52 protein-coding genes, 1 tRNA gene and 1 riboswitch (2 of these 54 cut by a window edge) are annotated in these 57,671 nt (G+C 41.8%); of the genes, 50 read left to right on the top strand and 3 right to left on the bottom strand.

What is annotated here, in order from left to right:
• The 3 genes from Q1B03_RS05175 to pheT all read left to right on the top strand — a co-directional run.
• A protein-coding gene (locus Q1B03_RS05175; protein WP_299738914.1) for an RNA methyltransferase crosses the window boundary here: on the top strand, window positions 1-54 show its 3' end. It extends 708 nt beyond the left edge of the window; 54 of the gene's 762 nt are visible here — the last part of the coding sequence; the start codon falls outside the window, past its left edge; the stop codon is at window positions 52-54.
• 408 nt (window positions 55-462) lie between these two features.
• Window positions 463-1,500: a phenylalanine--tRNA ligase subunit alpha gene (gene pheS / locus Q1B03_RS05170; RefSeq protein ID WP_113969564.1), complete on the top strand. Its 1,038-nt coding sequence runs from the start codon at window positions 463-465 to the stop codon at window positions 1,498-1,500.
• 27 nt (window positions 1,501-1,527) lie between these two features.
• Entirely contained in the window at window positions 1,528-3,942 is a 2,415-nt protein-coding gene (pheT, locus tag Q1B03_RS05165; protein ID WP_299738909.1) for a phenylalanine--tRNA ligase subunit beta, read from the top strand.
• Window positions 3,943-4,229: 287 nt separating this feature from the next.
• On the opposite strand, the gene rnhC is transcribed toward pheT, so the two are convergent.
• On the bottom strand, window positions 4,230-5,153 hold the full coding sequence (rnhC, locus tag Q1B03_RS05160; RefSeq protein ID WP_299738907.1) for a ribonuclease HIII: 924 nt from the start codon (window positions 5,151-5,153) through the stop codon (window positions 4,230-4,232).
• Window positions 5,154-5,285: 132 nt separating this feature from the next.
• Here rnhC and zapA point away from each other — a divergent pair, with 132 nt between their 5' ends.
• From zapA to Q1B03_RS05055, 21 genes are all read left to right on the top strand, one after another.
• Window positions 5,286-5,546, top strand: coding sequence for a cell division protein ZapA (zapA, locus tag Q1B03_RS05155; protein WP_299738905.1), 261 nt, complete (start codon window positions 5,286-5,288; stop codon window positions 5,544-5,546).
• A 7-nt stretch (window positions 5,547-5,553) separates the two neighbouring features.
• Window positions 5,554-6,093, top strand: coding sequence for a CvpA family protein (locus Q1B03_RS05150; protein WP_299738902.1), 540 nt, complete (start codon window positions 5,554-5,556; stop codon window positions 6,091-6,093).
• 194 nt (window positions 6,094-6,287) lie between these two features.
• Window positions 6,288-7,997: a DNA polymerase/3'-5' exonuclease PolX gene (polX, locus tag Q1B03_RS05145; protein WP_299738900.1), complete on the top strand. Its 1,710-nt coding sequence runs from the start codon at window positions 6,288-6,290 to the stop codon at window positions 7,995-7,997.
• Between the two features lie 19 nt (window positions 7,998-8,016).
• Window positions 8,017-10,374: an endonuclease MutS2 gene (locus tag Q1B03_RS05140; protein WP_299738897.1), complete on the top strand. Its 2,358-nt coding sequence runs from the start codon at window positions 8,017-8,019 to the stop codon at window positions 10,372-10,374.
• Window positions 10,375-10,440: 66 nt separating this feature from the next.
• Window positions 10,441-10,848: a DUF350 domain-containing protein gene (locus tag Q1B03_RS05135; protein WP_299738895.1), complete on the top strand. Its 408-nt coding sequence runs from the start codon at window positions 10,441-10,443 to the stop codon at window positions 10,846-10,848.
• A 363-nt stretch (window positions 10,849-11,211) separates the two neighbouring features.
• Entirely contained in the window at window positions 11,212-12,912 is a 1,701-nt protein-coding gene (locus Q1B03_RS05130; RefSeq protein ID WP_299739655.1) for a long-chain-fatty-acid--CoA ligase, read from the top strand.
• 135 nt (window positions 12,913-13,047) lie between these two features.
• Complete coding sequence (locus Q1B03_RS05125) at window positions 13,048-13,635, top strand: TetR/AcrR family transcriptional regulator (protein ID WP_299738893.1); 588 nt, start codon at window positions 13,048-13,050, stop codon at window positions 13,633-13,635.
• A gap of 21 nt (window positions 13,636-13,656) precedes the next feature.
• Window positions 13,657-14,427 (top strand): enoyl-CoA hydratase, encoded by a 771-nt coding sequence (locus Q1B03_RS05120; protein ID WP_299738891.1) that lies wholly within the window; start codon window positions 13,657-13,659, stop codon window positions 14,425-14,427.
• A 143-nt stretch (window positions 14,428-14,570) separates the two neighbouring features.
• Window positions 14,571-15,344: an electron transfer flavoprotein subunit beta/FixA family protein gene (locus Q1B03_RS05115; RefSeq protein ID WP_299738889.1), complete on the top strand. Its 774-nt coding sequence runs from the start codon at window positions 14,571-14,573 to the stop codon at window positions 15,342-15,344.
• A 42-nt stretch (window positions 15,345-15,386) separates the two neighbouring features.
• A complete protein-coding gene (locus Q1B03_RS05110) occupies window positions 15,387-16,367 on the top strand; it encodes an electron transfer flavoprotein subunit alpha/FixB family protein (RefSeq protein WP_299738887.1) in 981 nt (326 codons plus the stop codon).
• A gap of 200 nt (window positions 16,368-16,567) precedes the next feature.
• On the top strand, window positions 16,568-16,882 hold the full coding sequence (gene trxA, locus Q1B03_RS05105) for a thioredoxin (protein WP_148969866.1): 315 nt from the start codon (window positions 16,568-16,570) through the stop codon (window positions 16,880-16,882).
• Window positions 16,883-17,378: 496 nt separating this feature from the next.
• On the top strand, window positions 17,379-18,566 hold the full coding sequence (locus Q1B03_RS05100; RefSeq protein ID WP_299738881.1) for a hypothetical protein: 1,188 nt from the start codon (window positions 17,379-17,381) through the stop codon (window positions 18,564-18,566).
• Window positions 18,567-18,683: 117 nt separating this feature from the next.
• The gene (locus Q1B03_RS05095) at window positions 18,684-19,637 is read left to right on the top strand and encodes an NAD-dependent epimerase/dehydratase family protein (RefSeq protein ID WP_299738879.1); all 954 of its coding nucleotides are present in this window, start codon (window positions 18,684-18,686) and stop codon (window positions 19,635-19,637) included.
• Complete coding sequence (locus Q1B03_RS05090) at window positions 19,621-20,547, top strand: lysylphosphatidylglycerol synthase transmembrane domain-containing protein (RefSeq protein ID WP_299738877.1); 927 nt, start codon at window positions 19,621-19,623, stop codon at window positions 20,545-20,547. Before Q1B03_RS05095 ends, Q1B03_RS05090 begins: the two co-directional genes overlap by 17 nt.
• A 1-nt stretch (window position 20,548) precedes the next feature.
• Window positions 20,549-22,012: an alkaline phosphatase family protein gene (locus tag Q1B03_RS05085; protein WP_299738875.1), complete on the top strand. Its 1,464-nt coding sequence runs from the start codon at window positions 20,549-20,551 to the stop codon at window positions 22,010-22,012.
• Complete coding sequence (locus Q1B03_RS05080) at window positions 22,005-22,763, top strand: glycosyltransferase family 2 protein (RefSeq protein ID WP_299738873.1); 759 nt, start codon at window positions 22,005-22,007, stop codon at window positions 22,761-22,763. Before Q1B03_RS05085 ends, Q1B03_RS05080 begins: the two co-directional genes overlap by 8 nt.
• Before the next feature lie 59 nt (window positions 22,764-22,822).
• Window positions 22,823-23,572, top strand: coding sequence for a hypothetical protein (locus Q1B03_RS05075; RefSeq protein ID WP_299738870.1), 750 nt, complete (start codon window positions 22,823-22,825; stop codon window positions 23,570-23,572).
• A gap of 27 nt (window positions 23,573-23,599) precedes the next feature.
• Entirely contained in the window at window positions 23,600-24,583 is a 984-nt protein-coding gene (locus tag Q1B03_RS05070) for an FTR1 family protein (protein WP_299738868.1), read from the top strand.
• Between the two features lie 112 nt (window positions 24,584-24,695).
• A complete protein-coding gene (locus Q1B03_RS05065) occupies window positions 24,696-26,174 on the top strand; it encodes a nucleoporin-interacting protein (protein ID WP_299738866.1) in 1,479 nt (492 codons plus the stop codon).
• A complete protein-coding gene (uvrC, locus tag Q1B03_RS05060; protein WP_299738863.1) occupies window positions 26,171-27,940 on the top strand; it encodes an excinuclease ABC subunit UvrC in 1,770 nt (589 codons plus the stop codon). The genes Q1B03_RS05065 and uvrC overlap by 4 nt, the downstream gene beginning before the upstream one ends.
• Window positions 27,941-28,311: 371 nt before the next feature.
• A riboswitch (Lysine riboswitch) is annotated at window positions 28,312-28,490 on the top strand.
• A 203-nt stretch (window positions 28,491-28,693) separates the two neighbouring features.
• On the top strand, window positions 28,694-29,932 hold the full coding sequence (locus tag Q1B03_RS05055; protein WP_299738861.1) for an aspartate kinase: 1,239 nt from the start codon (window positions 28,694-28,696) through the stop codon (window positions 29,930-29,932).
• Window positions 29,933-30,026: 94 nt separating this feature from the next.
• On the opposite strand, the gene Q1B03_RS05050 is transcribed toward Q1B03_RS05055, so the two are convergent.
• Entirely contained in the window at window positions 30,027-30,464 is a 438-nt protein-coding gene (locus tag Q1B03_RS05050) for a YslB family protein (RefSeq protein ID WP_299738859.1), read from the bottom strand.
• A 353-nt stretch (window positions 30,465-30,817) separates the two neighbouring features.
• Here Q1B03_RS05050 and Q1B03_RS05045 point away from each other — a divergent pair, with 353 nt between their 5' ends.
• The 21 genes from Q1B03_RS05045 (at window position 30,818) to Q1B03_RS04945 (ending at window position 52,231) form a co-directional block, all read left to right on the top strand.
• Window positions 30,818-31,426 (top strand): succinate dehydrogenase cytochrome b558 subunit, encoded by a 609-nt coding sequence (locus Q1B03_RS05045; protein WP_044340478.1) that lies wholly within the window; start codon window positions 30,818-30,820, stop codon window positions 31,424-31,426.
• Between the two features lie 71 nt (window positions 31,427-31,497).
• Window positions 31,498-33,261: a succinate dehydrogenase flavoprotein subunit gene (sdhA, locus tag Q1B03_RS05040; RefSeq protein WP_299738855.1), complete on the top strand. Its 1,764-nt coding sequence runs from the start codon at window positions 31,498-31,500 to the stop codon at window positions 33,259-33,261.
• Window positions 33,261-34,028: a succinate dehydrogenase iron-sulfur subunit gene (gene sdhB, locus Q1B03_RS05035; protein ID WP_299739653.1), complete on the top strand. Its 768-nt coding sequence runs from the start codon at window positions 33,261-33,263 to the stop codon at window positions 34,026-34,028. The genes sdhA and sdhB overlap by 1 nt, the downstream gene beginning before the upstream one ends.
• 146 nt (window positions 34,029-34,174) lie before the next feature.
• On the top strand, window positions 34,175-34,657 hold the full coding sequence (locus tag Q1B03_RS05030) for a thioesterase family protein (protein WP_299738853.1): 483 nt from the start codon (window positions 34,175-34,177) through the stop codon (window positions 34,655-34,657).
• 133 nt (window positions 34,658-34,790) lie between these two features.
• Complete coding sequence (locus tag Q1B03_RS05025; protein ID WP_032087424.1) at window positions 34,791-35,015, top strand: response regulator transcription factor; 225 nt, start codon at window positions 34,791-34,793, stop codon at window positions 35,013-35,015.
• Window positions 35,016-35,297: 282 nt separating this feature from the next.
• Window positions 35,298-35,753, top strand: coding sequence for a MarR family winged helix-turn-helix transcriptional regulator (locus Q1B03_RS05020; RefSeq protein WP_299738843.1), 456 nt, complete (start codon window positions 35,298-35,300; stop codon window positions 35,751-35,753).
• Between the two features lie 9 nt (window positions 35,754-35,762).
• A complete protein-coding gene (gene racE / locus Q1B03_RS05015) occupies window positions 35,763-36,563 on the top strand; it encodes a glutamate racemase (protein WP_299738841.1) in 801 nt (266 codons plus the stop codon).
• Between the two features lie 105 nt (window positions 36,564-36,668).
• Window positions 36,669-37,745, top strand: a complete 1,077-nt coding sequence (locus Q1B03_RS05010; RefSeq protein ID WP_299738839.1) for a GerMN domain-containing protein — start codon at window positions 36,669-36,671, stop codon at window positions 37,743-37,745.
• Window positions 37,746-37,865: 120 nt separating this feature from the next.
• Window positions 37,866-38,603: a ribonuclease PH gene (gene rph, locus Q1B03_RS05005; protein WP_299738837.1), complete on the top strand. Its 738-nt coding sequence runs from the start codon at window positions 37,866-37,868 to the stop codon at window positions 38,601-38,603.
• Window positions 38,604-38,619: 16 nt separating this feature from the next.
• Window positions 38,620-39,216 carry an XTP/dITP diphosphatase gene (locus Q1B03_RS05000; RefSeq protein ID WP_299738835.1) on the top strand — a complete coding sequence of 199 codons (597 nt, stop codon included), beginning with the start codon at window positions 38,620-38,622 and terminating at the stop codon, window positions 39,214-39,216.
• Between the two features lie 12 nt (window positions 39,217-39,228).
• Window positions 39,229-39,738: a metallophosphoesterase gene (locus Q1B03_RS04995; RefSeq protein ID WP_299738833.1), complete on the top strand. Its 510-nt coding sequence runs from the start codon at window positions 39,229-39,231 to the stop codon at window positions 39,736-39,738.
• Window positions 39,739-39,892: 154 nt separating this feature from the next.
• Window positions 39,893-39,969, top strand: a tRNA-Arg gene (locus Q1B03_RS04990).
• A 107-nt stretch (window positions 39,970-40,076) separates the two neighbouring features.
• Window positions 40,077-41,081, top strand: coding sequence for a M48 family metallopeptidase (locus Q1B03_RS04985; protein WP_299738831.1), 1,005 nt, complete (start codon window positions 40,077-40,079; stop codon window positions 41,079-41,081).
• A 160-nt stretch (window positions 41,082-41,241) separates the two neighbouring features.
• Window positions 41,242-42,528, top strand: coding sequence for a trigger factor (gene tig / locus Q1B03_RS04980; RefSeq protein WP_299738829.1), 1,287 nt, complete (start codon window positions 41,242-41,244; stop codon window positions 42,526-42,528).
• A 650-nt stretch (window positions 42,529-43,178) separates the two neighbouring features.
• The gene (gene clpX / locus Q1B03_RS04975) at window positions 43,179-44,450 is read left to right on the top strand and encodes an ATP-dependent protease ATP-binding subunit ClpX (RefSeq protein ID WP_113969530.1); all 1,272 of its coding nucleotides are present in this window, start codon (window positions 43,179-43,181) and stop codon (window positions 44,448-44,450) included.
• Window positions 44,451-44,878: 428 nt separating this feature from the next.
• Entirely contained in the window at window positions 44,879-46,537 is a 1,659-nt protein-coding gene (gene lonB / locus Q1B03_RS04970) for an ATP-dependent protease LonB (RefSeq protein WP_299738825.1), read from the top strand.
• Window positions 46,538-46,708: 171 nt separating this feature from the next.
• Entirely contained in the window at window positions 46,709-49,033 is a 2,325-nt protein-coding gene (gene lon / locus Q1B03_RS04965; RefSeq protein ID WP_299738823.1) for an endopeptidase La, read from the top strand.
• Window positions 49,030-49,614 carry a ribosome biogenesis GTP-binding protein YihA/YsxC gene (gene yihA, locus Q1B03_RS04960; RefSeq protein WP_299738821.1) on the top strand — a complete coding sequence of 195 codons (585 nt, stop codon included), beginning with the start codon at window positions 49,030-49,032 and terminating at the stop codon, window positions 49,612-49,614. The genes lon and yihA overlap by 4 nt, the downstream gene beginning before the upstream one ends.
• Before the next feature lie 330 nt (window positions 49,615-49,944).
• Window positions 49,945-50,727: a transporter substrate-binding domain-containing protein gene (locus tag Q1B03_RS04955; RefSeq protein ID WP_299738819.1), complete on the top strand. Its 783-nt coding sequence runs from the start codon at window positions 49,945-49,947 to the stop codon at window positions 50,725-50,727.
• Between the two features lie 99 nt (window positions 50,728-50,826).
• A complete protein-coding gene (locus tag Q1B03_RS04950) occupies window positions 50,827-51,474 on the top strand; it encodes an amino acid ABC transporter permease (RefSeq protein WP_044339486.1) in 648 nt (215 codons plus the stop codon).
• Between the two features lie 16 nt (window positions 51,475-51,490).
• Complete coding sequence (locus Q1B03_RS04945; protein WP_044339672.1) at window positions 51,491-52,231, top strand: amino acid ABC transporter ATP-binding protein; 741 nt, start codon at window positions 51,491-51,493, stop codon at window positions 52,229-52,231.
• A gap of 57 nt (window positions 52,232-52,288) precedes the next feature.
• Here the strand turns inward: Q1B03_RS04945 and Q1B03_RS04940 are convergent, their stop codons facing one another.
• Window positions 52,289-52,780 (bottom strand): LiaI-LiaF-like domain-containing protein, encoded by a 492-nt coding sequence (locus Q1B03_RS04940; RefSeq protein ID WP_299738816.1) that lies wholly within the window; start codon window positions 52,778-52,780, stop codon window positions 52,289-52,291.
• A 394-nt stretch (window positions 52,781-53,174) separates the two neighbouring features.
• Here Q1B03_RS04940 and hemA point away from each other — a divergent pair, with 394 nt between their 5' ends.
• The 5 genes in view from hemA to hemB are tightly spaced (at most 27 nt apart) and all read left to right on the top strand, a layout consistent with a single transcriptional unit that may run on beyond the window.
• Window positions 53,175-54,527, top strand: a complete 1,353-nt coding sequence (gene hemA / locus Q1B03_RS04935) for a glutamyl-tRNA reductase (RefSeq protein WP_299739650.1) — start codon at window positions 53,175-53,177, stop codon at window positions 54,525-54,527.
• A gap of 15 nt (window positions 54,528-54,542) precedes the next feature.
• Window positions 54,543-55,376, top strand: a complete 834-nt coding sequence (locus Q1B03_RS04930) for a cytochrome c biogenesis protein (RefSeq protein WP_299738814.1) — start codon at window positions 54,543-54,545, stop codon at window positions 55,374-55,376.
• Window positions 55,377-55,392: 16 nt separating this feature from the next.
• Window positions 55,393-56,325 carry a hydroxymethylbilane synthase gene (gene hemC / locus Q1B03_RS04925; RefSeq protein ID WP_299738812.1) on the top strand — a complete coding sequence of 311 codons (933 nt, stop codon included), beginning with the start codon at window positions 55,393-55,395 and terminating at the stop codon, window positions 56,323-56,325.
• On the top strand, window positions 56,325-57,116 hold the full coding sequence (locus Q1B03_RS04920) for a uroporphyrinogen-III synthase (RefSeq protein ID WP_299738809.1): 792 nt from the start codon (window positions 56,325-56,327) through the stop codon (window positions 57,114-57,116). The genes hemC and Q1B03_RS04920 overlap by 1 nt, the downstream gene beginning before the upstream one ends.
• Before the next feature lie 27 nt (window positions 57,117-57,143).
• On the top strand, window positions 57,144-57,671 hold the 5' portion of the coding sequence (gene hemB / locus Q1B03_RS04915) for a porphobilinogen synthase (protein WP_299738807.1). It continues 447 nt past the right edge of the window; only the first 528 of its 975 coding nucleotides appear in the window; its start codon is at window positions 57,144-57,146; its stop codon lies beyond the right edge, outside the window.

Here is a 57,671-nt window from a genome sequence, read left to right as displayed (position 1 = left end):
AATGTAGCGATCGCTGCGGGTGTTTTATTATACTATTTTAAAAATGGGCAGTGAATTTCTTGAAAAGGTTTGAAATTTGCCTGGAAATTCACTATAATAATGCACATATAACTTAAAAAACGTTGAAAGAGGAAAGTAGCACATGACCTTCTTCAAGGGAGAGGATGCCCTGGACTGTAAGCATTCTTAAGAAAGCATGATGTGAAGATTTCACCTCTCGAGTTGGCATCGGGACCATTCATTTGATGAATGTAAAGATGCTCCGGCAAAGCCGTTATCCGAATGAAGTGAGTATGTCTGCCTATAAGGCTTTTTGCGAAAGCAAAATAACCATGGGATATACTTATAAGGGTGGTACCGCGATATAAACCTCGTCCCTTTTTGGGATGGGGTTTTTTTATTTGTTTTTAAACCAATCCAGTAGGATCATTCGGACGATATACATTAAAGGAGGAAGTATATATGGAGGACAAATTACGATCCCTTCAACAAGAAGCAATCGAAAAAGTGAACGAAGCACAGGACTTAAAAGAACTGAACAATATCCGTGTAGCTTATCTGGGTAAAAAAGGACCCGTAACTGAAGCCTTAAAAGGAATGGGAAAACTTTCAGCGGAAGAACGTCCAAAAATGGGGGCCCTTGCGAATGAAGTTCGTGGAGCCATTACAGAAACACTTGAAGCGAAGCAGGCCATTCTTGAAAAAGAAGCGGTTGAAAAGAAGCTTCAATCTGAAACGATCGATGTTACATTACCGGGGCGCCCTGTTAAAAAGGGAAATCATCATCCGCTCACGATGATTGTGGAAGAAATTGAAGATTTATTTATCGGAATGGGCTATACCGTTGCTGAAGGACCGGAAGTGGAAAAGGATTATTATAATTTTGAAGCACTGAACCTTCCTAAGGGACACCCGGCCCGGGACATGCAGGATTCCTTCTATATTACGGAAGAAACCCTTCTGCGTACTCACACTTCTCCGGTGCAAGCAAGAACGATGGAACTGGCCAAAGGCAAAGGACCAATTAAAATTATTTGTCCAGGGAAAGTGTATCGTCGTGATACAGATGACGCAACACACTCACATCAATTCACTCAAATCGAGGGACTCGTCATCGATGAAGACATCCGCATGAGTGACTTGAAAGGAACGCTAAATGTGTTTGCGAAGAAAATGTTCGGCGAAGACCGGGAAATCCGCTTGCGCCCAAGCTTCTTCCCGTTTACAGAGCCTTCAGTCGAAATGGATATCTCATGTAAAATCTGTGGTGGAAAAGGCTGTCGTGTATGTAAAGGAACTGGATGGATCGAAATTCTTGGAGCAGGAATGGTTCACCCGAACGTACTCGAAATGGCAGGGTTTGATTCAAAGAAATATACAGGATTCGCATTCGGAATGGGACCTGAACGTATTGCCATGCTGAAATACGGAATCGATGATATCCGTCATTTCTACACAAACGACACGCGCTTTGTCACTCAGTTCGGAACAGAAGAGTAAAAGAAAATCGGTAGGAGGTACTAACACATGTTTGTTTCATATAAATGGTTAGAAAATTATGTAGACTTAACGGGTGTATCACCTGAAGAGTTAGCAGAGAAGATTACAAGAAGCGGGATTGAAGTTGAAGGTGTTGAACGGATCGGGGAAGAAATCAAAAATGTGGTCGTCGGCCATGTATTACAATGTGAGCCACATCCTGATGCGGATAAATTAAATAAATGCTTAGTGGATGTAGGGGAAGAAGAACCTGTCCAAATCATTTGCGGAGCACCGAATGTGGCGAAGGGTCAAAAAGTGGCTGTCGCAAAGGTTGGAGCGGTCCTGCCGGGTAACTTCAAGATCAAGAAAGCGAAGCTTCGAGGTGAAGTATCTCACGGGATGATTTGTTCCATGCAAGAGCTTGGCGTAGAAGGAAAGCTTGTACCGAAAGAACATGCAGAGGGAATTTATGTGTTCTCAGATGATGCTGAAGTAGGAAGAGATGCAGTTGAAATATTGAATCTTGATGATGCGATTTTGGAATTGGGCTTAACACCTAATCGTTCGGATTGCTTAAGCATGCTGGGAGTGGCGTATGAAGTAGCAGCCATTTTGGATCGTGACGTAAAGCTTCCTGAAACGGGGCTAACCGAAGGAAACGAAAAGGCATCGGATTATGTATCGGTAAGAGTAGAGGCGAAAGAAGATAACCCTCTATACGGTGCCAAAATCATCAAAGATGTGAAAATCGGTCCATCTCCATTATGGATGCAAAATGCGTTGATCTCAGCCGGGATCCGACCACATAATAACGTAGTCGATATTACGAACTATGTACTATTGGAATATGGTCAGCCTCTTCACGCATTTGATTACGACCGCCTGGACTCGAAGGAGATCCTTGTCCGCCGTGCGACTGATGGGGAGAGATTCGTCACACTGGATGATGCAGAAAGAACCTTATCAAGCAGCCAGCTTGTCATTACGAATGGTACGGAGCCGGTCGCTCTTGCAGGAGTGATGGGTGGAGCGAATTCTGAGGTCCAAAACGATACAACGACTGTCCTTCTTGAGGCGGCTTATTTCACCGGGGCGATTGTCAGGGGAGCCTCCAAAGATCACGGACTGCGCAGTGAAGCGAGCACACGATATGAAAAGGGAGTCGATCCTGATCGTGTCCTGAAAGCAGGGGAGAGAGCTGCCCAACTGATGGTCGAATATGCACAGGGGAAAGTGCTTGAAGGAACGGTATTATTTAACGAACTTGAAGTTGAGCCTGTTAAAGTAGAGATTACGTTAGAAAAAATCAATTCTTCACTGGGAACGTCCATCTCGGCTGACACAGTCGAAGATATCTTCCGTCGACTTCAATTTGATGTAGAAGTCAATGGAGAAACGTTTGTTGTAACGGCTCCTACAAGACGGGGGGATATTACCATCCCTGAAGATTTACTTGAAGAAGTGGCACGTCTTTTCGGTTATGACAACCTTCCGCTGACATTGCCTAAGGGAGAATCAACACCTGGCGGACTTTCAAATCATCAGTTGAAACGCCGTACGGTTCGCCGTTATTTAGAGGGAGCAGGCCTCCTGCAGGGGATTACGTATTCTTTAACTAATGATAAGAAAGCAACACAATATGCACTGGACGTAAGAGAGCCTGTACGCTTATTGATGCCAATGAGTGAAGAGCGGAGCAATCTACGATTAAGCATCATTCCACAGCTTCTTGAAGTGCTTTCGTACAACAAAGCACGACAAAATGACTCACTTGCCTTTTATGAAGTGGGATCCGTTTTCTTACAGGAACCAGGAGAAGAGCTTCCTAAGGAAGAAGAGCATATTGCAGGGGCTATGACAGGCCTTTGGCATTTGCATCCTTGGCAGGGAGAGAAAAAGCCTGCTGACTTCTACGTAGCGAAAGGTATCCTTGAAGGACTGTTCGAAGAAATCGGCGTTTCTAACGCAATTACTTACCGCCAGGCAGCGATAGAAGGCATGCACCCTGGAAGAACGGCTGAAATCCTATTGGACAATGAAGTCATCGGATTTGTAGGAGCGATTCATCCGGAAGCGGAAAAAGACTTGGACCTGAACGAAACCTATGTGTTCGAACTGAAGGCATCACCAATCTTCCATTACGAAAAGCCGGCATTAAGCTACACGCCAATCCCGCGTCATCCATCGATCACGAGAGACATCGCCCTTGTAGTGGATACAAATGTGAAAGCAGGGGAGCTGGAAACCATCATTAAAGACGCTGGAGGCAAGCTTCTGAAAGAAGTTTCAGTCTTCGATCTTTATGAAGGGGAGCATATGGAAGCAGGCAAGAAATCCTTAGCGTTCTCCTTGAAGTATTTCGATCCGGAGAAGACATTGACGGATGAGGAAGTAGTCAAAGTACATGATAAAGTACTGGAAACAGTGAAAGCAAAAGCAGGAGCCGAGTTGAGAGGATAATACGGCTTAAAGTGTAAGGGTGTCAGACAATGGTCTGGCACCTTTTTGCTGTTTGGAGAGGGTTTTGCCTGTTAAAAAATCAAGGAATTTTGACAGGAGAATATCCAGGGAATTTAATCAGGTGAATATTGAAGTGAATTTAACAGGCGAATATCCAAGAGATTTTAACAGGAGAATATTCCGGGAATTTCAACAGGTAAATATCGTTCATAATTCAACGGCTGAATCCAAGATAACACGACCATCCAAATAGAAATCCCCACCGGAATAACCGATGGGGATTTTATTTATTTCCTGGCTAACCTGATCGCCTTCTCACTATTGGCAAAATGCCATTTCGTCATAGACTTTAATTCTTCAATCCCTTTACGTTTGATGATTTTCGCAGCTGCAACGTCTACATGCTTACCGGCACCTTTAGGTATTTCGACACCGGCTTTTTCACTCAATTTGTCCATTTCCTTTAAGAAGGCATAACGGGCAATGATCGATGCTGCGGCTACAGCTAGATGGATGCTTTCACCTTTTGTACTGAAGTACACGCGATCTCTTTGGATTTTCTTTTGTGCAGAAACATGTTTGTAGTATGTATTCTTTTCAACAAACTGATCAATCAATATTCCTTCAGGTAGTTCCGGGTCCATTTTTTCTAACAGATTCAGGATCGCCTGATTGTGCAAGAGGGCCTTCATCTTCCCCTGCGTCATTCCTTTTTCTTGCATGGCATTGTATTTAGGGTTGTGCAGAATGAGCAATGAATACGGAATTGCTGAAATTAAATCCCTTGCAATTTTGATGATTTGAGGGTCGGATAAATTTTTGGAATCCTTAACTCCGAGCTCCTTCATGAGTGGAATATGGTCCCTCTTCACGTAAGCACTCACCACAGTGATCGGTCCGAAAAAGTCGCCTGTACCCACTTCGTCGGATCCGATGACAGACCATTGGGCAAAGTTTTCAGGCAGTGTCGTCGTTCCCTTGGAAGGTGACTTCACCTTTGGCGGTTCACTGCTGCCCCACTGACTTGATTCTCCTTCTCCATTAGATCCCTGAAACAACACTTTCCCCGATTTATATGCCGTGATCGTACAGCCGGAAGGCTTTGCTACAAAAACGGCACCCGGGGGCAGTTTGTCCGTTAATACGTTTCCGTAATGCTGTTTCATTTTCTCTATCATTTCTTTGTTAGCTTGAATGACGGTATTAGCCAAGTTTCTCTCTCCTTATGACAAAATTCTTGAGTATTATAAAAAATGTGAGCTTATATGACAAATTCCTTCCAAAATCAAAAGATTTCGTGGTATGATTATGTTTAGGATTCTTATGAATGGGGGGCTTTCAGGTTGTCTGATGAACAAAGAAATCGCACCACTGTAGACATATATGGTCAACAATATACGATTGTTGGGACTGAATCAACAAGTCAGATCCGTTTTGTTTGTTCGAAAGTGGATGACAAAATGAGAGAAATCAACTCCATGAATCCCTCTCTCGACACAGGCAGGCTTGCCGTTCTGACAGCGGTGAATGCCGTGAATGATTATCTCAAACTTCAAGAAAAGTTCGAGGAGCTGGAACGAGAAATTAAACGATTAAAGGATTGAAAATAAGATGCTGGACTTAGCTTTGTTAATCATCCTGGTGATAGGATTTTTAATAGGTTTGAAACGTGGATTCATTTTGCAGGTCATCCACATATTCGGATTTATTGTTGCTTTTATTGTAGCATACATATATTATGATCAGCTTGCACCAAAATTAACTTTATGGATTCCTTATCCTGTTCTGGACGAGCAATCCACGTTAAATATGATTTTTGAATCGACGAATTTAGATCAAGCATATTACCGGGTAATTGCATTCGCCATGATATTCTTTGCGGTGCGAATCATTCTGCAAATCATTGGATCGATGCTGGACTTCGTTGCCCATCTTCCTCTCCTGAAGCAGTTGAATGTTCTTGGCGGGGGAGTATTAGGCTTTATAGAAGCATACTTAATGATTTTTATTCTATTATTTATTGCCGTATTATTGCCGATCGAGTCGGTTCAAGCATTCATTAATAACTCGTTTATCGCACAAGCGATGGTGAAACATACTCCTGTTTTCTCTGATATGGTGAAATCTTGGTGGATTGAATATGTAGCCTAAAGAAGGGGCTGACTATAAGTATGGAACTCAGGTTCGTTAGGCTGACCTTAACGAAAAATGTTCATCTTATATGTCAGTCTTTTTTCTTTTTAAACCAATTTTGCTACTATATAAATGGAGTCGTTTTGCTTTTGCTGGGGACTGGGAAGCATAAAGGATCCTAATCGTTAATTCTAAGATAGAGGGTGAATCTCTTGAATAAAAAAGATATTATAAAATTATTAGAGCAAATTGCGATATATATGGAATTGAAGGGCGAAAACTCTTTTAAAATATCCGCCTATCGAAAAGCGGCGGCTGCACTTGAGAATGATGACCGGAGCTTACAGGAAATCAGTGACTTTACGAAGCTGAGCGGAATAGGCAAAGGAACGGCTGGAGTAATCGTGGAATACATAAACGAAGGCACATCTTCTGTCCTTGAAGAGTTAAAGGAAGAAGTTCCAAAGGGATTGATCCCCCTTCTTCAATTACCTGGTTTAGGTGGAAAGAAAATTGCCAAGCTTTATAGTGAACTCGGGGTAGAAAATATAGAAGATCTGGAGGAAGCTTGTAAAGCAAATAAAGTACAAGGTTTAGCAGGCTTCGGTAAGAAGACGGAAGAGAAGATCTTGGCCTCCATCGAACAGGTCGGAAAAAGACCTGATCGTCTGCCGATCGCTTTTATGAATGGGATTGCTGAGGAGATTGAAGGTTTTCTTTTCGGCATGGACAGCATCCAAACTTTTTCAAGAGCGGGAAGCTTAAGAAGAATGAGGGAAACCATCAAGGACCTTGATTTCATTTTGGCGACAGAGCACCCCAAAGAGGTAAAGGAAGGGCTGTTGAAGTTGCCCAATATCGTTGAGACCATTGCGGCAGGAGATACGAAAGTATCACTTACTCTTTCGTATAATTGGGATGTAAGCATCGATTTTCGAATCGTGAAGCCTGAAGAATTTGCTACGGCCCTTCACCATTTTACCGGATCAAAGGACCATAATGTCCGCATGCGTCAGCTGGCGAAAGAACGCGGTGAGAAAATCAGTGAATATGGCGTCGAGAATAGTGAAACCGGTGAGGTAAAGACATTTAAAAGCGAAGAAGAATTTTATCACCATTTTGATTTGCCCCTGATCCCGCCTGAGCTGAGGGAAGATGGGAAAGAAGTGGAAGAGTTCCATAAGGATTATTCCCTTATCACATTAGAAGATATAAAGGGTGATCTTCATATGCACACCACCTGGTCGGATGGGGCATTTTCGATTGAAGAAATGGTAGAGGCTTGCCGAGCCAAAGGATATCAATATATGGCCATCACAGATCACTCCCAGTACTTACGTGTGGCAAATGGGCTGACAACGGAACGATTACTCAAGCAAATAGATGAGATAAAGGAAATAAACAAAAAGTATGATGATATAGAAGTCCTTTCAGGAATCGAAATGGATATCCTTCCTGATAGTACATTGGACTATGATGATGACATCCTTGAAAAAGTAGACCTTGTGATTGCCTCGATTCACTCGAGTTTTTCACAGTCCCAAGAAAAGATCATGGAAAGGTTAACAACGGCCCTGAAGAGTGCCCATGTGGATATCATCGCTCATCCCACTGGGAGAATCATTGGACGAAGAGAAGGCTACGACGTAGATATGGATCTTCTTATCCGGCTGGCGAAAGAAACCGGTACGGCATTGGAGCTTAATGCAAACCCCAATCGTCTGGATCTGTCTGCTGAAAATATCCGAAAAGCCCAAGAACAGAATGTGAAATTGGTGATTAACACAGATGCTCATAGCACTGATCACCTCGAATTTATGAAGATAGGGATTGGAACGGCCCGCAAAGGCTGGATCAAAAAAGAATCCGTGATCAATGCGTGGGATAAAAAAGAGTTAATCGAATTTATTAAGCGAAACTGATAAAGGTGGAATACATTCCGTGAATTCTAAAGTATTAAAGACGTTAGAGTTTGATAAAATCAAAGAATTATTAAAGCAATATGCTGCATCCGCACTTGGGCATGCAAGGGTATCCGCTCTCATGCCATCCGTAGAGTATGAAGAAATTACAGCTCTTCATGAAGAGACAGATGAAGCCATGACCGTCCTCAGGTTGAAAGGTCATGCCCCATTAGGCGGGATTTTCGATATACGTCCACACGTAAAGCGTGCACAAATAGGTGGGATGCTTTCTCCTTCAGAGTTTGTTCAGGTAGCGAGTACGATTCGTGCAAGCAGGAAGCTGACGCTTTTTGTAGAGGAGTTACTGGAAGAAGAGGTGGACATTCCCCTGCTTCAAGAGAAAATGGGTACGGTCATTCCCCTTCCCTATTTAGAACAGGATATAAGGAAAGTCGTGGATGATAACGGAGGAATCCTGGATACAGCCAGTGAAGCACTCCGCACCATCCGTACTCAGCTTCGGGCCAATGAAGGACGAATCCGGGAAAAACTTGAACGGATGATCCGCTCATCCAACGCTCAAAAAATGTTATCCGATGCGATCATCACGATTCGTAATGATCGATACGTGATTCCAGTAAAACAGGAGTACAGAGGTCAATATGGTGGTATCATTCATGATCAATCCTCATCGGGGCAAACCCTGTTTATTGAACCGGAAGCAATTGTTCAGCTGAATAATCAACTGCGTGAGCTTCGATTAAAAGAACAAACAGAAATCGAAAAAATTCTCCAAGAACTCTCTGAAAGCGTACAAGAATCCGGGGAAGAACTGCTCTTGATTGTCAGCGTTTTATCAGACATCGATTTTATGTTTACAAAAGCCAAGTTCGGACGATCCATCAAAGGGTCAAAACCGACGATCAATAATGAACGCCGGGTGAGGCTGAACAAAGCCCGACATCCTCTTCTGCCGATTGATGAAGCGGTGGCGAATGACATCGAGTTGGGGACTGATTTTTCTTCCATTGTCATCACCGGGCCAAATACCGGGGGGAAAACCGTTACCCTGAAAACATTGGGATTAACGAGTTTAATGGCACAGGCCGGGCTCCCGATCCCTGCCCTTGATGGATCTGAAGTGGGCGTCTTCCGTACCATTTACGCTGATATCGGGGACGAGCAATCGATTGAACAAAGTTTAAGTACCTTCTCCTCCCATATGGTCAATATCGTGGACATCCTTAAAAAGGTAGACCATGAAAGCTTAGTGCTGTTTGATGAACTGGGTGCCGGTACAGATCCTCAAGAAGGTGCTGCACTGGCCATCTCCATTTTGGATGAAGTACATGGAACTGGTGCAAGAGTCGTGGCGACCACCCACTATCCTGAATTGAAAGCGTACGGGTACAATCGTGAAGGAGTCGTGAATGCAAGTGTGGAATTTAATGTAGAGACATTGAGTCCTACCTATAAGCTCTTGCTTGGAGTTCCCGGAAGAAGTAATGCATTTGAGATTTCGAAGCGTTTAGGACTTTCAGATCCGGTCATTCAGAGAGCGAAGTCCCACATCGGAACGGATAGTAAAGAAGTGGAGAATATGATTGCCTCCCTCGAAGACAGCAGACGTCAGGGTGAACGGGAGCTTGAGGAAGCACATGAACTCTTAAGACAGGCTGAAAAGATGCATAAAGATATGCAGAAGCAAATGATGGAGTATTACGAGAAAAAGGATACACTGTACGAAAAAGCTCAACAAAAAGCCACTGAAGTCGTTGAAAAGGCGAAGGCAGAAGCTGAACAAGTGATCAAGGATTTAAGAAAAATGCAGAAGGAAAAATCAGCTCAAATCAAAGAGCATGAACTGATCCAGGCGAAGAAACAATTGGAAGAAGCTGCACCTAAATTGAAAACGTCCGGTCAAAAGAAAAAAGTCAATCAAACGAAGCATGAATTAAAACCAGGGGACGAAGTCAAAGTCTTAAGCTTTGATCAAAAAGGCCACTTGGTTGAACGAGTGTCTGCGAAAGAATGGCAAGTACAGATGGGCATCATGAAAATGAAGGTGAAGGAATCAGATCTTGAATTCATTCAATCTCAACAGAAGGTTGAAACCAAGCCACTGGCCACAGTGAAAGGGAAAGACTTTCACGTCAGCCTTGAGCTTGATCTACGTGGTGAGCGTTTTGAAAATGCGTTATCGAGAGTAGAGAAGTACATCGATGATGCACTCCTCGCAGGGTATCCCCGCGTTTCCATTATCCATGGGAAAGGTACTGGAGCTTTAAGACAGGGAGTTCAAGAGTACTTGAAAAATCACCGTTCGGTTAAAAACATTCGTTTTGGAGATGCAGGCGAAGGTGGAACGGGAGTCACGGTCGTTCAATTTAAATAAGACTCTGCCCATATGTACGAATTCTAAATAGGACGGCTTAATTAAATCGGTAAAGGGAGCTTTACGATGGAGAACTTTTGGGAAAATGAATTTGTTCAAACAGCTGGTAATTACAGTGTGGTCATTTTATGTTTGATTCTGTTCCTTGCCATTTTTGAATTGGTAACAAAGTATAGAAATTGGGAAGAAATAAAAAAGGGTAATATGGCCGTGGCGATGGCAACTGGTGGGAAAATATTTGGGATTGCGAATATTTTCCGCCACTCCATCAGCCACAATGATACCATCCTGACCACAATAGGATGGGGTGTGTTCGGCTTTTTTCTATTACTGATCGGCTATTTCATTTATGAATTTCTGACACCGAAATTTAAAATTGACGAAGAAATTGCAAATGATAACCGGGCGGTGGGCTTCATTTCATTAGTTATTTCAGTTGGTTTATCCTATGTAATAGGAGCCGGTATATCGTAAGGAGAGGGAATATGGAAACATTGGCAAAATTTTTGCTCACTCTATGTGGGGGCTTTTTACTCGTTGGGATCATTTATATGCTGTTCTTTACGTAGCGTTTGAACCTATAACGAGATTCAACACAATCGATGTACTCTGTGAAGAGAGCTTGAAGATTGAAACAATGCTAAAATAATAATGTACGAGCAGACTGTCATATGGTTGAATAGGCAGTCTTTTTTCTTTGATAAAATCATCTGCAAGGAAGGTCAAGCCTGAGAAGTAGGAAAAAAGTATCGAGTGGATTGATTTCAAATTGTAACTGAAGTCCCCTTATATTATAATAGTGAATAGAAGAAATTTTCTAAAAATTCACAAGGAGGGATAACAATGAATAAACCATGGTTTGCTGAATATCCAGCAGAGATTCCCACGGAGTTAAATTTAATCGAAAAACCACTGCAGTCCTATTTAACTGAAGCAGCTACCCTTTATAACAGTAAAGTTGCCATTCAATTTATGGGCAAGGAAATGACCTACAAAGAATTACATGAATCCGCACTCAAGTTCGCTCAGTACCTTAAATCACTGGGAATCAAGAAAGACGATCGGGTTGCGATCATGCTGCCGAATACTCCTCAATCCGTAATCGCGTACTATGGCATTCTCTACGCAGGTGGAATTGTCGTACAAACCAATCCCTTATATATGGAAAGGGAAATTGAATACCAAATGAAGGACTCAGGTGCCAAGGTGATCCTGACATTGGATATTCTATATCCAAGAGTGTCAAAAGTGATGAAGAATACCGGACTTGAGCACATTATTGTAACCGCTATCAAAGACTACCTTCCATTTCCTAAGAATCTCATCTACCCATTCATCCAGAAGAAACAATACGGCATTGTTGTGAAAGTGGACCATTCAGGACAGAATCATTTATTTACTGAGATCATGAAAACGGCCAAACCGGAAATTACACAACAGGCATTTGATTTTGAAAATGATGTGGCTCTACTTCAATACACAGGCGGGACGACAGGTTTCCCGAAAGGGGTTATGCTCACTCATAAGAACCTTGTCGCCAATGCTTCCATGTGTGATGCGTGGCTTTATAAATGTAAAAAAGGAGAAGAGCGGGTCCTTGGAATCCTTCCATTCTTTCATGTGTACGGAATGACAGCCGTTATGATATTATCCGTCATGCAGGGATATAAAATGATCTTACTGCCTAAATTTGATCCCGAAACGACCTTGAAAACCATTCAAAAGCAGAAACCGACCTTATTTCCCGGTGCACCTACCATCTATATCGGCTTGCTGAATCATCCTGAACTGAAGAATTATGACTTATCCTCCATCGATTCATGCCTTAGTGGAAGCGCGCCATTGCCTGTTGAAGTGCAGCAGCAATTCGAAGATGTCACCGGAGGGAAACTCGTTGAGGGCTATGGATTGACAGAATCTTCACCTGTCACTCATTCCAATTTCCTTTGGGATAAAGAAAGAATAAAGGGAAGCGTCGGAGTTCCTTGGCCGAGTACGGATGCAGCCATCTTCTCACTGGAAACAGGAGAACCGCTTCCACCGAACGAAATGGGTGAAATCGTCGTGAAAGGTCCTCAAGTGATGAAAGGTTACTGGAATCGTCCGGAGGAAACCGAACAAACGTTAAGGGATGGCTGGCTATTGACGGGGGATTTGGGTTATATGGATGAGAGAGGTTACTTCTATGTTGTGGATCGCAAGAAGGATATGATCATTGCCGGAGGCTTTAATATTTACCCACGTGAGATCGAAGAGGTCCTTTATGAACATCCTGCGATCCAAGAGGTTGTAGCTGCAGGCGTCCCAGATGAATACAGGGGAGAAACCGTAAAGGCGTATGTGGTCCTGAAAGAAGGAGAAGTCCTGACAGAGGAGGAACTCAACGAATTTGCCCGTAAATACCTGGCTGCCTACAAGGTGCCCCGGATTTATGAATTTAGAAAAGAGCTTCCCAAAACGGCTGTAGGAAAAATATTACGAAGAGCACTTGTAGAAGAGGAGCGCCAAAAGATAGAGGAAGAGCAGAAAACAAGTTAATTGAATACCATTGGCTTTTTCTTTTTGTTGTATAATTGGACAAGGTATCTCTTCTTGACAAGTAAAGAGAAACCTTTTATTATAAAAATATGAATGAACAGTCATTCATATTTTCTTAAGGCAGGTCAAGAACTCATGAAACGAAATAAACCTAAATACAAGCAAATTATCGATGCTGCTGTTATCGTTATAGCCGAAAATGGTTACCATCAGGCACAAGTGTCCAAGATCGCGAAGCAGGCCGGGGTCGCTGATGGAACGATTTATCTCTATTTTAAAAATAAAGAAGATATCCTGATTTCGTTGTTTAAAGAAAAAATGGTACTCTTTGTCGAAAAAATTGAGGAAGTTATAGCAGGAAAACAGACAGTTTCAGAGAAATTATTAGTGATGATTGAAAATCATTGTAAAATTCTGTCGGATGATCACCATCTAGCGATTGTAACACAACTGGAGCTCAGGCAATCCAATAAGGATATCCGTTTAAAAATCAATGATGTACTAAAAGGATATCTGCAATTAGTCGATAAAATTCTGATTAGCGGAATAGAATCGGGAGAGTTTTCAAGTGAACTGGATGTCCGGCTGGCTCGTCAAATGATTTTCGGGACTCTGGATGAAATGGTGACAACGTGGGTGATGAACGATCAGAAATATGACTTAGTAGCTCAAGTCCCTGCTATTCACAAACTATTACTTCATGGGTGTGGCGGCAGGAACTAAATTAGTTTAGGGGGATGAGAGATGGAAAGTTTATCATGGTCATTAGAGGGAAAGGTAGCAACGGTTCTAATCCAAAGACCTCCTGCTAATGCATTAGCCAGTGGACTTATTAAAGAAATCGATTCAGTTCTGGATGAGCTTGAAGAAAACGCCGATGTCAGAGTGATCTTACTGAAAGGTGAGGGACGCTTCTTCTCTGCGGGTGCTGACATTAAAGAATTCACGACGATTGAAAGTGGTGAAGAATTCTCTCAATTGGCGAAAAAAGGCCAGGACGTTTTTGAACGCATGGAGAACTTTTCAAAGCCTATCATTGCAGCGATTCATGGAGCCGCTTTAGGTGGAGGATTGGAGCTTGCAATGGGATGTCACATCCGATTGGTCAGCGAGAACGCAAAGCTTGGTTTACCAGAGCTTCAGTTAGGGCTTGTTCCTGGATTTGCCGGCTCCCAGCGCTTACCGAAATTGGTAGGAAGGGCAAAAGCGGCAGAAATGTTATTAACGAGTGAGCCAATCAGCGGAACTGAAGCTGTACAGTGGGGACTTGCCAATAAAGCATACCCTGAAGATCAGCTCTTCGATAAAGCGAAAGAAATGGCCGATAAGATTGCGAAGAAGAGCCCTGGAGCGATGAAAGCAGCCATTGAGCTGTTAAGTTATACAAAAGATGACCGTTTCTATGAAGGTGTAATGAGAGAATCGGATCTTTTCGGTGAAATATTTGTATCAGCTGATGCCAAAGAGGGTATTTCAGCGTTTGTTGAAAAGCGTGAACCGCACTTTAAAGGCTAGAATACATTCTTGTAATATAGTAAACTCTTATTGAGGGGCAGTCTTGAATGGACGTTTCTGTTCAAGCTGCCCATTCAAAGGGGTTAAATTGTCGAAATCTTTTTAAGGGAAAGAATGTTTACATTATTAGGAGGGACTTACGAATGAACATCTATGTACTTTTGAAAAGAACGTTTGATACTGAGGAGAAAATTTCGATCCAAAACGGTCAAATTGCTGAAGATGGAGCTGAATTTATCATAAATCCTTACGATGAATATGCAGTGGAAGAAGCTATTCAAGTACGCGATGCACATGGTGGAGAAGTGACGGTCGTGTCAGTTGGCGGAGAAGAAAGTGAGAAGCAACTGAGAACCGCTTTGGCGATGGGGGCAGATAAAGCAGTCCTTATCAACACAGAAGACGATCTTGATTATGGAGATCAATTCACTACAGCGAAAATTTTGGCCCACTATTTAAAAGAGCAGGAAGTAGACTTAATTCTTGCAGGTAATGTTGCCATTGATGGTGGATCTGGACAAGTTGGTCCCCGTGTAGCTGAACAACTTGATATCCCTTATGTAACAACGATCACGAAATTGGAAATTGATGGTGAAACGGTTACAGTCACTCGTGATGTAGAAGGGGATTCAGAGGTGATTGAAACATCTCTACCATTGTTAGTAACGGCACAACAAGGTTTGAATGAGCCGCGCTATCCATCACTGCCAGGAATCATGAAGGCAAAGAAAAAGCCTCTTGATGAAGTGGAACTTGATGATTTAGATTTAGATGAAGATGAAGTAGAAGCTAAAACAAAAACAATTGAAATCTACCTTCCACCGAAGAAGGAAGCAGGTAAAGTGTTAGAAGGCGAATTGGATGCTCAAGTATCAGAGCTTGTTTCACTTCTTCGTAATGAAGCGAAAGTTATATAAGGCAAGGTCACAGGAATAACTAACATTCAGGGGGTATTTAACATGGCGAGAAAAGTATTAGTACTTGGAGAAGTTCGTGACGGATCATTACGTAATGTTTCCTTTGAAGCAATTGCGGCAGGTAAAACAGTATCTGAAGGCGGAGAAGTAGTAGCCGTTTTAATTGGTAAAAGTGTAAGCGCTTTAGGAGAAGAATTGATTCAGTATGGAGCAGACAAAGTAGTGGTTGTCGAAAACGATAAGCTGGAACAATATACTTCAGACGGTTATTCACAAGCGATTCTTTCTGTGATTGAGGAAGAGAAACCAGAAGGAATTATCTTTGGACATACAGCCCTTGGGAAAGACTTATCTCCTAAAGTGGCAAGCAAATTAAGTTCAGGATGTATCTCGGATGCGACAGACCTTGAGGAAGCTGGCGGGAACCTCGTTTTCACAAGACCGATTTACTCAGGCAAAGCATTTGAAAAGAAAATCGTGACTGACGGATTGATTTTTGCGACGATTCGCCCTAATAACATCGAGCCATTAGCGAAAGATGAGTCACGTACAGGAGAAGTCACTTCCCTTTCCGTTGACATCAAGGACTTACGTACAATCATTAAAGAAGTCGTTCGTAAAGCAAGCGAAGGTGTAGACTTATCTGAAGCGAAAGTCATTATTGCCGGCGGGCGTGGAGTGAAAAGTGAAGATGGATTCAATCCCCTTAAGGAACTGGCAGATGTACTTGGTGGAGCTGTTGGGGCATCTCGTGGAGCATGTGATGCCGATTACTGTGACTATTCCCTACAGATTGGTCAAACAGGTAAAGTGGTAACGCCTGACCTCTATATTGCATGTGGTATTTCTGGAGCAATCCAGCATTTAGCAGGGATGTCGAATTCTAAAGTCATCGTTGCGATCAATAAAGATCCTGAAGCGAACATCTTTAACGTAGCGGATTATGGAATCGTGGGTGACCTGTTCGAAGTAGTACCGATGCTGACTGAAGAGTTTAAGAAGCTTAAAGTATCTTCTTCTTAATTCAATTCACGTTTCAAGTAGCGTCTAGAGGGTATGAGCATATTATGTAGTGAAAATAAGGATGCAGCCGGACGGCTGCTCCTTATTTTTCTTCCCTGTATATTCCGTTATTTGAAGGGAATATTACCTACGAGCAGATAAATAGCATCCCCAAAAAAACGGTGATATACTAACGTTACATTCAAAGGAGGCGCATATAAATGGCAATTACACATGCTACTGATCAATCATTCTCAACTGAAACAAATTCCGGACTGGTATTAGCGGATTTCTGGGCACCTTGGTGTGGACCTTGTAAAATGATCGCTCCAGTACTGGAAGAGTTAGATGGAGAAATGGGCGACAAAGTGAAAATCGTCAAAGTTGACGTTGATGAAAATCAGGAAACAGCAGGTAAATACGGGGTAATGAGTATCCCGACTTTAGTTGTCCTTAAAGACGGCGAAGTTGTAGACAAAGTAATCGGTTTCCAACCTAAGGAAGCACTTGCTGAACTATTAAACAAACACGTATAAGAAATTTCAAAACACCGGGGCTGTCATGACAGCCCCGGTGTTTTTTTGTTATGGGTGTTGTGGTTTGGTTCATACGTGAAAGGGTATTGTGGTGCCTGTGTTCACAATTTGGCACAACTAATCTAGAAACTGGCACAACAAACGCCGAAACTGGCACAACAAACGCCGAAACTGGCACAACAAACATCAAAAGTGGCACAACAAATGCCGAAACTTGCACAACCACAACGCTTCACACACTAACCCGATTAAAAATACCCCTAGCTAACCTCAATATCAGTCTTAAAAGCGATTCCTAATCAATAATATGCACGTCCAGAATGTACAAAATCACCAATTCATTAGATGCTTGTCGCCTCAGATCGAGCACTGTCGCTTTTGTTTGAACAAAATTTTCAAAAAACGTTGACTATGAGAATCATTCTCGATATAATTTTAAATGGAAATGAAAATCATTATCATTTATTTATTCAATTCATTCTGGGGGTACATACATATGAAAAAGAGAGACTTATCCAAAATTTTTGCAGCATTTCTTCTAACAGGTTCTGTATTAGCGGGTTGCGGTAGCGCATCTGAAGAACCGAAAGAAGCAGATCAATCGTCTGAAGAGAAGAAAGAAGAACCAAAAGAAGAAGCAAAAGACGAAATGACACTTAATGCAGAATCACAAGTTAAAGCGTATTCAGATATGAAAGCTGAATTAGAGAAGATGAAAGAAGACAAGGAAGTAAATTGGGACACTGTCAATGACATTTATACTTCTGAACTGCAAGCATCGGTAAATGAAGTGAATGGTGAATTTTCTCAAGGGATTGAAGCGGCTATTTCCGGTGGTCAATCAGGTGAGCTTGAGAAAAACGTTGCACGTCAAATCATAGATAAATTAACACAATCGTATTTCTATCAAGTTCAAAAAGGATTACAAGGTCAAGCGGGGGAAGATCTGGAGGCTGATAAAGCGGATGATGCCAAAGCAAAGTTTGCTGAGGTCAAGTACTTAGCAGAAAATGTATTCATCCCTACAGCTGAAAAGCGTGATAGCTTATATGAGTTATCAGGTGAATCCAGCATGGTAGAAACCATTAACAACGGTCTATCTCTACAGGAAGAGGCATTGGCTGATTCAAATGCGGAAGATTTCGCTGTTTATAAGCAAGTGACAGATAAATCGATCTATCAAAGCTATTACCTTGCTTCAAATTCGTATGCTGAAAAAATCAGCAAAGCGGTTGAGGAAGGAAATTCGGAAGAGTTAGCGATTATGCAAGCAGAAGGATATGGTTTCCTCCAGGCTATTAAAGGATCTTTAGCTGGTGGAGATGAGGCGGCTGCGAATGAATTGGATTCCATCTTCTCATTAGAAAATGATCCATCCACGATTGATGCTGAAAAAGTAAATTCACTTTATACTAAAGCAATCAAAGGTAAAGCAGCAGGATATCATGAAGAAGCTGCAGAAGTTGTAGAGTCTGGTGATGTTGCGACAGCAAAAGTAGAGGCAATGGAAGGCAATATGTTTGTTAAAATGCTAGAGGTGAACGTGAAGAATCAACTTGGAGAAGAGAAGTCACAAGAGCTGTTTGATCTTTCTCAAAAATGGTTTGAAGCGATTTCTTCTGAAAAAGCAGATGAAGCGAAACAGTACAGTGAAGCTATTCTTAACATCCTGAATCAATTATAATCTAGTATATAGAGGCTGGCCCGTTAAATGGGGTCAGTCTCTATTTGTAAGTAATTTTTATTCTCCAGTGGGAATTGTGCTAAACTAAACCTATTGTCTAAAAGTCAAGAGAGTGTGATGAAAGTGAAAATAGTGATTACAGGTGGTGCAGGATTTATCGGGATGCACCTTACCAAAAGACTCATGAGTAAGGATTATCAGGTTTCAATCATTGATTGTTTCCATGCTTATTATTCAACCGATCGAAAGAAACAGCATTTGAAAGAGATACAATTCCCTACAGGGGATTTATACGAGGTTGATTTAACAGATCGTGATAAGACCAAAGCAATCATCCATAAATTAAAGCCCGACGCGGTTATTCATTTAGCCGCATTGCCGGGAGTGGCCTATTCATTGGAAGAGCCACTGAAATATGTTGATTATGATATTAAAGCAACGATTAATACAATAGAGGCTTGTGGAGAAGCGGGAGTCAAGCGCTTTTTGTTCGCTTCATCCTCCTCTGTTTATGGAGATGAACCGGGAAGGGCGTTAAAGGAAGAGGATGCAGATGGGAGGACTATTTCTCCATATGCAGCTTCTAAATGGAGTGCAGAAAGCTTCTGCCATATGTATGCACATATGTACGATATGCATGTGAACATTCTTCGTTTCTTTACGGTGTATGGCCCATGGGGAAGACCGGATATGGCGATCCCTAAATTCATATCGAAACTTCTAAAGAACGAGTTCATCTCCATTTTTGGCAGTGATAGTGGACGGGACTATACGTATATCGACGATATCATCCACGGGATTGAATTAACCTTACAAAAGGGAAGAAGAGGAGAAACCTATAATCTGGGAAGTGGTCGGGTAGTGAAAATGACTAGATTGTTAGAGATTCTTCGTACCCATTTTCCTGAAATGAACGTGGACTACGACACGTACCGTATGGGGGATGTTCTTTCTACTCATTCAGATATTTCCAAGGCTCAATCGCACTTGGGATATTTTCCAACCACCACCATTGAAGACGGAATAGGGAATACCATTCTGTGGGCAAAGCAAAATGAGAAGCATTTATAAATCTTTTACGTACATAATCGGAATCGGGATCCTTTGCTACTTTATATGGTTCATTGCAACAGGTTGGGACCATCTGCAGTTTAAACGACTTTTATCTCAACTGATTCTTCATCCCGTCTTGGTGATGTCGGGGATGTTCATTTATGGTTCATCTTTTTATTTAAAAGGCATAGCCACGAAAAAACTATTAGGTGATAGCATCAAGCTTTCCAGTGCCATGTATGGGCTTTGGTACAGCTTGGCACTTAATCATCTACTGCCAGTCAAAGGCGGCGATGTGATTCGTTCGTATATTTTATATGAAAGAGAAGGATTGTCTAAATCAGCTTCGGCACAATCTGTTATTATAGTAAGGTTGATGGATATTCTCTCACTTTGTCTACTGGTGTCATTGGGGATATCGTTTGTAGCATTAGAAAATCCATTATCACCAGATGTCATTTTAGCTGTCGGAGGAATCACCCTGGCGATAGGGGTGGTCTCTTATTACAAACGTCAATTCCTCCATCATCAATGGAATGTCATGCTCTCCCTCATAAAGGGGAGGGGATTTTTCTATGCATTTTTCCTTGTTTTTATTAGTTGGATATTGGAAGCGGCCCTTCTGCTGTCTGTTTGCATCGCAACGAATACAGGAATCTCCACTTTTCAAGGGATATGGGTGAATAGTCTGACCATACTCGGGCAGGTTTTTCAAATTACTCCCGGTGGGCTTGCGAACTATGAAACGATCATGGCTTTTGGTCTCAGCCAATTCTCAATACCGATGGAAACAGGAATGGCAATCGCGGTTTTGACACATGGAATAAAATTCGCTTTCTCATATTCTGTTGGACTATATGCACTATTGAAACATCCTATTTCACCAACTCTTATAAAAAATTTAAGAAAAAGAAAAGGAGGGGCATGAAGTGAAAAGCGCCTCTAAGTTTGAAAAGGTAGCAGCACGCTGCTGGAATTTATTAAATGAAGGAAAGCCCTTCACACCCATTTTTACGGTAGGTACGATGCTTCTCTTTCATCTTGGTGATTTTGCATCGCTATCATTTTGGCTGAATTTCACGATTAGTTTAGCGATCACCCTGCCACTTTTTATATTATTTTTTGTTTATGACTTCCCCTTGTTTTTAAGAAACTATCTGTGGATACCGATTGTGGCTTATTTAATCATTGGATGGGAATGGAATCTCGCGTTATCCCTGTTAGGAATCGGTCTTTACTTTTTCTTCACGATTTTATTCTGGGGAACATTATATTACCACCTCCGCATCGGAACATCGTGGCTCAACTTCACAAGGTTCTGGAAGCTCGTATTGAAGAACAGTGACTCTACAAGTGGTAATGCTCAGGAGCAGCTTCCTAAATTTCTATTATTACTGGCTTACTGGCAGTACACGTACTCACTCCTCGATACAAGCCAGCAGCTGCCAATCGTTCAGTTCTTAAGCTTCTTTGGAGGTCTTCTGGTTTTCACATTCATTCTTCACCGTTATTTATTCGACTGGAAGCCCAAGATGTATGAAGAATATGCTAAAGATGCAGAAGATTGGAAAGAAGATCGGGCAGATCGTGTCGTGGTCATCGTAGTGGACGGAATGAGGAAGGAACGTTTTCAAGAAGCGGAAACCCCGTTTTTGGATTCCCTCAAGGCAGAAGGAACAGAATTCTCCAACATGGAGACGGTCTATCCTGCCCGCACGGTTGTCTGCTTTTCATCCATGTTCACCGGGACGTATCCATACGAACACGGGATCACCTCGAATATGGTTTGGAAGCTGGGGATTAAAGTCGAAAGCATTTTTGACTCTTTACGTAAAGTAGGGAAGAAGGGAAGGCTATTAGGGGTTGCCCATCTGGTCGATTCCATGGGGTCTGACGTTGATACGTTCACAGCCGTCATGCATAACGATAAAGCCGATCCAACAATCATGAAAAAAGCGAAACATATCATGAAAGAGCAAGATCCGGATTTATTCATCGTACAAATGATCGGGACCGATCAAACCGGTCACAGTCGCGGGGTTTTATACGACGAGTATTTACAAAAAATAAATGAAGCAGACCGATTGATTGAAGACTTTGTCCAATGGATGAAAGAGGAAGGCAAGATGGATAACACAACATTATTTATCTGTGCCGATCATGGACAGGCTGATGGAATCGGAGGACACGGACATCTTGATGAAGGAGAACGATTCGTGCCATTTATCATGCATGGACCTAATATCCATAAGGGACGCAAGGTGGAATCAAAGCATAGCCTTGTTTCCATGGCCAGCACCATCGCTCATATTCTGGGAGCACCATTCCCCAGCCATGCACGTGGACCTGTTTTAGAAGAAGCATTTAGAAGAAAGGAAGAACATCGTGAATAAACAGAAGGTTGTTGTTTTTTTGCCTGCTTATAACGAAGAAGAAACCATCGGGGATGTCATCCGTGACATTCCCAGGGAGTTTCATCCTGATGTTCAGGTGGAAGTACTTGTCGTGAATGATGGGTCGACCGATGACACCGTTAAGGTTGCAGAAGAAGCAGGAGCAGACTATATCGTACATATGGAACGTAATTCAGGCTTAGGTGCGGCAGTAAGAAGAGGGTTAAAGGAATCACTGCTAAAAGGGGCGGATATCGGTGTCATGATTGATGCGGATGGAGAATACCCTGCATCTCAAATACCTGAGCTGTTAGAGCCGATCTTTACAAATCAGTCAGATTATACAATGGGATCCCGCTTTAAGGGGACCATCGACGGGATGAGAATCCATCGACGCCTCGGCAATTATTGTTTTACCTTACTACAATGTGTGTTGCTGAGAACCTGGATCTATGATGGTCAGTCAGGGATGAGGGCGTTCTCTAAACAAGTAATGGAACATGCAGAAATCATTCATGACTATAATTATGCTCAAGTGGTGACTCTAAATATCATGCGTAAAGGTTTCAGAATGACGGAGGTGCCGATTGAATATAGAGTTAGGACGAAGGGACAGTCCTTCATCAAGTTCAAAGCCTATATGTTTAATGTGCTTCCGGCTATCGTAAAAGAAATGAAACGGCCTGTTGAAAAAGTGGATATAGATTATAATGTTCACAAAATTTCTGCAACATCCATTGAAGGCCTTTAAAATCGTATTGACAAGTATAATGATAATCATTATCATTGAAAATACAGGAGGATTTCCGTATGAAAAAAAGCCTTTTTTTTAGTCTTTCACTGATATTTATTCTCAATTACATATTTATCCCGTCGCAGGCATCTGCTTATTCTTATGGGGATCCAGGAGAAGAGAAAATCGCTGAAGCGTATAAAGAGCTGGAAAACAGCTTAGCAAATGATGACTGGGATACCGCGAAGAAAATATATGATTCGTATGAAAAGGATTTTGAGCTGTATTTTTCAAAGGTGCAGCCCGACATAAACAAAGCGTTCGAGGAAAAAGACAAGGATCTTTTATTAGAAAGTTGGAGAGCGGCATTGATGCTGAATATCGAAAGAAGACTGCATTTTGCCCAAGAGCAGTTTGATGACTATGGCCAGGCAAAGCTTCTCCTTGCAAAGGCAAGAGGTACCTTTAATGTTTTAGAACCTTTTATGGTGGAAGAAAAGGGCCAGGAAGATGCAGATAAAATCTATGCTTCATTTGATTCTGCGTTAAATTCTTTGGGCAATCCGGGATTGTTTGGAATCGGAAGCAAGGATAATGATCCCGAGGCTTTCGATAAAGAAGTGGAATCAATCATCGATAGCTTGAGACCGTTATTTCCGATTCCTTCTGAAAAAGCGGATGAAAGTCATTTAAACGAGGAGAATCTTGGGTTTTTAGATGGGATTGGTGAAGGAGGAAGTTCCAGCTTCTGGCTTTACTTCTCAATTGCTCTGATTTTGATTCTCATTGTTCTGATTACGATCAATAAGCGTAAAAATAAACAGTAGCACCGAGGTAACAAAGGGGGAAATAAATTGGATTTCCAAGCATTTTTGATCACACTGAGAGAGTCTTTAGAAGCGATTCTTATTGTAGGGCTGATTCTTTCTTATCTTACAAGATTGAAAGCAGACAAATATAAGAAATGGGTATACGTGGGAGTATTGCTTGCTCTTGTATCCAGCTTTTTAGTCGCTTTACTGTTCCAAGTCGTCTTGACAGGTTTTGCAAGCTTTGGAGCGGAAGTATATTTAAAGGTCGGAATCATGTTTGCCTCTGTACTTCTGCTGACTCATATGGTTGGCTGGATGAGGAAACAGTCTAAAGGAATTAACACGGAAATGGAGAAGAAAATCAATGCGGCCCTGACGGCAGGAAGTGTATCCGCCATGATTATTCACTCTTATCTCATTGTTCTTCGTGAAGGTGTCGAAACCGTGTTTTTCTTCGCTGCCATCAGTGGAGGAGACGTAACGAAAGTATTCACAAGTTACGGAGCGCTTAGTGGATTATTACTTGCCATGGTTCTCGGTTATGCGTTCTTCTCAGGTGCAATGAAATTCAAATTGAAAACGTTCTTTAATGTGACAGGTTTGCTGATTATGTTCATCGCAGCCGGCTTACTTGTTCAAGGAGTAGGAATTCTGCAGGATCTTGGGATAATGGGGTCAGTATATACAACAGCAGAAGGAAAACCAGCGGAAGTATATAATCTTGTGGAGATTATGCCTGAACACTTTCAAGATGAGCTTCACTATGAGAGAGACACAGGTAATGAGGTTCTGATCAGTGGTCAAGTCGGTCTGTTCATGGCGGCAATGTTCGGCTATAGCCACAACCCGACGATCGAACAGGTGCTTGCCTATTGGTTCTACTTCGGATTCGTATTCTTATGGATTTACCTGATCCGAACGGATAAACTCATTAACCCATTTAAACGGAAGTCCGTGCCTGCAGGGATCGAACAACAGAAAAAGACAATCAAAAAATCGGATAATGTGAATTCAATAAATGCTTAAATCCCCCTGAACCAACTCATGATTGGAAACCATTCTTAGAAAGCCTTACAATAGGCTAAGAAGGTTTTCAAACTGAGTTGGTTTTTATTTGGAGAGAAACAGGAGAAAATCAATGACCGATAAACATTTGAACAAATGGTTGATTAGTATACTGGTTGTTTTCAGCCTGTACTTTATATACAGACTTATATTGCTTCCGCCCTATGCTTCAAGCTGGGACGAAGTCGATTATGCTCTCGGAGTCATCGAATTTGATTTATTGAAGATGCAGCCTCATTTTCCAGGGTATCCTTTTTTTATTTTCGGGGGAATGATGGTTCACATCTTTATCGATGACCCGGTTCTATCGCTTCAGCTTTTTAATACGATATTGATGGTTAGCTCGATTTTTCCTGTTTATTGGCTATTCGGCCATTACCTTGGGAGAAAAAAGGCCATCATTGCGACGCTTTTCCTATTTTCCCTTTCATATCCGAGCACGATGACCGTTCAAGCAATGAGCGAAGGTGCCGCTATCGCAGTGTTATGGTGGTACTTATGGAGCCTGCACAGGGCTGTCATACTGAAGACGAAGGATGCGGCTGTTCTTCCCATTCTCTTATTCGCCATCTTGATGGGAATCCGGTTATCCTATATCGGTTTTGGTGTGGGGATCCTATACTATTGGTTTGTGTTTTTGAAGGAGAGCGGAAATAGTTCAGAAAAAGTGAAAGCCATCGCTTTTCATCTGATTCTCCTCCTACTCTCTCAAGGGGTATGGCTATCGGCTTTGGCAGCCAATGCAGGAAGTCTCCATACCCTGTTGCAGATTGCCTTTGGGTTTACAGACGGACACTTTACTGAATGGGGAGGAACGGTAGAGCCCGATACAGGATTTTTTGATAGATTAGGGAAATATATATTTATCAATATAGGTTGGAACGGATTATTTACTCAATCACTTTCCATCGTGGTCATCACGTTGCTCCTCTTTCTAGTTACGGGTAAAAATGGAGGAAGGTGGACGAAACCTGGTACAGGCGTTACATTACTCCTGATTGCATTCAGCTCCTATTTTTTCTGGGGCCTATTTGCTCAAAATATTGATAAGCCGAGACATATTCTACCTCTGGCCTTATTACTCGGATTTTTCTTATTAACTGGATGGATGAAAAAACTTAGTACCTTGAAGATGATCATCCTGAGCCTGTGGTTTATTTTGCATATAGGAACAAGTGTGAGTGTGTTGTCAGGCTACCACTCTTCACCACCAGCAGTATATAAAACTGCGTCATTCTTCGAGGAGAAAAATGATGAAATTCCCCTGATAGTGTACACATGGGAAGAAACAAGGGTATACTCGTATCTTGATGTACCGTACTCACATAAGCGCGTGTTAACGTATGCTCAATTTCTTCAAGACATTGAGCATACACAAAAAGAGATCTATCTGACCGATGCAGTGGTTAATGGATTTAAACAACAGGGTATTGAAAACCTTGATCGAAAAATAGAAAAAGTCCAATCATTTCATTCACAGGAGTTATTCGATCCTGTTTATTCAACCATCACAGTCTATAAATGGGTGGACAAGAAGGGAGAGAGACAATGAACCCAACCATAACCAATAAATTAGCTCTATTACCAGATCAGCCCGGATGTTATTTAATGAAGGACAGGCAAGGCACGATTATTTACGTGGGAAAAGCAAAAGTATTGAAGAATCGTGTTCGGTCCTATTTTACGGGTTCTCATGATGCAAAGACTCAACGCTTAGTAGGAGAAATAGAGGACTTTGAATACATCATGACCTCATCTGATCTGGAAGCCCTTGTACTCGAGATGAATCTAATCAAAAAATATGATCCTAAGTACAATGTCATGTTAAAGGATGATAAAAGCTATCCTTTTATTAAAATAACGAACGAAAGGCACCCAAGGCTCATCACTACCCGTAAAGTTCAAAGGGGGAAAGGGCGGTACTTTGGTCCGTATCCAAACGTAGGAGCCGCTAATGAAACGAAAAAGCTGCTGGATCGTTTGTATCCGTTACGGAAATGTTCCACCCTTCCCGATCGGGCGTGTTTGTACTATCACATGGGCCAATGTCTTGCTCCTTGTATTAAAGAAGTGAGCAAAGATACGTACCGTGAAATGACTGACGAAATATCCCGATTCTTAAATGGAGGCTACAAGGACATTAAGAATCAACTAACGGTGAAAATGAATGAAGCATCTGAAAATCTGGAATTTGAAAGAGCGAAGGAATTCCGTGATCAAATACTCCACATTGAAGCGACGATGGAAAAGCAGAAAATGACCATGACTGATTTCACCGATCGCGATGTATTTGGCTATTCGGTCGATAAAGGCTGGATGTGTGTACAAGTATTCTTCGTACGACAAGGTAAGCTTATTGAACGGGATGTGTCACTGTTCCCTCTATACAATGAACCCGAGGATGAATTTCTTACTTTCTTAGGACAGTTTTATTCAAAATCCAATCACTTTAAGCCAAAGGAAATATTTTTGCCTGAAGTGATTGATGAGGAACTGGCTGCTAAGCTGTTAGACGTGAAAATCACCCAGCCAAAGCGGGGGAAGAAGAGAGAGCTGGTGAAGCTTGCTGAGAAAAATGCGAAGCAGGCCCTTGAAGAAAAGTTCGCCCTAATCGAAAGAGATGAGGAAAGAACGATTAAGGCAATTGAACGTCTTGGTGAACATATGGGCATATATACTCCCTTCCGGATCGAAGCATTTGATAACTCGAATATTCAAGGTTCCGATCCCGTGTCTGCCATGATTGTGTTTCTTGACGGGAAACCCGCAAAGAAAGAGTATCGAAAGTACAAAATCAAAACCGTCAAGGGTCCCGATGATTATGATTCCATGCGGGAGGTTGTTCGCAGAAGGTATACGAGAGTCTTGAAGGATGGTCTCCCTTTACCGGATCTCATCATTATCGATGGCGGGAAAGGGCAGATTGAAGCGGCGAGGGATGTCATTGAGAATGAATTAGGTTTGGATATTCCTCTTGGCGGCCTTGCGAAAGACGATAAGCATCAGACGTCAGAACTGCTGTATGGGAATCCTTTGGAAATTGTTCCTCTTGAAAAGCGAAGTCAGGAATTTTATTTGCTGCAACGGATTCAGGATGAAGTTCACCGATTTGCCATCACGTTCCACCGCCAGCTCAGAGGGAAAAGCGCCTTCCAGTCCACCCTGGATGAGATTGACGGCATCGGACCGAAGCGTAAGAAGCAGCTTCTTAAACATTTTGGTTCCATGAAGAAAATGAAAGAAGCGACGGTGGAGGAGTTTATTGAGATAGGGATTCCGGAAGCTGTTGCGAAGGTTTTGAATGAGAAGTTGAAGTAAAGGATATTAGAATCTAAGTGTTGTTGATTATGGTCTTAGTTTACGTGCAATTAGTTGTCAAATTCAGTATGTCTTCCCACTTATCCCATAAAGTCTTTGTTGCATTAGAAGCACAGAGTGGATTGTAGCGGAAGGCACTTTACTCCTGCGGGAAATAGAGGAAAGGTCGAGACTCCGCAGGGCAAAGCCCGAGGAGGCTCGACTTCCTCCCCGCGGAAAGCGAGCACCTGCAGCGGAAATCAACCACCGCATGCTCATTCAATACAGCTCACGAAAGAATAATAAAATGAAATATTGTTTCAATTAGACATTGAATCAATATTTCCCCTGTGCTATAATTAACAAAAATTTATAACATTATCACTTTTTAAAGTGGTGATAGAGGTGCGAGCTTCAAGAGTACAGGCAAAGAGGAGTATGAGCTCCGTTGAGATGCCTGAAAAGGGGAGATTCGCCGAAGTGGTTTCAGTCTCATGCTGATTCCGCTGGTTCTACGTTTAAGAAATGTAGGATTGTCAAGATGATTCAATCTTGGAGAGCTATCTCACAATGCCGATGAACCTATTTTGTTTGTTCTGCTGTATGTTCATAAAGCAATGAGATATTATTCTCATTGCTTTTTTTATTATCCAGCACAGGAACTTTTCTTGGAAAAGAACCTGTTCTATGAACGTGTAGGATGATTGTGATTGTACTCTTCACCATCAAAAAATGAGTCGTGAATTTTCACTCAATGAGAAAGAGGGAGAAGCTGTGAGTATTATTGTTCAAAAATTCGGTGGGACTTCAGTAGGTTCTGTAGAAAGAATTCAAAATGTTGCGTCAAGAATTGCGGAAGAAAAAGAAAGAGGTAATGATGTAGTGGTGGTGGTATCTGCCATGGGGAAAACGACGGATACCCTCGTTGGATTGGCAAGGGAAATTACATCACAACCGAGTAAAAGAGAGATGGATATGCTGCTCTCAACCGGGGAACAGGTGACCATTTCACTCCTTACGATGGCTCTGATCCAAGCAGGACATGATGCCATCTCCTTTACAGGCTGGCAGGCCGGGATTGAAACGGAATCCGTTCATAGCAATGCGAGGATTACCAATATTCATACTGAAAAGATGATGGATCACCTCCAATCCGGGAGAGTTGTGATTGTAGCCGGATTCCAGGGCATGACAGAAACGGGTGAAATCACAACACTCGGCCGCGGTGGATCGGATACAACTGCTGTAGCAATTGCAGCTGCCCTGAAAGCAGAGCGTTGTGACATTTATACAGACGTAGACGGGGTATATACGACAGACCCGCGTTATATTAAAGGGGCAAGAAAGTTACCGTCCATTTCCTATGATGAAATGCTGGAACTGGCTAATTTAGGGGCTGGAGTCCTGCATCCACGGGCAGTGGAATTTGCCAAGAATTATCAAATTCCGTTAGAGGTCAGGTCAAGTATCGAAAAAGTTGAAGGAACGTATATTGAGGAGGAAGCAAGCATGGAACAAAACTTAATTGTGAGAGGCGTAGCCTTTGAAGCTGAAATTACACGTGTCACTGTATTTGGACTGGGTAACGCATTAACTGGACTATCTTCAGTGTTTACCACTTTAGCCAAAAATCATCTGAATGTAGACATTATCATTCAAAGCCAGACCGATCAGAATACGACCAATTTATCATTTTCGATTAAAGAACAGGATTTGGAGGAGACCCTCGCTGTTCTGGAACGAAACAAAGAGCAATTAGGCTTCACCCATGTTGAACATGAAAGTGAGCTTTCCAAAGTATCCATCGTGGGCTCCGGTATGATCTCAAATCCAGGTGTTGCAGCGGAAATGTTCGAAGTATTAGCTCAAAATGACATCGTGGTGAAAATGGTCAGCACCTCTGAAATCAAAGTATCTGCAGTGGTAGACGAGAAAAATATGCAAAAAGCGGCAGGCGTCCTACATACTGCATTTAACCTGGACGCGGTGAAGATGGAAGAAATCACGCTATAATACTAAAGCAGCATAGAACGGGACAAGTGAAAAAGGGTTGCCCCATCAAGTGGGGCAACCCTTTATTAAAGAATTAAAAGTATGTTGTTCAGGACTATTCTACTTTATCTTTTTCGTCCCATCTTACAATCACTTTAACTGAATGACTCCGTTTATGTAGTTCGTCAGCAGCTTCTGCCACACATTTTTTTTGTAACTGTATTTGTTCGGCAAGAAAGCCCGTTTCCAGTTTAAATGTGACATCCGACTTTAAGGAAAGGCGTCGTTCTATCACCGGTCCGCTTATTTCAAAGGTCATCTCATTCTTTTTTTGTTCCAGCAGTGCAAGAGTTCCCCAGCCGGCTTCATCGAAAAACGATACCAGTTCTTCTGATGACTGAAGGGGGAATTTCCGAGAGAGCTGTTTTCCACCCCAGTATAAAATATCGTGTGTATGCTTTCCTAAAATTTCTGGAATCAACATGTCACGTAAAATTTCATATCCGAAGATTGGAACGGACGGTTGATGTACTTCTTCTTTTTTCTGTTCCAAGTAAATCCCCTCTTTCTATAAAACTATTATATACATGAAAAGGGGAATTATCATCCCATACTTCGAAAAAATAACCATGGGATATTTTGGTGGTATAACTTTTATTTGATATTTATTTGAATTTTCGAACATTTAACAAGGCAATACCTCATCTTTTTTGTTATCAATATATTAAAAATATTTTTGCGATATTGTCGAATTTATGTATACGTTTTCTTGACGCTTCCACTCCTTGGGAGTAAAATGAACATGTCACATAATTGTTACAATATAAAATATGTATCGTCGTCTAGTCATTCTTAGAAAATGCATTAGAAAACGAATTCATATTTTATCATTAAGGGGGGTAAATCATGGCTGGAAATCGAGAATTTAATTATCGCAGGCTTCATTCATTGCTAGGTGTTATTCCAGTTGGATTATTTTTAACACAACATTTAGTCGTGAACCATTTTGCCACTGGTGGGGAAGAATCATTTAACCAAGCGGCACACTTTATGGAAAGTCTTCCTTTCCGTTATTTCCTTGAAATTTTTATCATCTTCCTTCCATTGTATTTCCATGCAATCTACGGAATTTACATTGCATTCACTTCTAAGAACAATGCAAGTAAGTTTGGCTATTTCCGTAACTGGATGTTTTTACTTCAACGTGTTTCCGGAGTAATCACATTTATTTTCGTTACATGGCATGTGTGGGAAACGAGAGTTGCGGCAGCATTCGGAGCTGAAGTGAACTTTCAAATGATGGAAAACATCTTATCAAATCCATTCATGCTAGGGTTTTATGTACTGGGTGTTCTTTCAACGATTTTCCACTTTGCGAATGGTCTTTGGTCATTCTGCGTAAGCTGGGGAATTACCGTTTCACCTCGTTCTCAATTAATTGCTACATATGTTACGATCGGAATTTTTGTAGCGTTATCGGTGGTCGGTATGCGCGCAATTTTCGCCTTCGTATAAGAAGAAATAGATACAAGTCTAATAGATTCAGTAAATGCTCTGAAGTATGGTAGGAAAAGGAGTGAGTCACGATGAGTAAAGGGAAAATCATCGTTGTCGGTGGTGGTTTAGCCGGCCTGATGGCCACAATTAAAGCAGCAGAAAAAGGAACGCAAGTAGATTTATTCTCACTGGTACCCGTTAAGCGTTCTCACTCTGTATGTGCACAAGGTGGTATTAACGGAGCCGTTAATACTAAGGGAGAAGGAGACTCTCCTTGGGAACATTTTGATGATACAGTGTATGGTGGGGATTTCTTAGCGAATCAACCGCCGGTTAAAGCAATGACTGAAGCGGCACCAGGAATTATTCATTTACTCGATCGTATGGGAGTAATGTTTAATCGTACACCGGAAGGGTTACTGGATTTCCGTCGTTTCGGTGGAACACAGCACCATAGAACCGCTTTCGCCGGTGCAACGACTGGTCAGCAATTATTATATGCTCTGGACGAGCAGGTTCGTCGTCATGAAGTAGCAGGACTAGTGGATAAATTCGAAGGCTGGGAATTCCTTGGCGTCGTGGTAGATGACGAAGGAGTGGCAAGGGGAATCGTTGCCCAAAACCTTCAGACAATGGAAATTAAATCGTTCGCAGCGGACGCCGTGATTATGGCAACAGGGGGACCTGGAATTATCTTCGGTAAATCTACAAACTCTGTCATCAACACCGGTTCGGCAGCATCAATCGTGTATCAACAAGGTGTTTACTATGCAAACGGTGAGTTCATTCAAATCCACCCGACGGCCATCCCTGGGGATGATAAGCTTCGCCTGATGAGTGAATCTGCCCGTGGTGAAGGTGGACGGGTTTGGACATATAAAGATGGTAAGCCATGGTACTTCCTCGAAGAGAAGTATCCTGCATATGGAAACCTTGTTCCACGTGATATCGCAACACGTGAAATCTTCGATGTGTGCGTAAATCAAAAGCTCGGTATCAACGGTGAAAACATGGTTTACCTTGATCTATCCCACAAAGATTCAAAAGAGCTTGATATTAAGCTTGGTGGAATCATCGAAATTTATGAGAAGTTCATGGGTGATGATCCGCGTAAAGTGCCAATGAAAATCTTCCCTGCGGTACACTATTCTATGGGTGGACTTTGGGTGGACTATGATCAAATGACAAATATCCCTGGATTATTCGCTGCTGGTGAGTGTGATTATTCTCAGCACGGGGGTAACCGCTTAGGAGCAAACTCATTACTATCCGCTATTTATGGTGGTATGGTTGCAGGACCTAATGCCATTAAATATATCGAAGGTTTAGAAAAAACGGCTGAGTCGGTACCTTCTTCTTTATTCGATCGTTATGTGAAACAGGAAGAAGAAAAATGGAACAACATCATGTCCATGAATGGTACTGAGAATGCTTACGTCATTCATAAAGAGCTTGGTGAGTGGATGACGGATAACGTAACCGTTGTACGTCATAACGATAAACTTAAACAAACCGATGAAAAGATCCAGGAATTGATGGAACGTTACCAAAATATCAATATCAATGATACGGCTAAATGGAGTAACCAAGGGGCAATATTCACCCGTCAATTGTGGAACATGCTTCAGCTTGCCCGTGTTATTACAATCGGTGCATTGAATCGTAACGAGAGCCGTGGGGCTCACTACAAACCTGACTTCCCTGAACGTAATGATGAAGAATTCCTGAAAACGACGATGGCAAAATACAATGCTGCGACGAATTCTCCGGAATTCCATTACGAAGAAGTAGATACTTCACTGATTGCACCACGTAAGCGTGACTATTCTAAGAAAAAAGGGGGAAATAAATGATGAGTGAAAACAAAAGAGTCCGTTTTATTATTACTCGTCAAGAAAGCCCGGAAACAGCCCCTTTCCAAGAAGAGTTCGAGCTTGATTATCGTCCGAATATGAACGTCATTTCTGCATTGATGGAAATTCGTCGTAATCCGGTCAATGCAAAAGGGGAACAAACTACTCCGATTAACTGGGATATGAACTGTCTGGAAGAAGTATGTGGAGCTTGTTCAATGGTGATCAACGGGAAACCGAGACAGTCTTGTACAGCTTTAGTTGATCAATTGGAACAACCGATCCGTCTTGAGCCTATGCGCACTTTCCCTGTCGTTCGTGACCTGCAGGTTGACCGCAGCCGCATGTTTGACAGCTTGAAGAAAGTAAAAGCATGGATCCCGATTGATGGAACATACGATCTTGGTCCCGGACCGCGTATGCCTGAGAAGAAACGTCAATGGGCGTATGAATTATCGAAATGTATGACATGTGGTGTATGCTTGGAAGCATGTCCAAACGTAAACAGTAAATCGGACTTCATCGGTCCTGCTCCATTATCACAGGTTCGCTTGTTCAATGCCCATCCAACAGGGGCTATGAACCAGGATGAGCGTCTTGAATCGATCATGGGCGATGGTGGCCTTGCAAACTGTGGGAACTCTCAAAACTGTGTTCAATCTTGTCCGAAGGGTATTCCTTTAACAACTTCGATCGCTGCACTGAACAGAGAGACGACGTTCCAAATGTTTAAAAACTTCTTCGGAAGCGACCATATGGTTGACTAATCTTAAACATCTAAAAGCACTTTCCTTCGGGAGAGTGTTTTTTTGTCCTTTATAGGTTTCTTATTTTTCAGAAAAAGCTTATAATAAATAATGAATGGTGATTCATTTTCTTGTTCTATATTCATTTCCCAAAAGGAGGAGCCAATTTGAACCATTTTACATACATTGAAGATATAGAAACATGGCAAAAAGAGTTTTCATTTTCAATCCATATAAAGGTTCGGTTTTCCGAAACTGATATGTTTGGACATATGAACAATACGATTCCATTCACTTATTTCGAAGAAGCTAGAATCGAGTTTTTTAAACACAAAGGGTTTATGCAAAATTGGGTAAAACCTGATCATGAGACGATTCCTGTCGTCGCAGATTTACAATGTGATTTTGTTAAACAAGTATTCTTCGACGAACAGCTGAAGGTATGTGTGAAGGCAAATAGTGTGGGTAATTCCTCTGTAGATTTACACTATATGGGTCTGAATGAAAAAGAAGAGGTTTGCTTTACAGGTAGAGGAACCATGGTCCAAATATCGAAACAGACTGGAAAAGGTGTCCCCTGGACGGAAGAAATGAAGGCAAAGCTTGACTGCAAAAGGCGGTTTCTTAGCCCTTCGGAGTGTGTGAAATAATCCGTTGCCTATTTTTCATTTAACTTCCTCCTCTATGTCACTCTAAACCCTCCCTTCACATATGATATTCTGACGACCGACAATACCCATCCCCGCGGTTTAAAGCTGGCGAAGGCAAGGAGGGTTACCATAATTGAAGGACAATGATTTTACACACAAACCGTTGCTCACCAAAAGAGAAAAAGAAGTATTCGAACTGTTGGTTCAAGACAAAACAACTAAAGAAATTGCTAGTGATCTATTTATTAGCGAGAAAACAGTTCGAAATCATATTTCCAACGCCATGCAAAAGCTTGGAGTGAAGGGGCGATCTCAAGCTGTTGTAGAGCTTCTTCGCATGGGGGAACTCAAGCTTTAAATGTAAGGGACTGATTCTAATGGCAAACAATTAACGGGTCTTCCGCGGATACCTTTTAATGTTTGAATGAGAGTCAGTCTCTTTTAGTTCAGGTCCATTCGTGAACTTGTCTTGAATTTTCAGCCGAAAAAGGCGAAAATGCTAATAAGGGGAGTCTAGGCTGAATGAAAGGTCACTTAGGTCCCATAATATAATAGAAGCTAAAACAGGAAGGTCTACATGACCGATTCCCGTTTTCAATAAGGAATTATGTCCAGTTTCTGATTTAAAAGGAGAGTAATCATGACGAATTCTAAAGAAATCATTGGAGATTTACAAGTTGTTGCAGATATTGAGAAAGACCTGCGATACATATCCTCCATCATCAAGCAAAAGGGAAGAGAAATCTTAAGTCAGTACACCATCACCCCGCCGCAGTTCATAGCGCTGCAGTGGTTATTTGAATATGGAGATATGACCATTGGTGATCTTTCGAATAAAATGTATCTTGCATGCAGTACCACGACGGATCTAGTTGATAGAATGGAGAAGAATCAGTTAGTGGAACGCGTGAAGGATGAAAATGATCGTCGAGTCGTTCGGATTCATATGTTAAAAGAGGGCGAAAGAATTATTGAAGAAGTTATCAATAAAAGGCAAAATTATTTACAGAGTGTCTTAACGGATTTCTCTGAACAAGAAGTGCTATTATTAAAAGATAATTTAGCGAAACTTCATCAAGAAATGAAACAAGAATGAGGGAATAATGTGATTCAACCAATTGGCATCATTGATTCAGGGGTAGGGGGGCTAACCGTCGCTAAAGAAGTGATGCGGCAGTTACCTAAAGAAACCATCTATTATCTCGGTGACACAGCCCGTTGTCCCTACGGACCCAGAACAGCTCAAGAAGTGAAAATATTCACATGGGAAATGACCCAATATCTCATGCAATTTGATATGAAAATGTTGATTATTGCATGCAATACGGCCACTGCGGTTGTGTTGGATGAAATTCAAACCCATTTGGACATCCCGGTAATAGGCGTCATCCATCCTGGAGCGAGAGCGGCTATCAAGCACACTCATAATAAGAGAATCGGAGTATTAGGAACAGTGGGGACAATTAATAGCGGCGCTTATGTAGAAGCTCTTCACTCCCTGCACGGCAGCTTGGATGTCACGTCACTCGCCTGTCCGAAATTTGTCCCCTTAGTAGAAAGTGGGGAATACAATAGCTCCATGGCGGCAGACATAGTAGAAGAGACTCTTCACCCTATCAAAGATTCGGATATTGATACGTTGATATTAGGGTGCACCCACTATCCGCTCTTACAGCCTAAGATTAAAGCCTATATGGGTCCGGAGATCAGTGTGATAAGCTCCGGAGATGAAACGGCACGGGAAGTGAGTACGATTCTTGATTATTACAATCTCCTATACAAAGGAGTCCAGCACCCACAGCATCGCTTTTTCACTACAGGGTCATCGGCCATCTTTTCAAGCATTGCCTCCGATTGGCTGTCAGTCGGGGAAGTGAAAGCAGAAACCATTCGATTACAAGAGTAGGATCTTGTGATCGGATGGTTTTTTTATTTTCAAAAAGTTTCGGTCTATTTTATAGAACAGGCTCGTATATATGTTAGTACAAACTGTCTTTTAGGAGGTTTCCCAATGGCGAAAAAAGCGAAGGTGTCAATTGCTGTAACGGTTTTAGCTTCTTCTGTATATCTTTCAGGTTGTGGATTACTCAGTTTCGGTGATGATAAAGAAAAGATCGATCCTCCTCAAGATCTATCCTACTTAAAAGAAGGGGAGAAAGTGGATACGGCTAAAGGAGAAGACGGGGAGAAAGAAGTGAGCAAGGAAGAAGCAAAGGCTGAAACGGTCATGACAGAACTTTATTTAATCGATAAAAATGGATATGTTGTATCACAATCACTCCCACTTCCAGGTGAAGAAAGTGTAGCTAAGCAAGCTCTTGAGTATCTGGTCAAAAATGGACCGGTTGAAAATGTGCTGCCGAATGGGTTTAGAGCCGTACTTCCGGCAGATACGCAAGTGACGGTCGATATTAAAGACGGAACGGCCATTGCCGATTTCTCTCCGGAGTTCAATAACTACCAGCCTGAAGATGAGCAGAGAATTCTTCAGTCGGTCACGTGGACGCTTACTCAATTTGATTCTGTTGAAAAAGTAGAGCTTCGGGTGAACGGTTATCCACTGACTGAAATGCCTGTTAACGGAACACCGATCGATGAAAAAGGATTAACGAGAAAAGTAGGAATCAACGTGGATACTTCTGGTGTTGTGGATCCTACCAGTACAAAACCACTGACGGTTTATTATGTGTCCCAAAGTGACGATAAAACGTATTACGTACCTGTTACCAAGCGCGTGAGCTCAAATTCAGTGGATGAAGTCACGGCAGTTGTGAATGAATTAATAGACGGACCAGGATATTCATCTTCACTTGCAAGTGATTTTACAGGTGCAAAACTATTAGATGATCCGAAACTTGAAGATGGAACCGTTACATTGAATTTTAACGAAGCAGTTTATGGAAGCCTTGAAGAAAAAATGGTTTCTGAACATATGCTGAATTCTCTGGTTCTCTCTTTAACAGAGCAAAAAGGAATTAAAGGAGTCTCTGTACTAGTGAATGGGGAAGCAACGGTAGTGTCTAAAGACGGCGAAACCATCACAGAACCAGTGACAAGACCAGAAAATGTGAATGCAATTAGTTTTTAAATAACAATTTTTTGATATACTATGATAGAAGCACCCGAAAAGAGGTTGGCAGAATGCCGCCTCTTCTATTTTTGATTAGACCATTTTTACATAACGCACGAAAATACAGGAGGTAATGATATGAGAACAGATGGTAGAGAAAAGAATCAATTGCGTAATATTGAGATCGAGACGGATTATGTTAAGCATCCGGAAGGCTCAGTCTTAATAACGGTTGGAGAGACGAAGGTCATTTGTAATGCCAGTATCGAAGAACGTGTGCCTCCTTTTATGAGAAATAGTGGAAAAGGGTGGATCACGGCTGAATATTCCATGCTGCCAAGAGCAACTGAAACAAGAAACATCCGTGAATCTTCTAAAGGGAAGGTTTCAGGAAGAACAATGGAAATTCAACGTCTTATTGGAAGGGCATTAAGATCTGTAGTCGATTTGGATGCATTGGGAGAACGGACAATCTGGATTGATTGTGATGTCATTCAAGCAGACGGCGGGACAAGAACGGCTTCGATCACGGGAGCTTTCGTTGCCACGGCAATCGCAGTGGCTAAGCTTCAAGACAGTAAAAAAATCTCTTCCTTTCCGCTGAAAAGTTTCTTAGCAGCCACAAGTGTGGGGATTGTTGAAGTGCATGGAGCGGTTCTTGACTTGAATTATATTGAAGATAGCAGCGCATTAGTGGATATGAACATCATCATGACGGGTGAAGGCGAATTTGTAGAGCTGCAGGGAACAGGGGAAGAAGCAACCTTTACGATGGATCAATTGCATCAACTGTTAAAACTCGGACAAGAAGGAATCCACGAGCTATTCCAAATTCAGCAGCAATCATTAGGAGAAATAGTAAAAAGATTTCAATAAAGGGATGAGATTGTAGATGACAAAACGAGTGATCATAGCCACTAAAAACAGGGGAAAAGCAAAAGAATTTCAACATATGTTTGCTCCATACGGATATGAGGTACAAACATTACTAGACCTTCCTCATATTGAGGATGTTGAAGAAACCGGTGAAACGTTTGAGGAAAATGCCATTCTGAAAGCTGAAACGGTTGCGGAAATATTAGGTGAACTGGTGATCGCAGATGATTCCGGTTTGGCCATCGATGCCTTGGAAGGCCGTCCGGGAGTGTATTCTGCCCGCTATGCCGGTGAAGAAAAGAGTGATGAGGCGAACATGGAGAAGGTATTAAGCGAACTGGAATCTGTTGAAGAATCCGACCGTACCGCACGTTTTCACTGTGTTTTAGCGATTGCCGGACCGAATAGGGAAACCAGAACCGTTACGGGAACATGCGAAGGCACGATTTTACAAGAAAAAAGAGGAACGAATGGGTTTGGGTACGATCCGATTTTCTACGTTCCTACTCTTGGAAAATCCATGGCTGAACTAACACAAGAAGAGAAAAGTCAAATCAGCCATCGTGGAAATGCATTGAAAAAACTTAAGAACATAATCTCAGACTTTATTTAAAGGGTGAGCTGAATGAAACTATTGGTTGTAAGTGATAGCCACGGTTCAAAAGAAGAGCTATTGGAGCTATCGGAGAAATATCATTCTACCGTAGATGCCATGGTACACTGCGGAGATTCTGAATTAAGTGCAGATGACCCGGCATTATCTCCCTACCTTGTAGTAAGGGGGAACTGTGATATGGATGCCAGGCTACCCGACGACCTTATTGAAAAGGTTGAGGGCAATTCAATCATGGTGACTCACGGTCATCTGTATGGAATTAAAATGTCACTAATGAAGCTTCGTTATAAAGCAGAAGAAGCAGGCGCCCATTTTGTTTTCTTTGGACACTCCCATACGTTAGGCGCAGAATTGAATAATGGCATTTTGTTTTTAAATCCGGGCAGCATTCTTTTACCGCGGGGAAGAATGGAGCGCACCTATGCCTTGGTAGAGGCTCAGGATCAAGAGATAAAGGTAACATTCCTGACTCATGATCATGTGGCATTGGACGAATTGACTCAAACATTTCAACTGTAAAATCATCGTGAGAACCTGCTACGGCAGGTTCTTTTCATATAGATATTTCATGAAAAAATGACAGCTGAAAATAAAATAAAACTTTTTTTGAAAATCTGTTGACTTATTGATGCTATGTGAATATAATAAATATTGTCCTTGAAAAACAAATCACGTCCCAGTAGCTCAGCAGGATAGAGCAACGGCCTTCTAAGCCGTCGGTCGGGAGTTCGAATCTCTCCTGGGACGCCATAAATCCTACATATACAAAGCTTGCCTGCATTGGGTAAGCTTTTTTTGTTATCTAAAAGATATCGTGCTAAACTAATACAAACTAACAGTATAGGTAGGTACGATTTATGACTAAGGGAAACCAAGAAGGAAAAGGAAAGATTGTCCAGTTCCCGGGATTGAAGGATCGGCTGTTGGAAAAGGGCGTGCAGGCACTGGAAAAAGGAGAGGTTCATGAATCCTCCCAGTTGCTCACCCAAGCCCATGAATTAGAACCTGATAATCCCGATATTAATACGGCACTCGTGCTTTCTCTTTATGAAAGCAAGCAGTACGACAAAGCGAGATACATATGTAAAGAGATGCTTCTTGAAGGAATCGGCGACTATTTTGAAGTCGTTGATATGTATTTGATGATACTCATCCAGCTTCATCAGCACAGGGAAGTAGTGGATACGATCCACGCCCTGTTTGATGAAAAAGAAGTGCCTTTTGAAAAGGAAGAACATTTCAAAAAGCTTCTGCACTTTAGTGAGAAAGTATTGAATGGTAAAGCAGTGATTCCAGATGAAGAGACCCCTAAAGAAGATCAATCATCCATATTGAACGGGAAGAGTTTAGAGGAGCAAACCTTACTGGTAGCTCAACTGGTTCACCGTAACATAAAGCCCTTTATGGGAGAGCTGCAATCTGTCTTAAAGGATTCAGAATCCCATCCATTTCTGCAAACGATGATTTTAAATGTTTTTAGAGAGCATGGAGTGGATAAAGAAGTGGATATTACTAAGCTTGGAATGGAAGATAGGGTTTCACCAGCTGAATTGGAAGATGTGTTCGATTCTGATTTCTTCACCAAGGTCACAGATTCCCTGGATGATCTTTTGGCGCAGACGAATCCTACGCTATTTCAGCACGCGCATGAATTACTGAAACGGCATGCCTTTCTTCTCTATCCTTTTACATTTGAGGAGGAACCGAAAGAAATCGCTTCGGTGTATGCCTACTACACAGCGGGGATGTTTGCAGATGCGATCCTTGAAAAGGAGTTAAAAGACCAGGTTGAAAACACGCAATCTCAGGGGATTCTTTCAAGACTTAGGGAACTAGAGGAAATTTCCTCTCCTAATATTTAAATGCTGTCTGTTGAAAGACAGTGGCTGTATGTTATAATGTAATGGTTGTAATGTAAAAGTTTTTCATATATTTACGATGATAGTGCTAGATTCATACAGGACTATCTACTACTATGCGTAAAAAATTCAAGATCAATTATAGATTGTTGGAGGGAACAGTATGTCTGCAAAATGGGAAAAGCAAGAAGGAAACCAAGGAGTTCTTACAATTGAAGTAGAAGCTGCTAAAGTAAACGAAGGTTTAGACGCAGCGTTCAAAAAAGTTGTAAAACAGGTGAACGTACCAGGATTCCGTAAAGGGAAAATGCCTCGCGGTATGTTCGAAAAACGCTTTGGAGTAGAATCACTTTATCAAGATGCATTAGATTTCATCTTACCTGAAGCATATGCGAAAGCAATCGAAGAAACTGGAATCGATCCAATCGACCGTCCGGAAATCGATGTTGAGCAAATGGAAAAAGGCAAAGATCTAATCTTCACTGCTAAAGTACAAGTGAAACCAGAAGTGAAACTTGGCGAATACAAAGGTCTTGAAGTAGAGAAAATGGAAACAGAAGTAACAGCAGAAGATGTAGAAGCTGAACTTACTTCACTTCAAGAAAAGCAAGCTGAGCTTGCTGTTAAAGAAGAAGGAAAAGCTGAAGAAGGCGACACAGTAACAATGGATTTCGAAGGATTCGTTGACGGTGAAGCATTCGAAGGCGGTCAAGCTGAGAATTATTCACTTGAATTAGGTTCTGGTCAGTTCATCCCAGGTTTCGAAGAGCAATTAGTTGGTGTAACGGCTGGAGAAGAGAAAGAAGTAGAAGTTTCTTTCCCAGAAGAGTATCATGCAGCTGAACTTGCTGGAAAACCTGCTACATTCAAAGTGAAAGTTCACGAAATCAAAGCGAAAGAACTTCCTGCATTAGACGATGAGTTCGCTAAAGACGCAGACGAAGAAGTTGAAACACTTGCTGAACTTAAAGAAAAAATCGAAAAACGTCTTCAAGAGTCCAAAAAGAACGAAGCTGAAACAGCTGTTCGTGAAACTCTTGTAAATAAGGCTTCTGAAAATGCTGAAGTAGAAATCCCAGAAGTAATGGTTACAGCTGAAGTAGACCGCATGATGCAAGAATTCGGTCAACGTCTACAAATGCAAGGTATGAACCTTGACCTATACTTCCAATTCTCTGGTCAAACAGAAGAAGATCTTCGCGGTCAAATGAAAGAAGATGCTGGTAAACGCGTTCGCACAAACCTTACACTGGAAGCAATCGCGGCAGCTGAAAACCTTGAAGTAACTGAAGAAGAAGCAGAAGAAGAAGTAAACAAAATGGCTGAACAATACAACATGTCTGCTGACAACATCAAACAAGCTCTAGGCGGCCTTGACACACTTAAAGCTGACCTGAAAGTACGTAAAGCAGTAGAATTCCTTGTTGAAAACAGCAAAACTGTAGCATAATAAAAATAGCTAACAAGGCGCGATTTCTTCGTGCCTTGTTTTGTACAATGAAATGAAGATCCTGCTAGATTTTGACTCATTCGTGTGAAACGAATGTTTCACACGCTTTTCAGCTTTGCTGAAAAGTAGCCACCATCCTCAAAAGCGATAGAGCAAACGAGTTTGCTCTTTCGCTTTTGAGGATGGTGGCATAAATGAGCCAAAATCTCGACTACACTAAGCTTTACTTCGAACTTATGTGTATGAGCAAACAAGTTTGCTCCAGGCGTTTTTTGTTTCTGTGGCAAAATGAGCCAAAATACTATACTCTATCTAATAAGAAACTTTATCCATCAAACAAGAATAAGAACCACTATTTTTGGAAAAAGCTTATTTAACGGGGTTGCATTACTTTTCACCAGGAACATACATAATTGGATTTCTTACATTACCTGACTTCAATTGGACAAGATACTAACTAGCAATGTAAAATATTTGCTAAAATGCGTGTTACATAATAAGATGATTCTTAAGAATCGTATCAATTTCTTTACGAACATATAATATGATAAAATGCAGTACATAACTTTAGGTAATAGGGATGTAAGGAATCGTTCGTTTGATGAAACAGAGCACGATTTTATGAAGTTTTAACGAAGGGGTGAAAATCATTGTTTAAATTTAATGATGAAAAAGGACAACTAAAATGTTCTTTTTGCGGAAAAACACAAGACCAAGTTCGTAAACTAGTCGCTGGACCAGGTGTGTATATCTGCGATGAGTGTATCGAACTTTGTACTGAAATCGTAGAAGAAGAGCTAGGTACAGAAGAAGAAGTAGAATTCAAAGACGTACCTAAACCTCGTGAAATCCGGGAAATCCTGGACGAGTACGTAATTGGTCAAGATCAAGCCAAGAAATCTCTGGCTGTAGCCGTTTACAACCATTACAAGCGTATCAACTCAAGCAGCAAAGTCGATGACGTTGAACTGTCTAAGAGTAATATTGCGATGATTGGTCCGACAGGTAGCGGTAAAACCTTACTTGCACAAACACTTGCACGTATTCTGAACGTACCTTTCGCGATTGCCGATGCCACTTCTTTAACAGAAGCCGGTTACGTTGGGGAAGACGTGGAGAATATTCTATTGAAATTAATCCAGGCAGCCGATTACGATGTAGAAAAAGCTGAAAAAGGCATCATCTACATCGATGAAATCGATAAAGTAGCGCGAAAATCTGAAAATCCATCCATCACTAGAGACGTTTCAGGTGAAGGTGTTCAACAGGCACTTCTGAAAATCCTTGAAGGTACAGTAGCAAGCGTTCCGCCTCAAGGGGGGCGTAAGCATCCACATCAGGAATTCATCCAGATTGATACGTCCAATGTACTATTCATTTGTGGTGGGGCTTTTGATGGAATCGAGCAAATCATCAAACGCCGCTTAGGTCAAAAGGTGATTGGCTTCGGTTCTGATCCTAAAAACGCAGAAGTAAAAGAAGACAAATCCCTTCTTTCTAAAGTCGTACCTGAAGATCTATTGAAGTTTGGGTTAATTCCAGAATTCATCGGTCGTTTACCAGTGATTTCAAGCCTTGAGCCTCTTGATGAAGAAGCGTTGGTCGAAATCCTGACAAAACCTAAAAATGCGTTGGTAAAACAATATCAAAAAATGCTTGAATTAGATGATGTAGAGCTTGAGTTCACTGAAGATGCTCTTCTTGAAATCTCTAAAAAAGCAATCGAGCGCAAAACGGGTGCCCGTGGATTACGTTCTATCATCGAAACCATGATGTTGGATGTGATGTTCGATCTTCCTTCCCGTGATGATATTAAAAAATGTATCATTACAAAAGAAACGATCCTTGAAGATGCGGCTCCACATCTAATGCTCGAAGATGGAACCATGATCGATCCAAACGAAGAAAAAACATCAGCTTAATAGCTTAAGTAAAGCCAAGAATGATCCTTCATTCTTGGCTTTTTTAATGAAACAAAATGCGTGAGTATATATTGAACAGAAAGGAACAAAGATAGCGATTTGATGGAGTGGTGGAAAAGTATCATTAATGGAAATTACAAAAGAACTTTTTACATTAGTTTTGTTGATTGAAGCGGAAGGTGCTCGACTCCTGCGGGAAAAGTGGAACAGGTGAGACCCCGGAAGCGAAGCTGAGGAGGCTCACCGCCCGCCACGCGGAAAGCGAGCATCCTGGAGCGGAAATCAACCATTACATGCTTAGGTGCATTTAGGAATAGTCCCGAATTTCTTATTTTTACTCATTTTAGAACCAGAATTTTTTTGTTTATTCCCACATGGTCAAGGAGATACTAACCGATAACAACTTGTATCTACTTGGAGGGAGACGAATGAGCTTTACTAGCATCGCTTTGTTTATCCAGTTATTCTTCGGAATAATCATTGGATTGTATTTTTGGAACCTCTTGAAAAATCAGCGAACGCAAAAAGTTTCCATTGATCGAGAGTCAAAAAAAGAGATGGAAGAGTTACGAAAGATGAGATCCATTTCATTAACTGAACCTCTTGCAGAAAAAGTAAGGCCATCAAGCTTTGATGATATTGTTGGCCAGGAAGATGGAATTAAAGCACTGAAAGCAGCGTTATGCAGCCCTAATCCTCAGCATGTCATCATCTATGGACCTCCCGGAGTCGGGAAAACCGCAGCTGCCCGATTGGTCCTGGAAGAAGCCAAGAAGAATATGAAATCCCCTTTTAAACCTGCAGCTGTTTTTGTTGAACTGGATGCCACAACCGCACGTTTCGATGAACGGGGAATTGCCGATCCGCTGATTGGGTCTGTGCATGATCCCATCTATCAAGGAGCGGGAGCCATGGGACAAGCTGGGATTCCCCAGCCGAAGCAAGGGGCTGTAACGAATGCCCATGGCGGGGTATTGTTCATTGATGAAATAGGAGAATTGCATCCTATCCAAATGAATAAGTTATTAAAAGTATTAGAAGATCGCAGAGTGTTTCTTGAAAGTGCCTACTATAATGAAGAAAATCATCAAATTCCTACCCACATACATGATATTTTTAAAAATGGCCTTCCAGCAGATTTCCGTTTGATCGGTGCGACCACTCGTACCCCGAGTGAAATTCCACCAGCTATTCGCTCGAGATGCATGGAAGTATTCTTTAGGGAGCTTGAGCATGATGAAGTGAAAAAAGTAGCTGCCAGAGCCGTGGAGAAAGTGGAAATGACGATTAGTGACAAAGGTCTTGAAACGCTTGCCTCTTACGCCCGTAATGGCCGTGAAGCGGTCAATATGGTCCAGATTGCAGCTGGAGTAGCCATTACCGAAAATAGAAAAGAAATCTTTGATCATGAACTGGAGTGGATTATCCAATCCAGTCAGCTTTCTCCACGATATCAGAAAAAAATCAATGAAGTAGCTACTATTGGATTAGTAAATGGGTTAGCCGTAACAGGGCCCAATACTGGTTCTCTACTTGAAATTGAAGTAACCGTTATCCCGGCAACGGATAAAGGGCTGATCAATGTGACGGGAATCGTGGAAGAAGAAAGCATTGGAGATCGAAGTAAATCAATCCGAAGAAAAAGCATGGCGAAAGGCTCAATTGAAAACGTGATTACGGTGCTTCGTTCCATGGGGGTCCCTGCCGATCAATACGATATACATGTGAACTTTCCTGGTGGAGTACCCGTAGACGGACCTTCAGCAGGGATTGCGATGGCACTGGGCATCTATTCTGCCATTTACCGAATTCCAGTGAAGCATACCATTGCTGTTACCGGTGAGATCAGCATCCATGGTCTCGTGAAACCAGTCGGAGGCGTGACGGCTAAAGTGAAGGGCGCGAAATTGGCTGGTGCCACTATAGCGATCATCCCTTATGAAAATCAGCAGGCAATGTTAAGTGAAATCGAGGGTATCGAAGTGATCCCGGTGAAACAGCTAAAAGAAGTATTGGATCTGGCTCTTATGAAGGAAACACCACATCAAACTGATCTCATAACAGAACAAAATAAGAAAAGTGTATAGACTGTTGACCGATTCGGGTCTATCCGAATCGGTTTGTTTTTGAATGAAAGAGAAAATGGAATAAGCGTTAAACGGCATGAATAAAGTTGTAAATACCTATTTAATAGACACTACCTAGTAAATAAGTTAGAATTGTACAAAGACTTAGAGCAAAATTCGGAGGTGTTATATGTGGCAAATCAAAATAATTTAACGGTTCCCCTCCTTCCATTAAGAGGCTTACTTGTGTATCCAACAATGGTCTTACATTTAGATGTTGGACGTGAGCGCTCCGTACAAGCTTTAGAAAAAGCCATGATGGATGATCATTTAATTTTCTTAACCACTCAAAGAGATATGAATATAGATGAGCCAACACAAGAAGATTTTTACGAAATGGGAACTCTTACAAAGGTAAAGCAGATGCTCAAATTACCGAATGGAACGATCAGAGTTCTGGTTGAGGGTTTAAACAGGGCATCAATTGAATCATTTACAGAGCAAAAAGACTTCTACGAAGTGGAAATAAAGGAATTCAAAGATTCCGATGTGAAAGAATCAGAAACAGACGCTTTAATGAGGACGTTATTGAATTATTTCGAACAATACATAAAACTTTCAAAAAAAGTTTCAGCCGAAACGTATTCCACTGTTTCAGATATTGAAGAGCCGGGAAGACTTGCGGATATCGTTGCCTCCCATCTTCCGTTGAAAATGAAAGAAAAGCAAAATGTACTTGAGACTCTTGATATCAAGAAGCGGCTTCAAATGGTGATCGAGACCATTAACAATGAAAAAGAGGTGCTGAGTCTCGAGAAGAAAATCGGCCAGCGTGTGAAGCGTTCCATGGAAAGAACCCAAAAAGAGTACTACTTACGGGAACAAATGAAAGCCATTCAAAAAGAACTGGGAGACAAAGAAGGAAAAACGGGTGAAATTGAAGATTTGACTGCGAAGATAGAACAAGCGGATATGCCTGAGGATGTTGAAAGAACTGTATTGAAAGAGCTTGCCCGCTATGAAAAAGTTCCATCAAGTTCCGCTGAAAGCTCTGTCATACGTAATTATATCGAATGGCTTGCATCCCTGCCGTGGTCGACTGAAACAGAAGATCAATTAGATATAAAACGTTCTGAACAAATCTTAAACCGGGATCACTACGGTCTTGAAAAGGTAAAAGAGAGAGTGCTTGAATACCTGGCTGTCCAGCAGTTAACTCAATCCCTTAAAGGACCTATCCTATGCCTTGCCGGACCTCCGGGTGTCGGGAAAACGAGTTTGGCCCGTTCTGTGGCTGAATCACTAGGTCGAAATTTTGTCCGAATTTCCCTCGGAGGCGTTCGTGATGAGTCAGAGATCAGAGGTCACAGGCGTACGTATGTAGGTGCGATGCCCGGTAGAATCATCCGGGGTATGAAAAAAGCAGGCACCATCAACCCTGTTTTCCTCCTTGATGAAATCGACAAAATGTCAAGTGATTTCAGGGGAGATCCTTCTTCTGCGATGCTCGAAGTACTCGATCCTGAGCAAAATTCGAATTTCAGTGACCACTATATTGAAGAAACGTATGATTTATCCAAAGTCATGTTCATCGCAACGGCGAATGATTTATCGACCATTCCCGGCCCGCTCCGGGACAGAATGGAGATCATTACGATCGCAGGTTATACAGAGCTTGAAAAATTAAATATCGCGAAGCATCATTTATTGGAGAAGCAGATTAAAGATCATGGCTTAAACAAATCGAAGCTTCAGGTCAGGGATGAAGCGATTGTCGATATTGTTCGTTATTATACAAGGGAAGCAGGGGTGAGGAGCCTTGAACGCCACCTTGCAGCCCTTTGTAGAAAAACGGCCAAGATCATTGTCTCTGGTGACAAGAAGCGCGTCGTGATTACGTCCAGCAATATTGAAGAGTTCCTCGGGAAGAAAAAATTCCGCTATGGTCAAGCTGAAATAGAAAACCAAATCGGTGTTTCAACAGGTCTTGCTTACACTACGGTTGGCGGAGATACGCTGCAAATCGAGGTGTCCTTAGCACCGGGTAAAGGAAAGCTTGTATTGACGGGTAAATTGGGGGATGTCATGAAAGAGTCTGCTCAGACGGCATTTAGTTATGTACGTTCGAAAGCGAAGGATCTTGGGATCGACGAGTCTTTCCACGAGAAATATGATATTCACATCCACGTTCCTGAAGGGGCAGTTCCAAAAGACGGTCCTTCAGCAGGCATCACTATTACGACGGCACTTGTATCAGCGCTGACAGGTAAATACGTCAATCGTGAAGTAGGAATGACCGGTGAAATAACTCTGAGGGGAAGAGTACTTCCAATCGGGGGAGTGAAAGAAAAAACATTAAGCGCTCATCGTGCGGGAATTAAAACGATTATCCTTCCGAAAGATAATGAAAAGGATATAGATGATATTCCTGAAAGTGTGAGGGGAGAATTAACGTTCATCCTTGTATCCCATATTGATGAAGTCTTAGAGAAAGCATTAGTAGGTGAAAAGAAGTGAAAGTAAATCAAGTTGAGCTAGTCATCAGTGCAGTCAGGCCTGAACAATATCCTGGCGATTTTCTTCCTGAGTTTGCCTTAGCGGGACGCTCGAACGTGGGGAAATCCTCATTCATCAATAAAATGATCGGTCGCAAGAGCATGGCAAGGATTTCATCCAAGCCAGGTAAAACCCAGACGCTGAACTTCTATAAAATAGAAGAGACCCTCTATTACGTGGACGTACCTGGTTACGGTTTTGCCAAAGTATCAAAAACAGAACGGGAAGCATGGGGAAAGATGATTGAAACCTACATCACTTCCCGTGAGCAGTTAAGGGCGGTCATCCTGATCGTGGACCTGCGCCATGCGCCAACCAATGATGATGTCATGATGTACGATTTCCTTAAGCATCATGAGCTTCCATGCATCGTCATCGCCACCAAAGCGGATAAGATCCCGAAAGGCAAATGGCAGAAACACCTGAAAGTAACAAGGGAAACGTTGAACATGGACAAAGAAGACGACCTCATCATGTTCTCTTCCGAAACAGGCCTTGGAAAAGACAAAGCCTGGGACGCCATCAAGTCTTATTATAAATAAGCTTTAAAAAGAACCGATTTCCACATATGTGGAGACGGTTCTTTTTTATGACTAAATAATGACAGCACCCATATAGCTTAAAAGTAGTATAAAAGAGGGTCTACTGAACTACGTATAAGGCTGATGGGCCTATATCATCAAAGCATATGAAAGGAAATAAAAGGATAGAGACGCATATGTACCTGTAACCGAGCTGAATCCGCTTCATCCAATAAAATGGATAATTATAAGCTGTAGAAGCTATATTTGAATTTTGAGAATTTTCTCTTTTGTTGATAAAATTATGAAAGATTAAAAATATTACAAGCTACATAAGGGGGACTCTAGACAGTGAAGAATTGGAAAAGCCTAGTCTTGTTAGTCATTTCTGTGCTTCTTCTATCAGCCTGTGGCGACAAAGCCACAACAGAAAATGGTGCGAAGTTAGTAGAGGAAGGCAAATTCATTTATGCAGCTTCAGGAGAATTTAAGCCATTCAGTGTAACAAATAATGATGGAACCATGTCAGGTTTCGATATTGAAGTGGCAGAAGCCGTTGCGAAAGAAATGGGTCTTGAACCTGAACAGAAGAAATTTAAGTTTGCAGGAATTGTAGAAGGAGTGAAATCGGGTCGTTTTGATGCGGCGGTTGCCAGCCATACGATCACGGATGAACGCTTGAAGGAAGTAGACTTCTCAACTCCTTATTATTATTCTGGCCCGCAGATCTTCGTTCGTCCGGACAGTTCTGTAGAAACATTGGATGATTTGGAAGGAATGGAGATTGCCGTTTCCAAAGGATCTACTTACGCAGAGACTGCCCAGGGAGTAACGGATAATATTCAACAATATGATAGTGATGTAGTCGCATTAGAAGCATTAAATAAGGGTAAACATGATGCCGTTATTACCGACTTCATTACTGGTAAAGAAGCGATCGCTGCAGGTTTGAACGTTGAAGCCCGTGAACTGATCGGGCGCAGTGAGCAAGCCATCGCCGTAAGTAAAGAAAATGAAAAGTTATTGGATGAAATCAATAAAGCTCTTGAAACTCTAAGAGAAGACGGTACGTTAAAGAAAATCAGTGAAAAATATTTCAATACAGACATCACATCAGATCCTGAAGAAGAGTAAAGGCAGCATGACACAGAGCGAATGTGCTTCTATGCGCATTCGCTTTTTGTCCGTTACCGGGAGAAGCTTACACGTATTGAATTGACTGGAGGGAAGTTCATGCACTTTTTTGAAACCTTAACAGGTACATATGATGTATTTCTTAAAGGGATGTTATTAACATTCCAATTAACCTTTGTTTCTGTCCTTATTGCGATTGTGATTGGTTTGTTTTTCGCGTTTCTCAAGATTTCCGGAATCAAGCCATTGGAACTATTAGCGGATTTATATATTTTCGTTGTGCGGGGAACACCTTTAATTGTTCAAATCTTTATTTTCTACTTCGGATTAACCTCATTAAATATATCAGGCTTCTGGTCTGTTGTTATGGGTCTTGCTTTCCATAATGGTGCCTACATCGCCGAGATTTTCCGTGGAGCCATCCAATCCATTGATAAAGGGCAAATGGAAGCGGGACGGTCCCTTGGAATGTCTCTTGGATTGTCCATGAGAAGGATCATTTTGCCGCAAGCATTCAGACGAGCCCTGCCACCACTTGGTAATCAATTCATCATTGCATTAAAGGATTCATCTCTTGCATCATTCATAGGGATGTTCGAATTGTTCAGTGTGGCAACGACGCTTGGTTCCAACAACTTCGATTACATGACCTACCTGCTCGTTGTAGCGATCTATTACCTGGTTCTGGTACTGGTATTCTCAACGATTGTCAATATCATAGAAAAACGGATGTCAGTTAGTGATTAATAAAGATGCGGGAGGGATGAGTGTGAGTCAGGAAATGATTAAAGTGGAAAAATTAAATAAATCCTTTGGTGATTTACACGTACTGAAGGACATTGATATCAGTGTAAAGGAAAGTGATGTGGTTTGCCTCATTGGAGCCAGTGGATCAGGGAAGAGTACATTGCTTCGCTGCTTAAACTTCCTGGAACTGAAAGACAATGGAAAGGTTGTCATAGAAGGCGATGAAGTCAACCAGGATACACATGATTTAAATAAAATCCGTCAAAAAGTCGGAATGGTATTTCAACATTTCTACCTTTTCCCTCACAAAACGGTCCTGGAAAATGTGATGGAAGCACCGGTATACGTCAAAGGGGTTTCAAAGGCCGAAGCAAAGAAGGATGCGAAAGAGCTATTAAAGAAAGTCGGCCTGGGGGATAAGGAAAATGTCTATCCATCCAAGCTATCCGGTGGACAGAAGCAGCGTGTGGCCATTGCAAGGGCCCTGGCGATGAAGCCTGAAATCATGCTCTTTGATGAACCTACCTCAGCACTTGACCCTGAATTGGTCGGAGAGGTCTTGGCAACCATGAAGGAGCTTGCTTTAGAGGGGATGACGATGGTTGTCGTGACCCATGAAATGGGGTTTGCCCGCGAGGTAGCCGACTGGGTCGTGTATATGCACGATGGCAGGATCGTGGAAGTAGGACCTCCCCAGGAATTGTTCAACGCTCCAAAAGAGCAGCGGACAAGAGAATTTCTGGATTCAGTTTTATAATAGAATTCACAAAAAGCCCGGAGTGATTTCCGGGCTTTTATTATGGAGTACATAGAATTATTTTTTCTTTATAAACAATAAGTAGACGCCGATACCAATGATGATCATCGGCCAGAATTCCCAAGCGGTCTCCACCACATTACCTCCAATGAAGCCAAACCATCCCGCCGCTTTATCATAGAATAAGAGAATGATAGAAAGGGTTAAAAAGAGCACACCTTGAAAAAGTCCTGCTCTCGTTTTCTGGTACCTGAGCAGGAAACCCAAGGCAATGATCAGAATGAAAGTCCCCATGTGATCAGGCCAGATTTCGAGTCTATTGACAACATGAAAATGCAGACCGAATCCAACGAGAATCGTTCCCGGTAATATGGCTTCATAATCTCTCCCTCCATATCCCTGTCCGAGAAAAGCAAGTCCAACAATCATCAGTAAAGTAGGCCACGTGAAGAACTCCTGAAACAGGACTATGCTCGCCTGCTGTAAGTAAAAGTATGCCCCAAAGCCGATTAAGATCATTCCTGGGAAAATTCTTTGTTGTTGTTTCATACTCTTCCTCCCGTATCTTTTTATACTAAATGTTTTAAATACTGTTTTTTCAGGGAAAATAATACATACTACTAATAATAAGCCCGGATGTCCAGGTAAGAAACCTTTCCATTACTTGATTCTTTAGGCTTGTTTTGGTACCCTACATTAGTAGGTGATGTCGAAATATAATAGATTTTTTTAGAATTGAAAATGCTTTCATGTTCATTCTTTGTTAATCTTAAATGTATATGATGAAATAAATGTTTAGCAAGTACCGGAAGAAGCATGCCTTCTTACCTTTATAAATGTATCATACTTAGGTTTCAATTTCTGTTCACATTTACGGGTCAGGAGCTTTTTAGGACATGTTATAATGAGAGTAATGATTTTAGTTGGGGGTGTAGTGCATAGCATGTATACAATAGTCGTTGGTTTGAATTACAAAACGGCCCCTGTTGAGATTCGTGAGCGTTTATCATTCAATGAAACTGATCTTCCTTTCGCTATGAAGGCTTTAAAGGAAAAGAAGAGCATTCTGGAAAATGTGATTGTTTCTACATGTAATAGAACGGAAGTCTATGCAGTAGTGGATCAGCTTCATACAGGTCGTTATTATATTAAAGATTTCTTATCTCAATGGTTCGATATAGATAAAGAGGAGTTCACACCTTATCTGTTCATTTATGAACAAGAAGGAGCAGTCGAACACCTTTTTAAAGTTGCGTGCGGTTTGAATTCAATGGTGTTGGGGGAAACCCAGATCCTCGGGCAAATTCGTTCAAGCTTCCTGAATGCACAGGAATCAGGGGCGACTGGTACAGTATTTAATCATCTGTTCAAGCAGGCAGTGACGGTAGCCAAAAAGGGTCACTCCGAAACAGATATCGGTTCCAATGCTGTGTCTGTCAGCTATGCAGCCGTTGAATTAGCTAAAAAAGTATTCGGCAGCCTGGAGAAAAAACATGTTCTTATTCTTGGTGCCGGTAAAATGGGAGAACTAGCGATCCAAAACCTTCATGGCAGCGGAGCGACTAAAGTGACGGTCATTAATCGTACGTATGAAAAGGCACAAACCTTGGCAGAACGTTTCAGCGGGAACGCTAAAACAATGAAGGAACTTCAATGTGCCCTCGTGGAAGCGGACATTATGATCAGTTCTACGGGTGCAAAGGAATTCGTGATCACAAAAGAAATGATGTCCCATGTGGAAAGCATGAGAAAAGGTCGACCTCTTTTCATGGTGGATATTGCGGTACCCCGTGATCTGGATCCTTCCATCGGAGAATTAGAAAGTGTTTTCCTTTATGATATCGATGATCTGGAAGGCATCGTTCAGGCAAACCTGGCTGAGCGTAAGAAAGCAGCCGAGCAAATTGAAATCATGATTGAAGCCGAAATTGTGTCCTTTAAAGAGTGGTTGAATATGCTTGGGGTGGTCCCGGTTATTTCAGCTCTTCGACAAAAAGCACTCTCCATCCAAGCTGAAACGATGGAAAGCATCGAACGGAAAATGCCTGACTTAACAGATCGTGAGCGAAAAGTGTTAAATAAGCATACGAAGAGCATTATCAATCAGTTGTTAAAGGATCCAATCCTGCAAGCGAAGGAATTCGCGGGCCTTCCGGATGCTGAAGATAAACTGGATTTATTTATCAATATTTTTAACATTGAACAACAAGTGCTAGAGCAGAAACAAGTAAAAGCAGCCAATGAAAAGACTGAGAGCGATCTTAAGCTTGTACCACAACCTTCTTTTCAAGCATAAGTGAGGTTATTGACTATGTTTGAACAAACGATGACTAGGCTGCATGAACTTATGATTGTTCTGTATGCTATTAGTATTCTCTTTTACTTTATAGATTTCTTAAACAAAAACCGGAAGGCGAATCTGTTTGCCTTCTGGTTACTTGCGATTGTTTGGATACTTCAAACAATCTTTTTATTTCTTTACATGATGAACACAGGCAGGTTTCCAGTCCTCACCATTTTCGAGGGACTTTATTTTTATGCCTGGGTCCTCATTACCCTGTCACTTGTCATCAATCGATTATTAAGGGTGGACTTTACGGTGTTTTTTACGAATGTACTTGGATTCATCATTATGGCGATCCATACGTTTGCACCGGTACAGGTAGAGTCTCAGGCAATGGCAGAACAGCTCGTATCTGAATTATTGTTGATTCATATTACGATGGCCATCCTTTCATATGGAGCCTTTTCATTATCCTTTGTGGTTTCCTTGCTTTATCTCCTCCAATTTAAATTATTGAAAGAGAAAAAATGGGGACAAAGGTTATTGCGGATCAGTGATCTGTCTAAACTTGAGAAGATTTCATATATTTCCAATTCCATTGGAGTAGCGATGCTTCTGCTCAGCCTGATCCTTGGGTTGCAATGGGCATATATCAAACTCCCGGATTTCATATGGTATGATCCGAAAATAGTAGGGTCATTTATTCTATTAATTTTATATAGTAGTTATTTATATCTGCGCATCAAAAAGAATGTATTTGGTAAATCATTAGCTTTTCTAAATGTTGCAGCCTTCTTGATCATACTAATTAACTTTTTCTTAGGAAGTCGGTTGTCTTCATTTCATTTCTGGTATTCATAAGATTCAGGAGGTCATTATGAGAAAAATCATTGTTGGATCGAGACGAAGTAAATTAGCACTGACACAAACAAATTGGGTGATCAATCAGTTGAAAGCACTGGACCCCTCTTACGAATTCGAAGTGAAGGAAATTGTCACAAAGGGGGACCAGATTCTTGATGTCACCCTGTCGAAAGTCGGTGGAAAAGGCTTGTTTGTAAAAGAAATTGAACAAGCGATGCTGGATAAAGAAATCGATATGGCCGTTCACAGTATGAAAGATATGCCTGCGGTCTTACCCGAAGGACTGACCATCGGATGTATACCGCTTCGCGAGGATCACCGTGATGCGTTCATCAGTAAAAATCATGTGGCTCTAAAAGATTTACCGGGAGGAGCAATCGTAGGAACGAGTAGTCTGCGCAGAGGGGCACAGATCTTATCCGTTCGTCCAGATCTTGAAATCAAATGGATCCGCGGGAATATCGATACGCGCTTAACGAAGCTTAAAAATGAGGACTACGACGCGATAATCCTTGCAGCAGCAGGATTATCCCGTATGGGTTGGACATCGGATGTTGTAACGGAATTCCTTGATCCCGACCTTTGCCTGCCTGCAGTTGGTCAAGGTGCGTTATCCATTGAATGCAGGGAAGATGATTCTGAGGTGCTTGAACTTCTTCAGAAGTTTGCTTGTGTTGAGACCACAAAGACTGTTACGGCTGAAAGAGCGTTCCTTCACAAAATGGAAGGGGGATGTCAGGTGCCGATTGCAGGATTTGCTGAGCTGAAAGACAATGGGGACATAGCCTTAACAGGGCTTGTAGCTTCACCTGATGGGAAAACGATTTATAAAGAATACATGGTGGGACAAGATCCTGAACAAGTAGGGGAAAAAGTGGCTGAAAGCTTAACAGACCTGGGTGCCAAAGCCCTCATCGATCAGGTGAAAGAGGAGCTTGATCAATAATGAAGGGTAAAGGGCCTTTAGAAAATATAAAGGTTTTGATTACTCGTGGCAGTGAGGGATCCAGTGAAACGGCCGCCCTCATAGAAAAAGAGGGAGGGGTCCCGGTTGTGGTACCTCTCCTTCATTTTCAACCTCATGAAGATAAGTGGGAAGTTAATCTTCACTCAACAATACATACGTATGAATGGATTATTTTCACCAGCACAAATGGAGTGAGATTCTTTCTTCAAGCATTGAATCGATTACGGCTCGATTTATCTTCATTTTCCGGAAAGTTTGCTGCAGTCGGAAGTAAGACAGAACAATATTGCAAGAAATATGGAATCCCTGTTTCCTTTGTGCCAGAACATTTTACAGGGGATGACTTTGCAGAAGAATTCATTTCGAAAGTGAAGCCGTCAGGGGACGTCCTGATTCCAAAAGGGAACTTGGCACGAAACGTCATTGCTTCAGTGTTAACCTCTGCAGGAGTATCCTGTGAGGAATGGATTGTCTATGAAACTGTCCTTCCAAAAGGGAGCATCGGGCAGTTGAAGGATATCATTAAAGAAGAGGATCCAGATATCATTACGTTTACCAGCTCATCGACGGTCCATCATTTTATGAAGGTGGTCAATCAGTACACTTTGCATGATGAGATCAGGGACATTCCCATTGCGTGCATTGGTCCCATTACAAAAAATACGGCTGAAAAGTACGGATTACATGTAAAAATCTGTCCAAGCATTTATACTGTAAATGAAATGGTAAACGAGATGAAAGAATTTATAGCAAATAGATCATCAAAATAAAGCTTTATCTACTTAGGAGGTTTACATATGAAAGATCTGCATTTTAACCGTCATCGTCGCCTGCGTCAATCAGATCATATGCGTGCGTTGGTAAGAGAAACTCATCTAAGAAAAGAAGATTTAATCTATCCATTGTTTATAGTGGAAGGGGAAAACATTAAGAATGTCGTTCCTTCCATGCCAGGAGTTTATCATATTTCCCTTGATAACTTAAAAGCAGAGATGGATGAAGTGGTTTCCCTGGGTATAAAATCCATTATTCTTTTCGGTGTGCCAGCTGAAAAAGATGAGGTAGGAACACAAGCGTATCATGACCACGGGATCGTACAACGGGCAACCCGGTTTGTGAAGGAACATTATCCTGAGCTTGTCGTCATTGCCGATACATGTTTATGTCAATATACGAGCCACGGACATTGTGGAATCGTCAAAGATGGAAAAGTACTGAACGATCCTACGCTTGATCTATTAGCAAAAACGGCTGTCAGCCAGGCTGAAGCGGGTGCTGATATCATTGCCCCTTCCAATATGATGGATGGATTCGTTGCAGCGATC

The sequence above is a fragment of the uncultured Rossellomorea sp. genome (assembly GCF_947488365.1).
Taxonomy (GTDB): domain Bacteria; phylum Bacillota; class Bacilli; order Bacillales; family Bacillaceae_B; genus Rossellomorea.
This window is presented reverse-complemented; position numbering and strand designations above follow the sequence as displayed.

Excerpts from the sequence above, each read along its gene's own strand:
- pheS (WP_113969564.1), top strand. The coding sequence starts at position 463 with ATGGAGGACAAATTACGATCCCTTCAACAAGAAGCAATCGAAAAAGTG.
- pheT (WP_299738909.1), top strand. The coding sequence starts at position 1,528 with ATGTTTGTTTCATATAAATGGTTAGAAAATTATGTAGACTTAACGGGT.
- Q1B03_RS05150 (WP_299738902.1), top strand. The coding sequence starts at position 5,554 with ATGCTGGACTTAGCTTTGTTAATCATCCTGGTGATAGGATTTTTAATA.
- Q1B03_RS05135 (WP_299738895.1), top strand. The coding sequence starts at position 10,441 with ATGGAGAACTTTTGGGAAAATGAATTTGTTCAAACAGCTGGTAATTAC.
- Q1B03_RS05125 (WP_299738893.1), top strand. The coding sequence starts at position 13,048 with ATGAAACGAAATAAACCTAAATACAAGCAAATTATCGATGCTGCTGTT.
- Q1B03_RS05120 (WP_299738891.1), top strand. The coding sequence starts at position 13,657 with ATGGAAAGTTTATCATGGTCATTAGAGGGAAAGGTAGCAACGGTTCTA.
- Q1B03_RS05115 (WP_299738889.1), top strand. The coding sequence starts at position 14,571 with ATGAACATCTATGTACTTTTGAAAAGAACGTTTGATACTGAGGAGAAA.
- Q1B03_RS05110 (WP_299738887.1), top strand. The coding sequence starts at position 15,387 with ATGGCGAGAAAAGTATTAGTACTTGGAGAAGTTCGTGACGGATCATTA.
- trxA (WP_148969866.1), top strand. The coding sequence starts at position 16,568 with ATGGCAATTACACATGCTACTGATCAATCATTCTCAACTGAAACAAAT.
- Q1B03_RS05100 (WP_299738881.1), top strand. The coding sequence starts at position 17,379 with ATGAAAAAGAGAGACTTATCCAAAATTTTTGCAGCATTTCTTCTAACA.
- Q1B03_RS05095 (WP_299738879.1), top strand. The coding sequence starts at position 18,684 with ATGAAAGTGAAAATAGTGATTACAGGTGGTGCAGGATTTATCGGGATG.
- Q1B03_RS05090 (WP_299738877.1), top strand. The coding sequence starts at position 19,621 with ATGAGAAGCATTTATAAATCTTTTACGTACATAATCGGAATCGGGATC.
- Q1B03_RS05075 (WP_299738870.1), top strand. The coding sequence starts at position 22,823 with ATGAAAAAAAGCCTTTTTTTTAGTCTTTCACTGATATTTATTCTCAAT.
- Q1B03_RS05065 (WP_299738866.1), top strand. The coding sequence starts at position 24,696 with ATGACCGATAAACATTTGAACAAATGGTTGATTAGTATACTGGTTGTT.
- uvrC (WP_299738863.1), top strand. The coding sequence starts at position 26,171 with ATGAACCCAACCATAACCAATAAATTAGCTCTATTACCAGATCAGCCC.
- Q1B03_RS05045 (WP_044340478.1), top strand. The coding sequence starts at position 30,818 with ATGGCTGGAAATCGAGAATTTAATTATCGCAGGCTTCATTCATTGCTA.
- sdhA (WP_299738855.1), top strand. The coding sequence starts at position 31,498 with ATGAGTAAAGGGAAAATCATCGTTGTCGGTGGTGGTTTAGCCGGCCTG.
- sdhB (WP_299739653.1), top strand. The coding sequence starts at position 33,261 with ATGAGTGAAAACAAAAGAGTCCGTTTTATTATTACTCGTCAAGAAAGC.
- Q1B03_RS05020 (WP_299738843.1), top strand. The coding sequence starts at position 35,298 with ATGACGAATTCTAAAGAAATCATTGGAGATTTACAAGTTGTTGCAGAT.
- Q1B03_RS05010 (WP_299738839.1), top strand. The coding sequence starts at position 36,669 with ATGGCGAAAAAAGCGAAGGTGTCAATTGCTGTAACGGTTTTAGCTTCT.
- rph (WP_299738837.1), top strand. The coding sequence starts at position 37,866 with ATGAGAACAGATGGTAGAGAAAAGAATCAATTGCGTAATATTGAGATC.
- Q1B03_RS05000 (WP_299738835.1), top strand. The coding sequence starts at position 38,620 with ATGACAAAACGAGTGATCATAGCCACTAAAAACAGGGGAAAAGCAAAA.
- Q1B03_RS04995 (WP_299738833.1), top strand. The coding sequence starts at position 39,229 with ATGAAACTATTGGTTGTAAGTGATAGCCACGGTTCAAAAGAAGAGCTA.
- Q1B03_RS04985 (WP_299738831.1), top strand. The coding sequence starts at position 40,077 with ATGACTAAGGGAAACCAAGAAGGAAAAGGAAAGATTGTCCAGTTCCCG.
- tig (WP_299738829.1), top strand. The coding sequence starts at position 41,242 with ATGTCTGCAAAATGGGAAAAGCAAGAAGGAAACCAAGGAGTTCTTACA.
- lonB (WP_299738825.1), top strand. The coding sequence starts at position 44,879 with ATGAGCTTTACTAGCATCGCTTTGTTTATCCAGTTATTCTTCGGAATA.
- Q1B03_RS04950 (WP_044339486.1), top strand. The coding sequence starts at position 50,827 with ATGCACTTTTTTGAAACCTTAACAGGTACATATGATGTATTTCTTAAA.
- Q1B03_RS04945 (WP_044339672.1), top strand. The coding sequence starts at position 51,491 with ATGAGTGTGAGTCAGGAAATGATTAAAGTGGAAAAATTAAATAAATCC.
- Q1B03_RS04940 (WP_299738816.1), bottom strand. The coding sequence starts at position 52,780 with ATGAAACAACAACAAAGAATTTTCCCAGGAATGATCTTAATCGGCTTT.
- hemA (WP_299739650.1), top strand. The coding sequence starts at position 53,175 with ATGTATACAATAGTCGTTGGTTTGAATTACAAAACGGCCCCTGTTGAG.
- Q1B03_RS04930 (WP_299738814.1), top strand. The coding sequence starts at position 54,543 with ATGTTTGAACAAACGATGACTAGGCTGCATGAACTTATGATTGTTCTG.
- hemC (WP_299738812.1), top strand. The coding sequence starts at position 55,393 with ATGAGAAAAATCATTGTTGGATCGAGACGAAGTAAATTAGCACTGACA.
- Q1B03_RS04920 (WP_299738809.1), top strand. The coding sequence starts at position 56,325 with ATGAAGGGTAAAGGGCCTTTAGAAAATATAAAGGTTTTGATTACTCGT.